Here is a 57,671-nt window from a genome sequence, read left to right as displayed (position 1 = left end):
CAACACGAAGGTATGATTGTAAAAATGCAGGATGTGGGACCATTTTCCAAGGCGGATGCGGTTATGCTGTTGGACTCTAATTGGGGGAATGGGATTATGACTTTGGTCAGCCTTGAACCAAGTATTGTGAAAGAGTCCTCCAGCCGGAATCTAAAGCCCGGATTTGAGCTGTTTGATCCTGCCAATGGTTACGCTTCGGAGGGTGCTCATTATTTGGAGGAATTTGTGAAGAATTTCCACAAAGCACAGGAAAAAAGAAATGAGAAATTGATCGACTATGCACTGGAGAGACTGGAGAAGCTTGAGAAGGGCGAGGGGGAATTTGATGATGATGAGCCTTTTGTCATAGCAGGAGGTTCCCAGATTGCGCCTAACAATAAGCTGTTTCCGCAGGATATTCGATATCTTTCCCATACCCAGGGGAAATATGACTTGATTCATGGGGATGGTTCCGTTACCAATGAAGTGATTCGATCCTTGAGAAAACCGCACTTTGACCGGAATATGGTTACCGTAAACAGGATGGCAACCGATATGACAACAATCAAAACCTTCCTTACATGTTCCTGCATCCGTACAAAAGGGTTTGGATATGATGAAACACATATTTATGGTATTGAATGGGATTCAGGGTTTAGCTGCACGCCGGGAAATATTCGGCATGTGAGAGCGCCGCTTTTGCTGATGGGTATGACAGGAAGCTATGAGTTTTTGGCGTCCGAACAGATTTACCGGAATGCGGCAAGCGGGAATAAGACAATCGCTTTTGTGGAGGGAGCATCCCACAACTTTGTTCCCCAGGAGGATGCGGAGGAATACAAAGGGCAGTTTGGAGATACGGTTAAAAACTGCTTTGATTATGTGGATGGATGGCTGGAGAAGACAGTAATGTGAACCATTACGGAAGTTGCGCATGGAAAAATATGAGAAAGACAATGCAGAAATGAGGTGAAACATGCAGACACTGGAAAAGAGGACATGTGTTTTCGCCGGAGCCAGCGGCGGAGATGGTGTTGCGGCGGTAAAAGCTTTGTGTAAGGGCGGTATGGATGTAGTTATGCTAACCCATCAGCCCGCACAGGCACAGAAATTGATTAGAGAGATGGAAGGACTGGCATACCCGGGAAAATGCGGGGCAGTGCAGGATGGTAACTGTCAGAATCCCCCTATACCGGATGAAGAAGTATACAGACGGATTTTTGAAGAGTATGGTTCTATAGATGTAGTAATTTGTAATACGGGTGGAGATGGTTTCGAGGATAGCATAGACTTGGTGGATACAGATTTTATGTTGAAAGAAGTGGGACATCTGCTTGGGGGAAGCTATTCCATGCTGAAATGCGCATTGCCGTATTTACGTCAGAGCAGGGCGCCGCGGGTAATTTTTATGACTACGGTGGAAGGAGTGCGCGGCGGAAGATTAGAGAGCTTTACGAATGCTGTGGCGAAGGGGGCGGTGGCGGCACTGGGTAAAAACTGTGCGGCCAGACTGGCATCGGAAGGAATCACTGTAAACTGTATAGAGAAGGGAGCAATAGCGCGTCTGCCCCATAACGGACCGGCACTTGAACCAAAGGGCAAAGACACCTCTGGTATGCTTTCCTGTATTCCGGTAGGAAGAATGGGCACGCCGGAGGATTTGGCAGAGGCAATCTGCTTTCTTGCAAGCGAGGAGAGCGCCTACATTACGGGAGCTGTTCTGGATGTCAGCGGCGGATTAAGCCTTGTGTGATTAAATTTGAAAGGAATGTTTATGGTACGTTTGGCAACAGCAAAGGATGCTCCGCAATTGGAGCTTCTGAACGATGAATTTAACGGGGTGGGTGCGTCCCGCACCTATATCGAAAAATCCCTTTTAGACAACAGGCAGGAAATTGTTGTAGTGGATGAGGAGGATGGGGGAATTGTGGGATTTATCTGCGTCCAGCTGAAAAAGTCATTTTGCTATGATGAATATATGCCGGAAATTACGGAAGTATATGTAGCGCAGGCATATCGAAAAAAAGGGATTGCAAGCAACATGATCAGCTTCGCAGAAACCTATGTAACCAGCCATTATAACGCCCATGAATGGGGACTGCTTACAGGAAAAGATAACAAGACCGCCCAGGCCGTATATAGGAAACTCGGGTATAGAGAAGATGGAGAGTGTCATTTTTCGAAGAAATTATAAGGCCTGTGATAGTAAAAAACAAAGGACAGCACGCTTTGCGGACTGTCCTTCTTATATCACCAATCCCACAAATTCTCAGGCACCTGCTCTAAAGGCTGTCTGGTCAAAAAAAGCAGGACAGAATCATGGGGATTTAGTGTAGCCGTATACCATTCCCTCTTTTCCGTCATATTACTTCCATATGGCCTCACATACCATTCCCTTTCCTGAAATAACTCCCCAAAGTGATAAACAACGGTGAGAGGCCTGTCAGTGGGATTCATGGTAAACAATAGATTTCCCTGTTTTAATATATGTAAAAGAACGATATCCTGCCGTTCCTTTCCGAAATATGGAAGCTGTGGGCATACCTTTTCACGCGGGGTAATGAAATGCAGCAGTTTAAGCCGCTCATCAGAAATCCTGTGAATCGGGTCGGAGGTTGTGACGGCTCCTCCGGAAAGAGCCTGGAGCAGTGCAAGGCTGCGGATCTCATGGGGCTTTAGATGGATGGCAAAGTCTCGAAGAAGAACGGAATCCGGGTCATTCTGCCAGTATATATGGTTAAAATACGTATCTGCCTGTAACTCCCTGAGCATATTAATGGGGCCGTAATCCTCCGCCCACTGTGCCCCCACATCCCCGGCAATCCGCATGCCGTCCGCATAGCCAATGAAGGGGAGGAAAGGAGCAATGCATCCTAAAAGATAGCTTTCTTCTCCGATAGCCTGCCGGATGACTTTCAGCGTATTGCGAAGGATTTCCACCGAAGTAAGACTTGCGTCATAACGTTTTACCCTGGAAGTGTCAAACATATTCCACAGCATAAAGTCGGTTTTAAACAAAGAAAACCCCCAATCTCTTAAGGAGCAAAATACTTCTTCCAAATAAGCAAGCGCCTGCGGATGGCTGGTATCCAGTACATAATAGTTACAGTCAGAGCTGCCCCACATCTTAGGCTCATTATAGCTTTGCAGCCGGGCGATAGGTTTTCCATCCAAATCATGAAGGACCCAGTCAGGATGCTTTTGGAACAATTCTGATTAATCCCCCACAATAAACGGAGCAACCCAGATTCCGGCATGATAGCCGGCGTCAAGAATACTTTTTGCCGCCTCTTTCAGTCCCTGTGGGAACAAGTGATTTGGCAGCAGCCAGTCTCCTGTATGGGGTGCATATCCGGCATCTATCTGTATATAGTGAAAGGGCACATTTTCTATAACTTGAAATTCTTTTAAGTATTCTGCCAGCAGTTCCTGGCTCAGGTTCTGGTAGAGATAGTACCAGCTGCACCAGTGGAAAACCGGCGGCATAGCGGTTCTGGCTTTCATAGTTTGGGCAATTTCCCTTGCACAATTCTGCAGTCCGGGAAAAAGATTTTCTTCTTCGGCAAAATAGAGGGTGGGAAGGGTTAACGTATCACCAGCCGTATTTTCCAGATTAAAGCCGCCCGAAAAACATACTGCTTCGCCCGCAAACAAATTTTGGGTAACGCCTACCTGATAGCAATTGATATAATGACGGTGATCCCGCGCATATACGAAAAAGGCTCCGTCATCATTGAAAAGAGAAATCAGCCCATGGGAGATAAAGGGGGCCTTTTGTGCTTCATCTGAATTTGGATTGGGTGAGCTGGCATTGGATTGGCCACGGCCTGTGATGGGATGGCAGCCGGAGGGCCCCTGCATGCCCAGTCCCTGGATAAATACATGTTCCGCATGGTCTGCCAATGCGTTTGCAAGCAGTTCTACGTCATGGATTCCTCTTAGGCCGCAGAGGGTGCAGGTAACCTCCACCTTGTCATCTTTTTTTAGAAAATTTAGCTGTATCTGCCCTTTTTCCAGACGATAAAGGACGGAATCATTTTCCACCGATACACTGACCGGAGAAAGAGGCAGGCCGTTGATGGCGGGATAAGCATTTTTCAGGTGTATATTGTTTCCCAGTATATCCCATTGGCCGTTTGTGTGAAGTTTATAATTCATGGTGGTTTTTCCTTTCTTTTTTGCGGCAGTTCATGTAAAATCTAGAAAGAAGCAGCTTCATGCCCCAATTTGTGGAGGCTGTTGCATGATAAATAAACAATAAATCGGCAAGAATAGAGGTTTAGTCTAAGCAAAATAGACTTTAATCGCATTTTCTAAGGAGAATTTTGATGGATATCACTGAAAATTACAGAATTGACGCGAATTTCCGCCATTTTAGAAATGCCGTAAAAGACAATGATGAACTTTATCTGGTGGAATGTGGGATAGAGCGGTGCAAACCGGATAAATCCTTTGGCCCTATGACCCGCAGCGAATATCATGTCCATATTATTTTAGACGGCAAAGGGGTAGTGAAAATGGGCGGCAAGTCCTATTCCCTCCGGCGTGGTCAAATCTTTACCCTTATACCGGGTATAGAGCACTATTATTACGCGGATGAGGAAAATCCATGGCACTATGCGTGGGTTACTTTTGCCGGTACAAGAGCGGCATATTTCATGGAAAAAGCAGGCATCACTGCCAAAAGTCCAATCCGCGATGCATGTGTTGAACCGGAACAGTTTTTGGCCATCATAGAAAAAATATTAAGCTTTCACCAATTAACGGTTGTAAACGAGCTTGGCAGAACCTCCCAGCTTTATGAAGCTATGGCTTTGCTGGTGGATTCGTGGAACAGGAAAACAGACAGCCCTCAGAAAAAAGCTTCTTATGATTATTCATCCGATGTTTATGTAAATTCCGCCGTGGAATATATCCAGAGGCGCTACAGCCTGATTCGTGTCAATGATATCGCATCATATCTTGGAATTTCAAGGTACTATCTTGCCCATATATTTAAAGAAAAGCTGCATGTTTCTCCGCAGGAGTATCTGCTGAATTACCGGCTGGCGAGAAGCGCTATGCTTCTGCGCACAACCGGGCTGTCTATTCAGGAGATCTCGGAAAAGGCCGGCTATGAAAATCCCCTGACCTTTTCCAAGATTTTCAAAAATGCATACGGGCTAAGCCCTAAAAATTACCGTGCTAAAATCCTTATGGAATCCGGAGCTGACTAATCTTTAGCGCTCTACCGGTGTGGTAGAAGACCAATAGTCTTCGATATTGCCGGCCAATGTTGCCCGATCAATTCGTCCTGCAAGGTATTCCTGCATGTAAGCGCCGACCTTGGAATAATGGTCATCCGGGTCAAAATCATAGTTTGGAACCAGCTTGCCTTCGTCAACATACTTCTTTACGGCGTTGCCCAAATCATTGGTGCAGGTGACAGTATTATTGGAGAAGGCGGAAATCATACCACATGTGTCTGATACTAGGGTCTGCCCATCTTCAGAATCTACCAGCCAATTCAGGAAGTCTGAGGCTGCTTGGCGCTGTTCATCGCTTGTGTTCTCACTGCCGTCAATGTAGAAATATTTGGAACCTCCTCCTACAAGGCAGCCTGTGTAATCATCCTGAACATTTTGAGGAACCGGCATGATACCGATATTTCATGTATAGTCAAAATCAATGATATCATTCCATTCCCAGCATCCGCCGAACTGGAAAGCAATTTCGCCCTCAGCCATTTTTTGATGAACCAGCTCATCCTCTGCGGAGATTGGACCGGAAGCAAAAGTATTATACTTCATAAGCACATCAAAGGTATCCATCAGGGCATTGAATTTCGCATCGTTGATTAAGTCCGCACTTCCTGCATACAGGGAATTAACAAATCCATCCACATCGCTGCGCTCCTCATATACCTGCTGCAAATAGTGTGCGCCCAGGGACCAGTCGGGTTTTAAGATAGCGGTTGGAGCTTCCATTCCGTTTGCCACCAGCTTATCTAAAAAGGCGGTAAATTCATCTAAGGTTGTAATGGAGGCAGGGTCAAATGTTTCGCCGGTAACGCGCTCAATGGCATCTGCATTGTAAAGCATACCGCGGGCTTCAATACAGACAGGGAATCCAAGAACCTTGTTATCTACGGTAATCGCATAATCGGTTTTGTCAACCCAATCCTGGCCGCTCATATCATAGCCGTGCTCCACGCCAAGGGAATAGATATCCTTTGCATCGGTCATAGCAAGGGTGTAAGGGTCATTTGAAGCATATTTTACGGAAAGGTGGGCTGCCACTGTGTCATTGGAATAGTAGACTTCAATGTTGACATCATTCTCCTCACAGTATTTTGCAGCGGCATCTTCGAGATATTCCTGAATCTCGGATTTGGAATTGAAAATAGTAAAGGTGACGCCATCGCCATCGCCGCCGCTTGCGGCGCCCTCAGACGGGGAATCATTAGAACCGCCGCAGGCAGTTAGAGAAAACGCCATGGCGAAGGCCAGAACAAGTGTAATTGGTTTTTTCATATGTATATCCTCCTTATCATTTCAATTTTTGGAAACTTGGAAATTTTGTTCCCTTGTGCTTGCGTTTCTTTATACATATTTATATAAAAAAAGAGGGGTTTTGTACATGGATTTATGTGTTGGCAAATATAGAATAATGAGTTGATTTTTTCGCTGATATATGGTATATAAAATTTATAAAACCCTTACGGGAGTGGATTTTTCAAGAGAATTCTTTTTTTCGCCACACAGTTACGTTACGTAATTGTGTGTTTTTTGTGTGGAAACACCGAAAAATAGCTTGCAATATGGAGGAGGTATTGATATGAAAATGACGGATCAAACTTTTATGAAAGAAAAAAATGTATTACAGCTGGTATTATCTATGTCGCTGCCAATGGTAATTTCTATGGCAGTGAATGCTTTGTACAACATTATTGACAGCTATTTTGTGGCGAAGGTGAGTGAAGATGCTATGACTGCGCTGGCCCTTGTTTTTCCGATACAGAATCTGGTCAATGCGATTGCCATTGGTTTTGGGGTTGGCATAAACGCAGTCATCGCATTTTACCTGGGGGCCGGGGATGAAATGCAGGCAAACAAAGCGGCAACCTTGGGGACTTTGCTCAGCTTTCTACATGGGATTTTGATGATGAGTGTGTGCATTGTGGGAATGCCTTTCTTTTTGAGGAGCTTTACATCAGACCAGGAGATGATAGCGTTGGCGCTGACTTATTCAAACAGGGTATTTCTATTTGCGTCAATTACTACGGTAGGCTTATCTTTTGAGAAAATTTTTCAGGCTATGGGAAGAATGAAGGCCACCATGATCTGTATGATGTCCGGCTGCGTTGCCAATATTATTTTAGATCCGCTCATGATTTTGGGAATCGGCTTTTTTCCTAAAATGGGCATGGCGGGAGCTGCATATGCTACAGGAATCGGGCAGTGCATTACGCTTATTTCCTATCTGATGTTTTATGCTATTTGTCATATGCCGGTAAGGGTAGGCCGCAGCTATGTGAGTTTGGATAAAACGATCCTAAAGAAATTATATGTCATTGGCACCTCGGCAACGCTGAACCTGGCGCTCCCATCCTTGTTGATTTCTGTGTTAAATAGGCTTCTGGTAGACTTTTCGGGAAAGTATGTACTTGTTTTAGGGGTATATTATAAGCTGCAAACATTCATATATCTGACTGCAAATGGAATCATACAGGGGATAAGACCTTTAATAGGATATAACTTTGGCGCAGGGGAGCACGAACGTGTGAAAAAGATCTTTCGTATTGCGCTAACAATGAATATGGGAATCATGCTGCTTGGAATGGGGCTGTCATGGGTGATTCCGGAAAGATTAATTGGATTATTTACGGATAGTGCCGAGACAATAGAGATTGGAAGAACGGCGCTGCATAGGATTAGCCTGGGATTTGCCATATCGGCGATTTCCATCACCTGTTCCGGCGCGCTGGAAGGGTTGGGAAAGGGCTTTTCATCCCTGATCATCTCAATGATGCGGTATGTGCTTGTGATTATGCCGGCGGCATATTTGCTTAGCAGGGTTATGGGCGCAAATGGTGTTTGGCTTGCTTTTGCCTTTACGGAGTTTGTCACAGCGCTGGCGGCTGCTCTTATTTATAGAAGGGAAACAAAAATTTCTCCGCAAAAGAAGATTCAGCTTTAAGGAGGACTGTCAGGCGGACAGTCCCCCTTGAGAGGAATAAACCAATGCTATGGTGTGTATGGGCTGTTTAGATCATGCCTTCTCGCAACACATTGTGGTCGCGCAACAATTTCTCTATTACAGTTCCTTTTACCACACGGAGTATAGGCTTTTTCAGAGCATTTAAAGGTCCCGGCAGTTCAATTTCCAGAGGAGATTTGCCGTCCATAAGCTTTACGCTGCTCTCTAATAGTTCCCGGATGTCATAAACGCTGGCCCACACTTCCGGTACGCCTCTGTCTACGCCCAGCAGTCCATAAACAGCCTCCATGGCGGTTCTCACCGAATACTCGGTGGTAAAAACAGTATCTCTTGGAGTTTCCGTAAACTGTCCCAAAAATGCAAAGTTGACACAGCCATTAGGAATCACGTCAGGACGGTCGCCCTTTGTCCTTGGCATAAAGAATGCTGTAATATAAGGCATCATGGTAGGAACGCAGACAGCGCTGTGCTTTGCCAGTTGGGGAATATCCTCCACAGGCACGCCCAGATGATAGAGCCATTCCTGGGTGATTTCCATACCGGTGCATTCACGCATGGGTTTTTTGACAAAGTCGCCGGGAACATCCGTAAACAATCCATATACCCAAACGCATACCTTATCTTTATCCTGTTCTTTAAACTGTCCCTGCCTGTTGATGGTCCAGCTCATAAGCCAGCTGGAATCCTGGCAGCTTACGATACCGCCGGTGACTACACGGCCGCTCTTGGGATCACGTTTACAGATATTTGTAATATAAGGAAGAATTTTATCATCTAAGGTAGTAATAGTTGCGGATTCCCAGTTGGTTTTGGAAACATCGGAACAGAACTTTTCAGGATGCCCGAAGGAAGGGTCCTGCTTTGCAATATTTTTCCAAAGGCTCCAGCAGCCGCTGGTGCGGACTAAAGCGTCACCGTTGGGCGCATGGTTCTGGTCGCCATATACGGTTCCTTCCGTACAGCTGCCGTTGGTAACGAATACAAGGTCGTTTTCGGTAAGACTGATTCCCTTTTCTATGCCGTTTACCCGGCATTCAATTGCCTTTGCCACCTTTTTGCCCTTTTCTATTTCAAAAATGACGTTGGTTACTTCCGTATGAAACTGGAAGTCAACGCCTGCGTCCTCCAGATATTTCTGCATAGGAAGAATCAGGGATTCATATTGATTGTACTTGGTAAATTTTAGTGCGCTGAAATCCGGCAGTCCTGCAATATGATGGATGAATCTCTGGAAATAAAGCTTCATCTCCAAAGCGCTGTGCCAGTTTTCAAAAGCAAACATTGTCCGCCAGTATAACCAGAAGGTAGAGCCAAATACTTCATCGTCAAAGACATCCTCAATGGTCTTGTCATACAAATCTTCGTCCTTGGTCATAAATAGCTTCATGATTTCCATGCAGCCCTTTTGACTTAAATGAAACTTGCCGTCTGTGTGAGCATCCTCCCCGCGGTTTATGGTAGCCCGGCACAAGGAATAATTAGGGTCTTCCTTGTTCAGCCAGTAGTATTCATCCAGCACCGATACGCCGGGGGTTTCTAAAGAGGGGATGCTGCGGAACAAATCCCACAGGCATTCAAAATGGTTTTCCATTTCACGTCCGCCGCGCATCACATAGCCTCTGGTTGCATCATAAATTCCATCGCAGGCGCCGCCGGCAATATCCATAGCTTCTAAAATATGAATGTGGGAGCCGGGCATCTGCCCATCGCGCACCAAAAAGCAGGCTGCTGCAAGGCTGGCCAATCCGCTTCCTACAAGATATGCATTTTTTTCATCTACGCCTTCCGGTTTCCTGGGCCTTGCAAAGGCTTCATAATTACCGTTTGTGTAATAAATCCCTTTGCTGTTTTTTTGCTGTTTGTCTCTTTCTGTGTTCCTGTATTCTTGTCTTTGCGCCTCAGTCTTTTTTTTGGACGCTGCTTTCTGCGTTTTTTTGTGATTTTGGGCTGCAACAGCTGCGATACCTGCGCTTGCTGCAATTGCCGCTACGCTCAGTCCTAATCCTTTTTTGTTTGACATATGTTTATCCACCTTTCTCTTTGCTTTTTGCAATAAGCAGACCCATAAAGGAGACTGCGTTTGTTTTCATGAGCCTATCTTATATTTTTGCGGCAATGATTTCCATTTACAAAACAGGCGGAATGATTAAAAAATTATCATTCAGCCTGTTTTGATAAAAAATATGATAGTTATGTACTGCACCGCTGTGTTGAAAGGCCGATATTTGGTCAGCTTGCTGGGGATTTCTGGCTTTGCTGGAAATTGGAAATGGATTGGGTTATGTTTCCATGAAGGGTGATACTCATTCTTTTTACGATTTCATGGTAATCATCCTTCATGCCCCGGTCAATCCAACCCAGCATAATTCCCACAAAGCCAAATTTATAAAACTCTGCTATAAATGCTTTATCCTCCGGCGCCAGCTGGGTGTCCACACATTTTTCCTCCACCACATCTGAGATCAGGTTAAAAGTAAGCTTGTAGAGATAATTTTCAATCTTTTCGCGGCTGATGCTGTGGTATACATTTTGGATAAAAGACTTGCTTTCCAGCACTGCCTCAAAAACCTGGAGCATGCCTTCCTGCCATGTATCATAGGTATTTTTACCCTGTAAGATACGTCTGCCATCCTCGATGCACACCCATTCTACCAAATCATAAATATCCTTAAAATGATAATAAAACGCCATTCGGCTGATGCCGCAGTCGGAGGTTAAATCGCTGATTGTGATTTTGTCAATTTTTTTATGCATTAAAAGCTTTTTCAGCGATGTCTCCAGTGCGGTTTTTGTTGCGTTGGACATAACGATACCCCCTGCATATCCCAGGCTTTGCCTGCGATACTGCCACCAATAAAAAGTTTGGAAGCCTCCTTTCAGACTCTTTGTTGCATTTTACCACATGCCCTACAAAAAGCCAACTAATTCTCCATGTTAACTGCCAGGCCGCCGCTTCAGACCGTTTCATACCGGATTATTTCTTCCGTATATTTTCTTTCCATTTTGTGCTTTATTTTTCTGTTTTCCACGGTCTCGAAAAGGATTGAAAAATCATAATCCTCCGGATACAATTCCGTAGCTGCCACATGCAGCTTTACCCGTTTGTGATTGATCCATATTTTTTTGCCGGGCAGCTGTACGCGTAAAATTCCTTTCTCATTGATTGGTTTACATACAATTCCAATCTTTTTATCAGGATAAATCATAACGCTGTCTCCCAGCTTATATTTTGTGCTGAGATTTAAGTTAGCTTTTTCCTTTTTTTCCTTTGAGATTTTACGGGACTTTCTTTTTTCAATTACCGCGCTTTCTTTTCGGAAGGGATAATCCTTTACTGCATCTTCCCCATAGGCGGCTCTGATAGCGGTTTTTAACATTTCACCTGGCATTCCAAGCTTATCCGCAATATAAAAAGCACAGCTTTCCCCGGCTTCGCCTAGGACCATCTGATAAGTTGGCCGTAGGGTTTCTTTGTCAAAGGTCATCCTTGCATTCATAATATCAGGCGCTTTATCCGCATATTCCTTGACCTGTGGATAATGGGTGGTGACAAGGAAAAGGCAGCCGCTTTTTCTGAGTTCTTCTAATATGGCAATGGCAATCCCCATACCCTCCGCTGGGTCGGTCCCAGAGCCAAGCTCATCCATAATCACCAGGGAGTCCTTGTCCGCTTCAGAGAGTACTTCCAGCACATTTTTCATGTGAGCTGAAAAGGTTGACAGATTTTCCGCAATATTCTGATTGTCTCCAATATCGCAAAGATAAGAATTGTTCATACAAATATCCGCATCTTTGCAGGTTACATGCAATCCGCATTGTGCCATCATGCAGTTTAACATGACTGTTTTTATGGCTACGGTTTTTCCACCGGTGTTAGGGCCTGTTATGATAATCCCGCGGACAGATTCACCTGTTTCAAATTTCAGGGGAATATTTATATTTGGATCCATCAGCGGATGCCTGGCATCCTTTAAAAGGATTTTGCGTCTGGTGTTAATAGCCGGTTCTGCGCCTCCAAGGTCAATACTCAATTTTCCTTTGGAAAAGACGAAATCTAATTTTTCAATTACGGCTATATTTGCATGCAGCATTGGAGCAGATGACGAGACAAAAGCTGTCAGGGTATACAAAATACGGTATATCTCATTTTCTTCCCCTATTTTGAGCGCCTGCAGTTCATCATAATACTTTGCAACCCCTGCAGGCTCAATAAATAACGTATTTCCGGTAGAGGATTTATCAATTACACTGCCGGGGATTTTATGCTTATATTCCTTTTTCACCGGAATACAGATTCTGCCGTTCCGGTAAGTAGCGTAATGGTCAGCCATACTTTCCTTATTGGCACGCATAATCTGGTCCGCCTTCTGCTTCATCTGTTCCTCACACTTTACGATTTGATTCCGAAGCTGGCTTAGCTCCTTTGAGGCGTAATCATCCACCGATCCGTTTCTGATTTGACGGCTGATTTCCTCCTGAAGTTCCTCTGGGACATTCAGATTTTCCTCATAATAAGCCAGCGGATTATCGTATCCTTTTCCTCCCTGCAGGTATTTTTTCAGGCGGTTTATCATAACCAGAACCTTTTCCACACGCTCTAACTGGTAGGGCGTAAGGCAATCTCCTGTCTCGGCAATTGTTAAAATCTCTTTTATTTCAGTGAGATTTTGCAAGGGCGGCGCCCCCAGCTTTTCCATTAGATCCCGGCTGTTGGTGGTGTCTTTGAGCTGTTTTCGCAAACTTCCCTCATCAAGACAGAAAGCTTTTTCTTTAATCTGTTCCTTTGCCCACTGAGTTGCAGCCAGATTCATCCATAGTTCCTTTATTTTGTCAAATTCGATTTGCTGTTCCACATTCATTTTTTGATATCCTTTCGTTTATAAAATGACCAGTCAATAAAGTAACATTGCCTTACAATCAAATAGCGAACACGGATTACGCATTGCGTGTTGGCTGATTGGCTATCAAAAAAGACCATGGCCGCCCGGGAGCGTAAAATACCATGGTCTGTTAGTCTGTTGATAGAATGAATTTTGGGGATTAAAAAACATGACCATACAATACAGCCATGCTAATAGGATTCCTCAAATGATACCACAATATTAAGCAATTGTAAGGCGAAAACGCTGACATGAGACAGTCAGCAATGGGCATACTTTTAACCTGAAGCCGAAAGAGCCCTTGCAATATTTATTTTGCAATTTTCTCCATTACAATAACACTTAACATGCACAATCCTCCTGAAATTGAATCTTTTTTCACTATATATATTAAATTGCTTTCTGTCAAGTATATTTTGTCAGAATTCTTTTTATCTATTCGGCAATACTAAAAAACTGCTTGAGATATCTTAATACAAGCGTTACAATAATCGGGTGCTTTTATAAGTTTAAAACTATTTCAACGGGGGAGGAGTATCATGAAAAAACAATCTGAATCAAGTCAAAATGCGGAATCCGATATTTTTAATGAAGCAAAGAGGCTACTGCTGGTAATTGCGGCATCATTTATTATGGCGCTGAATATCAACAGTTTTATTCATGCCGGCAATTTAATTCCCGGCGGATTTAACGGGATTACCCTGCTTATCCAGCAGATTGGAAATGAGTTTTTCAATATAAAAATTCCCTACACGGCTGTGAACCTGCTGCTGAATGCGGTTCCTGTTTTTATCAGCTTTAAATTTATTGGAAAGAAGTTTACCGGATATTCCTGCCTGATGATTGTACTCTCCGGTATCCTGACAGATATTCTCCCCGGATATGCGGTAACCCAGGATATTTTGCTGGTATGCGTATTTGGCGGAATTATCAACGCCTTCGCAATCAGTCTTTGCCTTTTCGCCCATGCAACCAGTGGAGGGACAGATTTTATTGCCATTTTCTTTTCGGAAAAGTATGGAATTGATACCTGGAATTATATTTTCGTAGGCAATGTGCTGATTCTCCTGCTTGCAGGCGCATTGTTTGGCTGGACGGAAGCCCTTTATTCCATCATTTTTCAGTTTACTTCCACCCAGGTGCTGCATCAGATTTATAGGCATTATCAGAAGGAAACGTTGTTTATTATCACGGAAAAGCCGGAAGAAGTTTACGTGGAAATAAAAAACATAACCAATCATGATGCAACCTTGTTTAAGGGAGTAGGATGCTATAAGAAACAGGAGTGTAATATGCTTTACTCAGTGGTAGGCAGTGATGAAATCCGTAAGGTGGTGGCGAAAATCAGGGAGGTGGATGAGCATGCTTTTATCAACACCATGAAGACGGAGCAGATTACGGGGAGATTTTACAAAAGGCCTAATGATTGACCGAGAATTGCGCGATGAATGACAGTTGAATTGGCATATCATGTTCTTTATAATAATTTCATAGCAATATTTGTGAAAAATGGAGGGAATATGATGGAACAGTTGAATTTGTCAACAATTGAAGATACAGAGAAGGTATATCAGATTTTAGGGGAACTGATACATATGGACAGGGAATTCCAGATCATGATAACAGTTCCATCCGGCGGCAAGATGGACGTGGATAAAGAGGGCGTTGTTAAAGTGGACAAGAAACCTGGGCGTAATCTGGAAAAGGATGTTACGGATATGATTCATGAGATAGGTGTTCCTGCCCATATTAAAGGGTACCAATATCTGCGGGAGGCAATCATGATGTCTGTGGAGAACCCGGATATGCTTGGGTCTATCACCAAGGTTTTGTATCCTACCATTGCCAGGAAAAACCAGACTACAGCAAGTCGGGTAGAGCGCGCCATCCGCCATGCAATTGAGGTAGCCTGGAACAGGGGAAGGATGGAAACCTTAGACGCTATGTTTGGGTACACCATTAACACGGGGAAGGGTAAGCCGACCAATTCAGAATTTATTGCCCTGATAGCAGACAAAATAAGACTTCAATATCGTTAATCGCAGTATCATTCATTTTAATATCATGGAGGAGAGCCGCCTTTGCAGCATTTTACAGAGCGGCTTGCCCGATTTAGCCAGGCTGGTCATTAGACCAGCTTAGTTTTTGAAGTTTTTTTAGGAAAAAGGATTATTTGATCTGCTAAATTCATTTTTTTATGTGGACGTAAGTGGAATGCTTTGCTAATATAAAAATAAATATTCCTTTTATTCATACCTCTGTTTGGGATAAATGGATGAAACAACACGAAGGAGAAATCATTAATGATAGAATTAGTGGATGGAGCGATTTACTCGATAGAGGAAGAAAATTTGTCACAAGAGATGCTGGAAGAACTTTGTGCGTCAGGACATGAGAATGATGTGATTTGTGTGATTGGAGAGGATGGGAACAAGATATACATCAATGCTGAGGATATCAAAAAAGAACGAATTGATGAGAGATGCTATGCAGTGGCCGGGGAAAATGTTTTTTTGCAATTACGTTCCAATCCGCATATTGATGGAGCCGTACCCATTTTAGACCCGGAGGGAAATCCGATTGCTATGGCAAAATATTGTATTAGCAGTTATCGTCATAATTATGATTGTGATATACAAAGGATAGATACATCAGTATTTGATTTATACGAATGCGTATGCCTTTGCGGGGTAAATGAATTTTCAGTTTTACTATACCAGCAATGCTTTCATAACTATAAAGGAAAAATTGCTTTGTTTGGCAAAGACTGGAAGGCAATGCTTCCATATTTGGGGAAGGGGCCTAAGAATACGGATGTTTTTGTGACAACAGATGGGCCAGAATGGGAACAGGAGCTAAAAAATAAAAAAATAATGAGCCTAGGAGCATTTACCTCAAATGTGGCGGAGTACTTGAAACGATGCAAAATGGGACTTTTTTCTTATGATGAAATTATGACCTTAGTGTATTATTTTACGCAGCATCAAATTGTTTCGGAGAACTCAAATAGAAAGGTTTTTGTTATAGATGTTTGCTGCGGTGGCTTGGGATTAGTAGCAATGGTAAATGGTTTTGAGATACCCTGTGCGTATCTTGCAGCCAAAGGATATATACCAATTATAAATATTGTATCTGCAGTTGGCTCTATTTATAGTGATGGTCCGGGAGATGATATTTGGTGTAAGTTTTTCAGGCAGCCTTCAGGGATTTGTCGGGATGATTTAAAAGATGTGGGCGATGTTACAATTTCACCGCTAACACCTGTTAGTAATCCAGGAAGATGGCTTATGCAGCAAATGACGGGATGTGGAGCAATGAACCTATTGAATCCGGAGCTTTTTAATGACAGATTATTAGAGCACATTGATGGATATCGTAAACGTATTTTACAGGAACCTGAAAAAACGCTGGGGGTGTTGATCAGGGGAACGGATTATGTGGCAGTGCAGCCGAAGGGACATTCCGTGCAGGCAACACCAGAACAAGTAATTGAAAAAATAAAGGAGCTTCCCAAAGAAGAATGGAATTTTGAAAATATATTTGTGGCAACGGAGGATGCAGAGGCGCTTAGGAAGATGCAGTCGGCGTTTGGGGATAAGGTCAAATATGTGGATCAAAAAAGATTTGTCTCTCAAAAAGGAGAATACCTGAGCGAACAGAGGGAAAAAGATACATGGAAACCAGGTGAAGGCTGGAAATATGGGGCCGATTATCTGTGCGCCATGGTGCTATTGTCAGAATGCAGGTTTTTCCTTGCATCAGGGCGGTGCAGCGGAGTGGGGCTGGTGGAAAAATTAGCAGAGGACAGGCATTCACAATCTTATGTTTTTGATTTGGGCGTATATTAAATGTTATTTTTCGCAGACTAGTCAGAAGCGGACTGATGGTCAATGTGCGAAAAGTAACCGATAAAAAATGAAAGGATAAATGGAAATCTGCGTAACTTTACATGAATGATATCTTTGTGGTATACTAAAAAACAGAGGGATGGATTAAGCTTTGATTCTCGCAGAAAAAGCTTTCCAGGTCCAGGCAGTTTATGCTATCTCAAAGTTTGCGTATAAAGCAGAAATGGAGGGTTATTTATGTTGCTAGAGGGAAAAGTAGCAGTAGTTACAGGGGGAACCAGAGGAATTGGATTTGAGATTGTACGCAAGTACCTTGCAAACGGTGCAAAAGTAGTATTGTTTGGTTCCAGACAAGAAACGGTGGACAAGGCGCTGGAAAAATTAAATGCGGAAAATACATCGTGGGAAGTGGACGGCATGTGCCCGAAGCTGACAGATGCAGGGGAGGTTGAGAAGGCTATTTTGGCCATAAAGGAGAAGTTTGGAAAAATTGATATCCTGGTAAACAATGCAGGAATTTCTCAGAGCACACCTCTTTATAACTACACGGCTGAGGAATTTGATAAATGTATTGACTTAAATGTGCGGGCATTATTCTATACCATTCTGCCTGCGGCAAAAATCATGAAGGAACAGGGCGGCGGCTGTATTCTCAACACCAGCTCTATGGTGAGTATCTCAGGACAGCCTGCAGGAGTAGGTTATCCTACCAGCAAGTTTGCGGTGAATGGTATGACTATTTCTCTTGCAAGGGAGTTAGCAAAAGATAAAATCCGTGTGAATGCCGTAGCGCCTGGGGTAACTAAAACAGATATGGTGGCATCGCTTCCGGCTGACATGGTAGCAAGAATTTCCGCTCAGATACCTCTTGGCAGACCAGGCGAGCCGGAGGAGGTTGCAAATGCGTTTCTTTATCTTGCCAGCGATATGGCCTCCTACGTGACAGGTGAGATTTTATCAGTAGATGGCGCCAGCAGGGTTTAACAAAATATAAAAGAAAAAATTTCGGGCTGGCCGTAAGGCCAGCCAGTTTTGGTAAGAGTTTAGATGAATCGAATCGTTGAATAATGCAGATTGGAGAAACGGTTACGAACCATTACCAGTTTTGTACTAAATTTACAAATTCTGCTTTAATTAGGTGGATGGATGTTGTATAATGGTATGAAATAACAGTTATTGGAGGGTCAGGGATGAAAAATATATTATTTGTCGCATCGGAAGGTGTTCCGTTCATCAAGACGGGCGGGCTTGCGGATGTGGTGGGCTCGCTACCGAAATGTATTGATAAGCAGTATTTTGATGTGAGAGTCATTCTTCCTAAATATACCTGTATGTCGCAGGAAATGAAGGATAAGTTAAGCTATGTAACGCATTTTTATATGGATTTTCATTGGAAAAACGAATATGTGGGTATTTTATACGCAGAAGTGGAAGGCGTTAAATATTATTTCATTGATAATGAAATGTTTTTTAACGGCTTTAAGCCGTACAGCGATAATGCACTGTTTGAAATTGAGAAATACGCATTTTTCTCCAAAGCAGCATTGTCCATTTTACCCGTCATTGACTTCAGGCCTGATTTGATCCACTGCCATGACTGGCAGACGGGCCTTGTTCCGGTGTATTTGAAAGAACGTTTCCAGGGGAGCGATTTTTACCGCGGAATCAAGTCTGTTATGACGATCCACAATCTGAAATTCCAGGGAAAATGGAGCATTAAGGAAGTGCAGGATATTACAGGCCTTCCGTCCTATTACTTTACGCCGGATAAACTGGAATTGTTTAAGGACGCGAACCTGCTAAAGGGCGGTCTTGTCTATGCGGATGCCATTACCACGGTAAGCGATACCTATGCGGAGGAAATCAAGACAGCATTTTACGGAGAACAGCTAGACGGCCTTATGTGTGCGAGAAGCAATTCCCTGCGGGGGATTGTAAATGGCATTGATTATGAGGAATTTAATCCTGAGACGGATATTCATATTGAGCATAAGTATAATGCGGTGAACTTCCGTAAGGAAAAGGCCAAAAACAAACGCGCGCTGCAGGCGGAGCTTGGACTTGTACAGGACGAAAAGATGATGATGATCGGTATTGTGTCAAGACTGACAGATCAGAAGGGATTCGACCTGATTGCTTATGTCATGGATGAGCTGTGCCAGGATGCGGTTCAGCTTGTGATATTGGGCACCGGCGAAGAACGCTATGAAAATATGTTCCGGCATTTTGATTGGAAGTATAATGACAAGATATCTGCGAATATATATTATTCAGATGCATTATCCCATAAGATTTATGCAGCCAGTGATGCTTTCTTAATGCCCTCGCTGTTTGAACCCTGTGGTTTAAGCCAGCTTATGAGTCTTCGCTATGGTACTGTTCCCATTGTCAGGGAAACAGGTGGACTGAAAGATACGGTGAAGCCTTATAATGAATACGAAGGCACAGGAACAGGATTTTCATTTACCAATTATAATGCACACGAGATGCTCAATACCATCCGCTACGCGGAGCATGTTTATTATGATAAAAAACGTGAATGGAATAAGATCGTGGATCGTGCTATGGCAGCTGATTTTTCATGGCATGTTTCAGCGGCGAAATATCAGGAAATGTATGATTGGCTGATAGGATAAGATTTTTGGAGTATAGCAGGAATGCCAAACAACAAAAAAAAGGATAGTTTTATAATGCAGGCGGGGATTCTGGCTTCGGCCGGAATCATCGTCCGTATGATTGGACTTCTGTATAATACGCCACTGGTAGCGATTATAGGAGATGAAGGAAATGGATATTATAACAGCGCTTATTATGCGTACAGTATTATCCTGCTGATTTCTTCCTACAGCATTCCGTCAGCTGTATCTAAGGTAATTGCACAGAGGCTTGCCACAAAAGAATATCGGAACGCGCACAGAATTTTCCGCTGCGCTTTTATTTATGTGCTGGTAGTAGGTAGTATTGCCAGCTTATTTGTGTTTTTTGGAGCGGGACTTTTGGTGGAGATGGAAAGCGCCATTCTGCCCCTTAAGATTTTGGCACCCACTATTTTTTTCAGCGGCATACTTGGGGTACTTAGAGGATATTTCCAGGCCCACAAAACTATGGTGCAGACCTCTGTGTCCCAAATTATGGAGCAGCTTGTGAATGCGGGAGCAAGTATCGGCATGGCATATCTGCTGGTGCAGATGGTGGCCAACGAAGATGCCACAACGAGAGCATCTTACGGCGCAGCAGGGGGAACCATAGGTACAGGTGCCGGTGTACTGGCGGGGCTTCTGTTTATGCTGGCTGTTTATGCACTGAACCGAAAGACTATAAAAAGAAGAATAGAACGGGATAAAAACCATGAGGATGAATCTTACAAGGATATTATGAAGATGATTCTGCTGGTGGTGACTCCCTTTATCATAAGTACAGGCGTTTATAATGTAAACACTTTCCTAGACAACAATATTTATCAGAGAATCATGATGGAAGTAAGGCATTTAGAGGAAGCGCTTGTGGCCACCGATTTAAGTACGATGGCTAAGGGGACCAAGATTTCCAATATACCGATTGCCTTAGCTTCCGCCATGGCAACTGCTCTGATACCCGGTATTTCCAGTGATTTTGTGCAGGGAGATTTAAAGGGGGTGCGCGGCAAGGTAGCTAAGTCAGTGAAGGTAACCATGCTGATTTCCATTCCCTGTGCGGTAGGGATTGGGGTGCTCTCCAAGCCGGTGATGATGGTGATTTTCCATCAGCCGGATACCCTTGAGATTTCCTCTATATTGCTTTCCTGCATGGCGGTCAGCATTATTTTTTATTCCTTATCGACCCTCACCCAGGCGATTTTGCAATCCATTGGAAGGATGAAGACGCCGATTATAAACGCATTGGCGGCGGTACTCATCCATGCAGGGGTAATGGTGGCCATGATGCTTTTTATGGATGAAAAGTACAGCCTTTACTATTATGTATTTGCCACTGTGCTCTATGCCTTTATCCTGTGTGTTCTTAACCAAATTGCAGTGCACCGCTATCTGAAATACCGACAGGAGACATTAAAAACCTTTTTCATACCGGCGGCGGCTTCCGCTATAATGGGAGTCGTGGTATTCGGTGCGTACCAGGGCCTTTATTTTTTGTGTAAAATTAATATTCTTTCGCTGATAGCTGCCATCCTGGCAGGGGCTGCGGTTTATTTCATTCTGGTGATACGGTGGAGAGCTGTGTCGGAGGAGGAAATGCGCGGTATGCCTAAGGGCTACATGATGATTTCCATTGCGAAAAAGACCGGTATCTTGAAGAAGGATGATAAGAAAAAGAAAAAAGGTACCGGGAAAAAGAAAGCACCGGCGCCAAAAAAGAAGGCAGCGGAAAAACAAACAACGGAAAAACAGACAACAGAAAGACGGGCTGCAGAGGAAAAGAATGCCAAAGGAAAAAAGAAAGCCGCAGTAAAAGAAAAGGTGATAGAAGAAGAACTGACTACGGCAGCGGAAATAGCAGCAGCAGAAGAAATGGCGGCAACAGGTAAGATAAGGAATGATAAATTTGCTCATATACAAAACGTATCTATATGGGAAACGGGCAATTTGGGTACGATAAGAAATCCTAAAATAAGTGAAAAGTGGGATAAGGATTATCCGGACCCGGAAGAAGATGATGATTACTGGCTGGACGATTAGAGCATGTCTGTAAAAATAAAAAAATCATAAAATAAAAATGTGGAAAAAAGGAAACCGTATAGAATAAAATCTCCTGGAAATAATAAAAACGTCTAACGAGACAATATTTTCAGGAGGTATTTTTTATGGCTAACTTATCAGAACTTGATTTACAGAATCTTCGCCACTTAATCGGCGGTTATGACGTAACACACTGCAAAATGAAGGAATATGCATCCTGTGCATCAGATACACAGGTAAAGCAGTTCTTTGAAAAAGGGGCTAAGTCAGCAATGGAAAACAAAAATGCATTAATGAAGTTTTTGCAGTAAGGAGGCAGACATGGAAATGAATGAAAAAACAATGGTAGCAGATACCCTTACAGGGATTAACGGAGAGCTTGTGCGTTTTGGTGAAATGATTGCACAGACAGAAAACAAGGAGCTTAAGCAGACACTTAAGCAGTTTAGAAATAGCTGTGAGCAGTCACAGGAAGAATTGTATCAGATTGCAAGGGAAAAATCTTACTATGTGCCTGCGGCAAAGGCCACACAGACAGAGATTGACCATGTAAAGAGCCTGTTTACCAGCTCTACACTTTAAAAGTGCTTTAGGCGGATGCATTTTGCAGCCGCCTAATTTCTCATAATGAGAGAGGAGGAGAGCACTGCTTGATCTTTTTCCCATGCTTCTAAGGATGGCACAATCAGAACAGTACCCGGTAAAATGTATGCAGGGTCATCGATTCCATTCAAGTCCGCAATCAACTTCCAATTCTCCGGTCGCAAGGTATAATCATCTGCCAGCTGCCAAAGGCTGTCACCTGCTTTGACCGTATGTATTCCTTCCGTTCCATCCAAAGGATAAAAGCAGGATTCAACCAAATCAATAAAGGCGCGGGAGGGATGGATATTGGTTCCTTTCATGGTAAAAACCATAATCCACTGTGCTTTCAGTTGTTCCCCCAAAGGCTCCTGTAAACCCTGTAAGGGCATAACAAGCATATTGCCCAACAAATGGTCGCCCTCCTGTAAATAACTGTACAGACTCATATCCGGGATAGAGGCTTCCGCAAAAATACGCCTGCCGCTAAAGCTTTTGGCTTGAAAGGAATTGTGGAAGGGCAGGTTTAAGGAACAGATGTCCATATAGTGATAAGGTGAAACAGTTTCAAAAAGTTCCTCTAAAAAATACCTTACCCGCCATTCATCCCGGGTATTGGATTCTTTTGCCTCCTTAAGAGCCGTCCATATGTCCGCATCCTTACGGACAATCCAGCATTCCTCATCTGTAAGCCCGGTTGTGAGACGAGATGGTGTATGATGGACTTCGTCTCCATTGGTTGGAGCATTTTCCTGCTCAGATAAAGCTTTTTTATAGGCTTCTTTTTGTATGGTGATATGCAGGGCATAAGGTTTGGAAGAATCCTCTGTAGAAAGGCCGACTTCCTCTATTTCGAAATAGTCCGGAAGGCAAATAGCAAATGCATCACAGAGATAATAATTTTTTTTCTGGCTAAAAGAAATTTCTTTCTGATCCAAAGAAGCTTTCGGCTGCTTGGAAGAAGCTTCGGATAAAAGCGGATTAGGGCTGATATTTAACGACTGCAGACCGCAAACCTCTATGGCCTTAGGAAGGTCAAATTCCCAATTGTTGCTGATATAATCTTCCTGATAATTCCCTTCCTTCCATGCCGCCATCTCATCTGGTGAAAGCTCCATGATATTTTCGTGACGCATGGTCTCAGCAACGGTGCCCTTTAAATTTACGCAGTTGATAACGTGGTGTTCCTGGGTAGGTGCAAATCCAAGATTATAGGTGATTGCCATGGGGCAGTTGGTGTAGATATATCCGCTTTCGCTGTATTTTGGCGCTGATTCATCAAAGCAGACTTTTCCCAAATTGGCGCATTCATAAAGACTGCCCCAATGTAATTCCGCACAGATACCTGCCGCCTGGGTGTACCACAAAGTTCTGGGATCCTGTCTGTTTTGGACGGTGACGGTACCGTAATTGCAGCACCTCATAAGAGAATAATGCCCTTGAGGGACGGGTATGCTTTCCTCCTGATTCTTGGAGGAATTTTGTGCCTGGGAAAAGGATGGTGTGGATGCATCGCTTTCCTGAAACTGGTCAGAGGGTGTGGTAAAGTCCTTATTTTGGATCAATTCCTGTACAGAGCTGGCAGGGGCCAGTTCATCGGTCCGGTCATCTAAATAGGCGACAATTCCTCCGGCATAGCTTTTGCCGGTTACGCTGCCATAATTTTCGCAATCAATGATGGCGCATATTTCCGGAATTTCTGTTTCACTTCGGGTGGTAGCGCACAGTCCGGCGATTCCGCCGGCGCCATACCCGTCTGTCCAGTGGCTGTACTCTATAGTCTGGCCATCTTCTAAGGAAGTAACCGAGGCGTAATTTTTGCAATTTTGAATCAAACCTAAATTGATGGCGGCAATGCCTCCTACATAATGATATCCGGTAACCGTTCCGTAAACTTCACAGTTGCGGATGGTTCCGCAGCTATAGTAAATCAATCCGCCGGTATCAGTGTTCTCATAGGGCTCTATATTGACCTCCGCAATCAGATTTTCAACGATTCCATCCTTTTCCAATAAAAGAAACAATTCATGGGTTGCCCCTGTAATTCTGTGCCCCTGGCCGTCAAAATGGCCGGAATAATTTTGAACCCAGTAAGGACTCCTTGGCATTTCAAGATCTGCTTCCAACACAGCATCCAGCTTTTGATGACCGGTTTTGACATATTTCAGGAAGGCTGCAAAATCCTCCAAATCATATATATGAAAAATACCTTCCGCATCTATGGTTTTATATAGCGCAGGGTCTTGCTCTATGGTCTTTTGCCGATTGTCCGCGGTTCCGATAAGCCCCAGGGCTGCAGGAAGAAGCAATACACAGAAAACAAGGAGAAAGCGTTTCTTGCAGCAAATGATATTTTTTATCACATTTTTGCGCATCTTTACAGCGCTCCTTTCTGCTTTGCATCTGCCATCAATTTTCTAATAAAGTAAGACCTGATAGGTCAGAATCAATCATCATGGAATAATTGGTATAGTAAACTACAAATCCGGGCTTACTGCTGTTTGGCTTTTTGACGTTTTTCTTTTCTGTGTAATCAATTTCCACTTTATCCTGTCCCCGGGCTTTGGAATAATATGCGGCCAGTCTGGCGGCATCTTCAAAGGCACTGTCAGGAAGCTGTGCGCCATCGGCCTTTAAAACAACATGGGAACCGGGGATGCCCTTTGTGTGGAACCACCAGTCGCCGCCTGTGGCAAATTTAAAAGTAAGCTCGTCATTTTGGTAATTGTTTTTGCCCACATAAATATGAAAACCGTCTTGATTGACGTAGTGGAAGGGCTTGCTGGTAAACTTAATTTTCTTGCCGCCGCCTTTCCGGCGGATATATCCATTCTCAATCAGTTCTTCCTTGATTTGTGCAAGGTCTTCCTCCAAAAGGGCAATGTCAAGGGCGGTCTGAATGGATTCCAGATGGTCAATTTCCTCCTTCACCTGCGTGGTAAGGGTGGATAAAGCTTCATAAGTACGCTTCATCTTGCCGTATTTATCAAAATATTTTTTGGCATTTTCAGATGGGGTTAAAAGTGGGTCAAGAGAGATGGTGATAGGCTCCCCGGTATAATAATTCAGCGCCTCCATGGATTTAGCACCGGGAGCTATTCCATACCCGTAGGTATTTAACAGTTCGCCATAAATCCGATATTTATCCTTTTTTTCCGTATCTTTCATTTGACGTAATTGCAAATCATATTTCTTTACATTCCGTTCTAGGGCGGTTTGCACGATTTTCCGCAGGTCAGCAGATTTTTGACGGATGCGTGTTACCGTACTCCTCTGTGCATAATACTGCTCTAAAAGAGTACTGATGGAGTCAAAGCTTTTGGTTTGTAAATGGTCCTGCGCATAGATGGTTAATGGCAGTGGCGCAAATTCCACCGGAGTACCATTTTCGTAAACAATGACAGGCGAAAAAGCGCCCGCCTGGATTTGCTGCATGATACCGGAAAAAGACTGGTAAAGAGCGTCTAAAGCTTTTTCACCCTGGGGAGGCGTATCAAAAAAAGCGGTTGAAACATCCCCGTCTACCCCGGCGCGATGGCATATTTCCTGGGCCATAACCGGTGAAATTCCGGTGTAGTGGCCATAGAGGGCTTTGTATACCGGCATATTTCTTGAAGTGACGGCCTTTTGAAAGGATGGGAAATCCACAGTAAGGGGATTTTCTTTATCCTGTGTCTTTGGAATAAAATAAGGGCGTCCGGGCAGTACCTCCCGGACAGAGCTGACCATGCCGGAGATATGTTTAATGCTGTCGATGATCAGATTGTCCTCATCTATAAATATGATGTTGCTGTGTTTTCCCATGATTTCCACAATCAGCCGCTTGTGGCAAAGATCACCCATTTCATTTAAATGCTCTACATGAAGATGGATGATTCTTTCAAGCTCCGGCTGTGTGATATCCGTGATTCGGCCGTTTTGGAGATGCTTGCGCAGCAGCATACAAAATCCCGGCGCTGTCATAGGGCTTGGCTTATTTCCTTCCGTGAGATAAACCAGCGGGAGGGAAGCGCTTGCCGATAAAAGCAGGCGCCTTTGGCCTCCGTTAGCTGTTTTTATGGTAAGTAAAAGCTCATCATTTTCCGGCTGGGCAATTTTGTATATACGGCCTCCGGATAAAGTGTCTTTTAATTCTTTTACAATTGAAGCAATCGTAATTCCGTCAAATGCCATGAAATCTCCATTCCTGCCGGGCCTGTAAATAGGCGCTGGCATACTACAATTTTTATATTTCTAACTTAATTATATAGCAATTCCTTTTTTACCACAACTGGTTCAGGATGAACTTGACGATTTTGTATGCTTCGCCTATAATAGAGAAGAATGTGAGGATGATGAAAAAGTAAAGCTGTCTTTCTCGGGCAACTGAAAACGCCGCCTAAGATGATTCGAAGCTTCATACTTAGAAAATGTCTGAAAACACCTTAAAAACAGGCATTCAAATATGCGGGTTGATGTAAGAATGGAGGATTCGTATGATTAAAAGCATGACAGGGTTTGGCAGATGTGAGGTGCAGGAGGCCGAACGCAAAATTACGGTCGAAATGAAATCAGTCAATCATCGGTATCTGGATATCAACATTAAGATGCCGAAGAAGCTTAACTTTTTCGAGACATCCATCAGAAACGAGCTAAAAAAATATATCCAGAGAGGAAAAGTAGACCTCTTTATTACCTATGAAGATTATACGGAGACCAATGTGTGCGTAAAGTACAACAAAGAATTGGCGGCCGAGTATATGGGCTATCTAAACCAGATGGCGGAGGACTTTTCGCTGGAAAATGATGTGAAGATTTCCGCTCTTTCCAAATATCCGGAGATTTTTACCATGGAAGAACAGGGCATTGATGAGGAGAGGCTCTGGCTGCTTCTTGATAAGGCTATTAAAGGCGCGGCGGAAGGATTTGTGGAGACGAGGATTCAAGAGGGAGAGCATTTGCGGAAGGATCTTTTACAAAAGCTTGACGGCATGCTTGCGCATGTGACATTCATTACAGAGCGTTCACCGCAGATTGTTGAAGAATACAGAAAAAAACTGGAAGATAAGGTCAAAGAGCTTTTAGGGGATGCCCAGGTTGATGAAAACAGACTTTTGATGGAGGTCACTGTTTTTGCAGACAGAGTCTGCGTGGATGAAGAACTGGTCCGGCTAAAAAGCCACATTGAAACCACGAAAGACACCTTACTTCTTGGCGGGAGTATAGGAAGAAAGCTGGACTTTATTGCCCAGGAAATGAACAGGGAAGCCAATACGATTTTGTCAAAATCCGGCGATTTGGAAATATCCAACCGGGCGATAGAATTAAAGACGGAAATTGAAAAGGTAAGGGAGCAGATTCAGAACATTGAATAAACTGATTCACATAGGGTTTGGCAATATTGTAAATGCCGGTAAAATTATAGCAATCGTAAGTCCTGATTCAGCGCCGGTCAAGCGTCTGGTGCAAAGAGCCAGGGAGGCAGGAACCGCCATAGATGCCACACAGGGAAGAAAAACAAAAGCAGTGCTTGTAATGGAAAACAGCCAGCTGGTGCTCTCAGCGCTCCTGCCGGAGACCATTGCGCAGAGGGCACAGGCAGAAAGCAGAGATGATAATGAACCATAAAGGAATTTTAATTGTAGTTTCAGGTTTTTCCGGGGCGGGAAAGGGCACGCTTATGAAGCAGATGGTGCGCTCCTATGAGAATTATGCGCTGTCCATATCCATGACCACCAGAGAACCAAGGCCGGGAGAGGAAGAAGGAAAAGAATACTTTTTTGTCAGCAAGGAAGAATTTGAGGATAAAATCTCAAAAGATGGCCTGATTGAATACGCCAGCTACTGTGACAATTACTATGGGACCCCCAGAGAATATGTGGAAAGACAGCTTGAGAGAGGGAAGGATGTTATTCTGGAAATAGAGATTCAGGGAGCTCTCAAGGTGAGAAAGAAATTTCCTACGGCTTTGCTGCTGTTTGTTATGCCCCCCAGCGTTGCAGAACTGAAAAAGCGTCTGGAAGGAAGGGGAACGGAGAGTCAGGAGGTCATTAAGAAACGGCTAAGGAGGGCCTGTGAGGAGGCCGAAGGCATTGAGGAGTACGATTATATTGTAATCAATGACGAGCTGGAGGAATGCGTCAGGGAGATGCATTCGTTAATACGGGCGGCACATTATGCCCCAGTAAGAAATGGGGAGTTTATAGAAAAAATGAAAAAGGAACTTGGGACTTTGTAATATACTAAGAGCGTTCCGTTCAATAAGCTGCCCTGTGAAAAGCGGCAGCATTTGAGCTGCGGGCTTGTGTCAGCGCGGCATGCACAAGCTTATTATAGAAAAAATGCCGTGCAGAAATGAGGTAAAATATGTTACATCCATCTTATTCCGATTTAATGAAGGTAGTAAACAGTGACGCTTTGCCAGGAGAGGCACCTGTGGTAAACAGCAGATATTCAATTGTGATGGCCACCTCTAAGAGGGCAAGGCAGATTATTTCAGGGGAAGAATCGCTGGTTAATGCGAAAGATGAAAAACCCTTATCAATTGCAGTTGAAGAACTAAACCAGGGAAAAATAAAAATTTTAACGGAAGAATAAAATCGGTCTGTCAATTCCCCATGCATGAAAATCAGGGGTATTTGGCCAAAAGAGATAACGCTGCCACGCAAAGTGCCGTGTCAGCGTTTTATGCAATTTATATAAATCGAAATTAAGATTGAACATGAGATTATGGCTTTTTTACGGTGAAAAGTTAAAAAAGTCTTATAGTCCTTAAATTTTACCGCGAGAGTCAATATGCTGTAAGGTACCTGAAATTGACTCTTGCAGTCGGCAAGCTGCTGGCAGCTTAAAATGTATTTCAATTTGCAGGTTATTGGCAGCGTAAGGAATAGGAATATGAAAGTATTGTTTGTTTCGCTGGGATGCGATAAAAATCTGGTGGACTCTGAGGTGATGCTGGGTGCGTTAGCCGGGAAAGGCTACACCTTTACTAATGATGAGACGCAGGCAGATGTAATTGTGGTCAATACCTGCTGTTTTATCAATGACGCCAAAGAGGAAAGTATAAACACAATATTAGAGATGGCCGAACTGAAAAAGACTGGACAGACGAAAGTTCTGATTGTGGCAGGATGCCTGGCCCAGCGCTACAGAGATGAAATCCGGCAGGAAATCCCGGAGGTGGACGCTGTCATTGGTACAACGGCTATATTAGAGATTGGGAATGCCATTGAAAAAGCGCTTTGTGGAACACCGGAAAATCAATTGGAATCCCTTGAAAAAGCGCCTGTGGGCGGTATGAAACGTGTGGTGACCACAGGAGGGCATTATGCATATTTAAAAATAGCGGAAGGCTGTGATAAGCATTGTACCTATTGTATTATCCCCAAGGTAAGGGGAAATTACCGCAGCATTCCCATGGAGGATTTACTAAAGGAGGCCAGGGAGCTTGCTGAGGGAGGCGTGAAGGAGTTGATACTGGTAGCCCAGGAAACTACTCTTTATGGCAAAGATTTGTATGGAGAGAAGTGCCTTCCAAAATTGCTAAAGGAGCTTTGTAAGATACGGGAGCTTTCCTGGATTCGGATTCTTTACTGCTACCCGGAGGAAATCACAGATGAACTGATACAGGTTGTCAAGGAAGAAGAAAAAATCTGTCATTATCTGGATATACCTGTACAGAGTGGCAGCGATAAGGTTTTGAAACGTATGGGAAGAAGGACGAATACGGAGCAGATTCGAACAATGATTGAAAAGCTTCGGAAAGAAATTCCCGATATTTGTATTCGTACCACCCTGATAAGCGGATTCCCGGGAGAAAGCGAACAAGACCATGAGGAAACCATGGGCTTTGTGGATGAAATGGAGTTTGACAGGCTTGGGGTATTTACCTATTCCGAAGAAGAAAATACGCCGGCTGCCGGGCTGCTGGATCAGATACCGGAAGATGTGAAGGAACGCCGCAGGAATGAAATCATGGAATTACAGCAGGAAATAGCTTTTGACAAGGCCGGGCAGATGGTGGGCAGGCATTTGAAGGCTATGATTGAAGGGAAGGAAGCAGAAGAAGATGTATATGTAGCGCGTACTTACAAGGATGCTCCGGAGGTGGACGGCTATCTCTTTTTAAACACGGACAGACAACTCATGAGTGGTGACTTGGTTAAGGTGTGTATAACAGGCTCCAACGAATATGATTTGATAGGTGAGATTTTATAACCTTGACTTGTGCGGATTGTTTTTGAAATATAGATTGACTTATGTGGTCATAACAAATTGAACCGGCGCCCTGCCAGACTTGATGGGCAAGGCGTTTGGCAGCAGGGAGGATTTAAAGTATGAATTTGCCAAATAAACTTACCATGTTCCGGGTAATACTCATTCCTTTTTTCATTGTTTTTTTACTGATTCCAATTACCCCTTATGACAAATGGATCGCGCTTGCCATATTCGTGCTTGCCAGCCTCACGGATCTTTTAGACGGGAAGATAGCGCGAAAATACAATCTTGTAACGAATTTTGGGAAATTTATGGACCCTCTTGCGGATAAGCTTTTGGTTTGTTCCGCGTTAATCTGTCTGATTGAGCTGCATAAGATACCGGCATGGATGGTTATCATTATCATTGCCAGAGAATTTATCATCAGCGGATTCAGGCTGGTTGCTTCGGACAATGGAGTGGTGATTGCTGCAAGCTATTGGGGAAAATTTAAAACTACTTTTCAGATGATTGCAGTCTGTCTTCTGATTGCGGATCTGCCTGCACTTCATTTACTGACGCAGATTGCGGTTTGGATTGCAGTTGTTTTGACAGTAGTGTCACTGGCGGACTATGTGATGAAAAATAAGGATGTTATGAAAGAAAATAAATAAAAACAGGAGCGATATAACAATGCCAGAGGAAAAATTGCAGCAGGGTGAATGTATTGAGGAAAAGATAGTCGGCAAATTGAAAGAAAAAGGATGGCAGATAACCTGCGCAGAGTCCTGTACCGGCGGCATGATTGCTTCAACGATAGTAAATGTGGCGGGGGTTTCAGATGTGTTTAAGGAGAGCTATGTCACATATGCTAACTCGGCCAAAAATAAACTTCTTGGCGTTGAGGAAAAAGCACTGGAAACATGGGGAGCTGTCAGCAGACAGGTGGCAAAGCAGATGGCGGCAGGTGCGGCGAAGGCAGCAATGGCCCATGTGGCGATAGCGGTTACAGGCATTGCAGGGCCTTGTGGTGGAACACAGGAAAAGCCTGTGGGACTGGTATACATCGGGTGTTTTGTAGATGGAAAGATTGTTGTTACGGAGAATCATTTTAATGGGAACAGGCTGGAAATTCGCAGACAGACTACGCAGGCAGCCCTTATGCAGCTTTACCGCTGCCTGCTGGAAACATGAAGCGCTGCAATGTTTTACAAGTCAGCTTCTGGATGAAAAATTTGCAGCTGTTAAATGCAGGGAGGATTAGATGAAGAAAAAGTGGAGTTCCGGAAAGATAATAGCAGTGGTATTTGGCAGTATCGGTGGGGCTATTGTTCTTTTGGTGGCGTTGTATATAGGGGTGTATCAGTTTGTAAGAGAATATACGCGGGTTAGAACATACATAAACGAAGCAAAAATACAACGGCAGCGTGAGGATAGCCGCCAGGAAGCGGACAGAGAGCGGACAGAGAGAGCACGTGAGGATAAAAACTTTCCGGAAGATGATCATAATGATGAGCCGGACGATTATGGATATGACAATGGGTATGGTGAGGAGGCGTATTACGAAATTCATGACGCCATACGGGAGGACTTATCTTATCAGATAGAGTTTGAGACACATACCAGTATACCAAAAGAAAATCTTTCCATGGAAATTCATTATCCGGTGGTAACCGGTGAGCTGATTGACTCTGAAAGTATCAATCATATTATACAAAAGGAGATTGAGGAAGTAGAAGAATATATGGAGTCAGTGTCGGAATGGATTTCCGATGAAGAAAGCTTTCGGTTTGAAGCGGAAAGCTATGTTACCTATATGGATGAAGATATTCTCAGCCTTATCTATGCGGAGAAGGGTTTGTTAAACGGCTCCACTTATGAAACCTACATCATTTCCGTGAATATAGATATGGAAAGCGGGATGGCTTTGACCAATTCCCAGATGCTTCATATTGATGATGCATTTTCCATTGATTTCCGAGACCGCTGTGAAAAACAAAATGGTAAAATTGATTCCCTTTCCATGTATTCAGACCAGGATATTACCATGCTGCTTACAGATGATTCCAGCCTGATTATTTTTTACACACCGCTGGGCATGGAGGTGGGGTTTAACTATTACTATGGCTGGGTGACGGTGACCTATCAGGACTATCAGGAGTATCAAAGCCATTTTTAGAGAGCTTATTTTCAAGGATTTAATCTGGTAATAGCCAGGCTTGCCGGAGCTATTACCAGCGCCTTGCACATTCATAATTCTTCGCTGACTAATTCGGGGCGGCGTGAGATTCTGCTTTGCATATCCGGCATTTTCTGCCAATCATCCAAAGCAAAAGAGCAAAAAGAAAGGGGGAAGATGCCTTTGAGGGAGTTTTATTGGACATTTAAACCTGTATAATAAGTTTTAATAAATGAAATACAATATTTCATTGACAAAACCGAACGTTTGTTTTATAGTGATTAAGAACAAATGTTCTCAACTTCATATGTTGTCATGAAAAGCGTGACAGCGTTTCAGAGATATAGGCTGAAGGAAAAGCCGGTTATAGTGTTAAAGATTGATTGGGATGGTAAGAACGGAGGATTTCTATGGAAAAAGAAGACAGATTAAAAGCATTGGATGCGGCCTTAGGGCAGATTGAGAAGCAGTTTGGAAAAGGTGCGGTGATGAAATTAGGAGATTCTTCCGCACGGATGAACGTGGAGACGATTCCGACCGGTTCGCTGAGTCTGGACATAGCGCTGGGACTTGGCGGAATACCGAAGGGAAGAATTATTGAGATATATGGACCGGAATCCAGTGGTAAGACTACCGTTACCCTGCATATGATTGCGGAAGTCCAAAAAAGGGGCGGTATTGCAGGCTTCATTGATGCGGAACATGCGCTTGACCCTGTATATGCCAAGAACATAGGGGTGGACGTGGATAATCTTTATATTTCCCAGCCTGATAATGGAGAACAGGCGCTGGAAATTACGGAAACTATGGTTCGCTCAGGAGCCATTGATATTATCGTGGTGGACTCGGTTGCCGCGCTTGTTCCCAAGGCGGAAATTGACGGCGATATGGGGGATTCCCATGTAGGCCTTCAGGCAAGACTTATGTCTCAGGCCCTTCGTAAGCTGACGGCGGTTATCAGCAAATCCAACTGTACGGTTATATTTATCAATCAGCTGCGTGAGAAGGTAGGAATTATGTTTGGCAATCCGGAGACTACCACAGGTGGGCGCGCGCTTAAATTTTATTCTTCCGTAAGGCTGGATGTGCGCAGAATCGAAGCCATCAAACAAAGCGGCGAGGCCATTGGAAACAGAACGAGGGTCAAGGTGGTGAAGAATAAAATTGCACCTCCTTTTAAAGAAGCGGAGTTTGACATTATTTTTGGTGAGGGTATTTCAACCGTAGGCGATGTGCTTGATTTGGCTGCAAATGTAAATATTGTCAATAAAAGCGGCGCCTGGTATGCCTATAACGGAAATAAGATTGGACAGGGGCGGGAAAACGCTAAACAGTATTTGAAAAATAATCAGGAAATTTATGAAGAAATATGTGAAAAAGTGAGAGAGCACTATGGATTTCAGGACACCATAAAAGAAAAGTCTCCCGATGCAGGAAAAGAAAAAGCCAACGAAGGAAAAGGCAAAACCGCAGCAGCCAAAAAGTCGGCTGAAACAGGAAAAGAGAAAACAACCGAAGAAGCAGAAAAATAAAATGAAAAAGATCTAATTTGCGTGCGGTTTTAAACCAGAATGCTTCTTCAGTTCTATCATAATAAGCAAAATAGGCGAAGTGTGGTGACAGATGACAGTAACGGATATTAAGCAAATCGACAAATCCAGATTAGAAATAGAGATAGATGACACATTCACCTTTGTTTTATACAAAGGTGAAGTACGTGCCTATGAAATAAAACAAAACCAGGAGCTTGACGAGGAAAGCTACCAAAAAATCATGAAAGAGGTACTGCCAAAGAGGGCAAAGCTGCGGGCAATGAATCTGCTAAAGAGCCGTTCCTACACAGCTTTTCAACTGGAGGAAAAGTTGAAAAAAGGGGGCTATCCTGATGGCATTATAAAAGAAGCATTAGATTATGTGATATCCTTTGGCTATATAGATGATGAGCGGTATGCTGCTGATTATATAGAATATAATAAGGAAATAAAAAGCCAAAACAGGATTTACATGGATTTATCAGTAAAAGGAGTCTCTAAAGAAATCATTGAGCGGATGTGGGAGGGTATAGTAGGAGAGGATAAAAAAGAGCTGGAGAAAAAACAAATTTTTCAATGGATGCAAAAAAAACATTTTGCGGCTCAAACGGCTGATTTTAAGGAAAAACAGAAGATGGTGGCTTTTCTATATCGAAAAGGATTTGCGGCTGAAAATATAAGAAATGCACTTTCACTTGACATAACAATTATTTGAGTTTAAAATTTAAGTGTTGTAGATTGCTTTTAGAATGTTTCATTAGAATAAACATGCATATCATTCGTGTCATGGTTTATTACATACATTCTATATAGATCAGGGTACAATGAAAACTAAATAAGGAGGTGCTCCTGTAAGATGATGCAGGTTTTGATTGCAGTCATCGTCACACTGATCGTGGCGGCTCCTACGGTATGGGCTTTGTCAATGAATTACTACAAAAAAGTATCGGAGACTAAGCTTGGCAATGCCGAGGAAAAGGCGCGCGAGATTATTGATGAAGCACTGAAAACTGCTGAAACAAAAAAGCGTGAATCCTTACTGGAAGTAAAGGAAGAATCCATTCGTACCAAAAACGAACTGGACAAGGAAATCAGGGAACGCCGTGCCGAGGCGCAGCGCTATGAACGCAGAGTTCAGCAGAAGGAAGAAAACATCGATAGGAAATCAGAGGCGATTGAGAAAAAAGAAGCAAGCCTGGCGGCTAAGGAAGAAGAAGTAGCTAAGCTCAGGACCGAAGTTTCAAAGCTGAATGAACAAAGATTACAGGAACTGGAACGAATCTCAGGTTTGACCTCCGAACAAGCAAAGGAATACTTATTAAAAATTGTTGAAGATGAAGTAAAGCATGAAACGGCTGTGATGATCAAGGAAATGGAGAGTCGCGCCAAAGAAGAAGCAGACAAGAAAGCCAAGGAGTATGTGGTAACAGCAATACAGAAATGTGCGGCTGACCATGTATCCGAAACTACAATTTCTGTAGTCCAGCTTCCCAATGATGAAATGAAAGGAAGGATTATAGGCAGAGAGGGCAGAAATATCAGAACCCTTGAAACGCTGACAGGTGTTGACTTGATTATCGATGACACACCGGAAGCTGTAATTTTATCAGGATTTGATCCTATCCGAAGGGAAGTTGCAAGAATCGCTCTTGAGAAGCTGATTGTGGATGGACGTATCCATCCGGCTAGAATTGAGGAAACGGTTGAAAAGGCACAAAAAGAAGTTGATATCATGATTAAAGAGGAAGGTGAGGCTGCGACCTTAGAGGTGGGCGTACATGGCGTTCATCCTGAGCTTGTAAGATTACTTGGTAAGATGAAATTTAGAACGAGTTACGGCCAGAATGCATTAAAGCACTCTATAGAAGTAGCTCAGCTTTCAGGATTGTTAGCATCCGAACTCGGCCTTGATGTAAGGATGGCGAAAAGGGCAGGTCTTTTGCATGATATTGGTAAAGCTGTGGATCATGAAATGGAAGGTTCTCATATTCAGTTAGGTGTTGAGCTGTGCAGGAAATATAAGGAATCACCGATAGTTATCAATGCGGTGGAATCCCACCATGGCGATGTGGAGCCTCATTCATTGATTGCATGTATTGTACAAGCTTCTGATACAATATCTGCAGCGAGACCGGGAGCGAGAAGAGAAACGCTGGAAACTTATACAAGCAGACTAAAACAGTTAGAAGATATCACAAACAATTTTAAAGGTGTAGATAAATCTTTTGCTATTCAGGCAGGTAGAGAGATTCGTGTAATGGTAGTTCCGGAACAGATTACTGATTCCGATATGGTTCTCTTAGCCAGAGATATTTCCAAACAGATTGAAGCTGAATTGGAATATCCGGGACAGATTAAGGTAAATGTAATCAGAGAATCGAGAGTAGTAGATTATGCAAAATAGAATAATGTAAAATAAGAAAAGTATTGAGAATAGAAAATTTTCAATACTTTTTTTATATATTTACTGTCATATCCTGAATGATAGTTACTTTCCACACGGTAGACAGAGGACGCTTGGAAATAACAAATATTCCAGCGTCACCGCGCTTTCGCTCTGTAAAACGTAGCAGTCGATAGGTTCGAAAGAATCGCTATCATCCTTTCGTATAGGTATTTTGCTGCTAGAAGTGCAGTCTTCTACGCATGGCATCCCGCAATCTGCTTCTTGACAATATGGTAAGGAGTACTACTTCAATCACGCCGCACACGGTGAGGACTATGGCGGACCAGACCAGTTTAAGGGGAGCATCTAAATAATGGGCAATTAACAATTCAATTCCAACACACAAAAATGCAATTTCGGCGAAAAAGTACAAAGCTGTGGTGAGAAAGAAAACTGGGAAAGAGCGAAGTAATAAAGTAAAAATTTCTACCAGAATGGTAACAAGGGCAACAATGGGCAGGGCAAGTCTTATAAACCACTTGTTGGAGGCAGTGTTGAAGGTTATCATATACAAATAAAATCCTACGGCCACGCCGTCAAATAAGAGAGAAATATAGATAGGAAGCTTGGTATATATTACGGCAGGAAATACAAGCACAAATAAAACTAAACAGGCGCCAATGATAAACAGCGACCAGAGACTATTTGGAAATACGAAAAGGTTAAGCAAAAGACAGCTGAGAGAGGTAGCAATCAGTACGGTACTGGTAAGAATTGCAAGGTCTTTTCGCTTAACCACGTCCACTTGCCCCTTTGCTTTGGGGTAGGGAGAGGTTTTTTTTGTTTGATATAATTCTTTGGGATTAATAACAGGTGTGTTGCAGAGTGGACATTCCGTAAGAGAAGGCTCAAGCTCCACACCACAGTTTACGCAATATGCCATAATCATCCTCCATTCTTTTGGGTAATCTGCCAATTTACATGTAAGCTTAGATGTATGATTAAAAAACACAGGATTGTTTATTTATATTTTTCATATTTCCTGCAAATTTTCGCGGTTGCTTTCTATGGTCACATGTATCCCATCCTTTACCAGTTTTCTGAAAAAAAACCGTTCCACATCCGTTTCCATAATACTGCTTGCAAAGTTGATGGTCAGTACATCCTCAAAGCTTACAATGGCGCAGTTGGTGCGTGAGGAAAAGGGCTGGCCCATGTAAATATCAAAACGGTCGATATAGGGCTTCATGTCATTGGGCACTTTAAGAGCTCCAATGTTGGTAAGCCCGGCAGAGGAATTTTTATCCTGTACACGAGTATAAAACTGCCTGACTACAAAATCCTTTATAAAAAGTGGGACAACACGAATAAAAGGATTGCGCTGGGTATTGGCATTGGTTGTGATATCCCCCTTCAGGAATTTTTCATTGATATAATATCGCATGTAATTGTGCACTTGATTTACAATTTCTTCAAAGGTGTATTCTCCAAGTCTGGGGTCTATGGCGGGATAGACCATGGTGATAAAATTCCGCAGCGTTTTGGAGGGAAAAAAGCGCCGCAGGTTTACTGGCATGGCAATTTTTACTGGACGCAGTTTTAAATGCCATTCGGACTGCTGCTTTTGCAAAAGGGCATATAACAGAACAGCATTTAAATATTCTGTGATAGTGGCATGATAGGCATCCGCAACCTTTTTTACTTCCTGAACCGATAAAATTCCATCAATTACGTTAAAGGTATAAAAGGGTTCTCTGGTACCTCTTACACGATAGGTCTTTTCACCCGGGCGGGCGGGACATACTTTTGCGTTCGCATAACGCATGTATGCATCCTCAAGCTCCTCAGGGTCGGGCGCTTGATCAACATCCATCACGAAATAGCCGTTGGAGACAGAGTGGCCAAGAAGCCTTAAGTAGACCGCTGTGAGTGTCTGTAGGACGCACATGCCGCCGGTACCGTCTCCAAGGCAGTGGTGGGCTTCCAAAGAAATTCTGCAGCCGTAATAATAAAGACGTAACAGGTAACGGCTGCCTGCTTTAAATGGCATAGGCATACAAAAATTGCGAATATCCTCCTGCACAAATGGACCGGGGCGGTTATTAGGCTCTAAATACCGCCAGAATAATCCCTTTCGGATAGCTGTCTTGTAGGTTGGAAAACGGGTGAGCGTAATGTCAGCGGCCTGCTGCAGGATATCCGGCCTTACAGGTTCTTTTAGTACCACTGACAAGCGGTAAACAGAAGAAAAGTCCCTGCGCTGCAAAGTAGGGTAAACAATGGCCGATAAGTCCAGCTTATACCAGATTTTGGGCTCACGGTTTTTTCCCATAGGAACAGGCCCTGCCGCGGAAGAAGGCGAAGTTTGATTTTTTCTGTCGGATTTATTTGATTTCTCGGTTTGGTGTGTGGAATTATTTTGTTTTCTTTTCAATGGATTAGTCCGCCTTGTTATGGGAAAAGTAATGATAACCACAGAGCAATTTCTAAATATGCTCCAGGTTGATATTTAGTATACCACAAAAATAGAAAAATGTGTTAAAATGGTCGGGAATACTAAAATGATAAACAACGCTTAGGTTACTTTCACAGATTGGCCAAAGGACGTTTGGATACCCAGTGAAACGTAACCGATTCGCTTAGGCAGACCTGCCAATGATTCAGGAGGATTGATAATGACGATTCATCATAAAGCATTGAGGAAAAAGACATCACCGGAAACGAGAAATCAGAACATGATGGGGCTGATACGAAAGGTACATGGCATGATCGAAAATACGGATATAGAAAAGCACCGTCAATCACAGGATTATGTGGGAGCGCTTCTTGGAAATTCCAAAGAGATTCTGATACGCAGTGTGAAAATTGGAGAGATGGAAGGTGAATGGGTGTCTGTAAACCGTGCGCATATGAAAAAATATGTGATTTTGTATTGCCATGGAGGCGGTTATTCTACCGGTAGTCGGCTATATGCCAGAACACTTACTACGAAAATGGCATCAAGCACATCTATGGATGTATTGTGCTTTGACTATCGTTTAGCGCCGGAGAATCCTTATCCGGCGGCGATGGAGGATGCCATGAGAGCCTGGAATTATTTGATGCTTTTGGGATATGGGGCAAGGGATGTGATTGTGGCAGGAGATTCGGCAGGGGGCAACATGGCTTTATCCTTAGTGCTAAAGCTCAAGGAGGAGGAAAGACTGCTTCCAAGGGGGCTGATGCTCATGTCGCCCTGGAGTGACCTTACCTCCTCAGGGGAAACGCATCAGTCAAGGGCTGAGGTAGATCCGGTACTTGATGCGGAATATCTAGACAGGATGATACACAATTATGTGGAAGGGCAGGATTTAAAAAATCCTATGATTTCTCCGCTTTTTGGGGATTTTGCAGGGTTCCCGCCAACGTATATTCAGGTAGGAAATAACGAAATCCTTTTGTCAGACTCCACTATGCTTCATAAAAAGCTGATAGAGGCAAATGTATCTGTGAAGCTGGATGTTTTTGATGGAATGTGGCATGTTTTCCAGATGTCACCCTTAAAGACGGCTTATGACGCTATGGATAAAAATGCGGAATTTATTTATGATATCTGCCGGTAAATGCTTGTATGGCGGCGACTGCCTGGGAAAAAGACATGGAATAGATTTAAGATATTACAAAATTTTAAATAAAAGAAGGATTTTACGGATAGGTGCCGAATATTAATAGTATAGGAGGAAGTTCTTTTTGCTTAGGAACGGTTATGGACGTATGTAACGGTCCGGCTCATCTGAACTGCTGCATTGTCTGGTAAACGTTTTGGATACAGGAGCCATCAATGAACATACGAGAAAATCTGGAACAGTTAGAAGTGGATTATTTAAGCCCATATGCAGCCCATAGCAGGAATTCGAGGGGAAGGCTGCGGGAGGAAGAACAGTGCGATATACGCCCTGTCTATCAAAGAGACAGGGATAGAATATTGCACTCTAAATCTTTCCGGCGGCTTAAGGATAAAACCCAGGTGTTTCTTACACCGGAAGGAGATCACTATAGGACCAGATTGACGCATACGCTGGAAGTGTCTCAGAATGCGCGGACCATTGCGAAGGCCCTTCGAATGAATGAGGATTTGGTGGAAGCCATTGCCCTTGGCCATGATTTGGGACACACGCCTTTTGGCCATGCCGGTGAGAGGGCTCTAAATGAGGTTTGTCCGTACGGCTTTTGCCATAGCGAACAAAGTGTGCGGACCATAGATTTACTGGAAAAAGGCGGCGCAGGGTTAAACCTTACCATGGAGGTGCGTGATGGTATCCGCAATCATCAGACAAAGGGAATGCCTTATACCTTAGAGGGTAGAATTGTGCGCTTTTCGGATAAGATTGCTTATATTCATCATGACATGGATGATGCAGTCCGAGCGGGAATTCTGAAGGAATCTGATGTTCCCAGGGAAATCGGTGATGTGATTGGATATACTACGGGGGAGCGGCTGGATCATTTTATACATGATTTGGTTACGACCAGCTACGGAAAAGAAGATATACAGATGTCGGAGCCGGTGGCAAAGGCCATGCAGAAGTTGCGCCGGTTTATGTTCGAGAGAGTGTATGAGAATAAAGAGGCAAAAAGTGAGGAGGGCAAGGCGGAGATATTGATGCAGACATTGTACAGCTACTACAGAAAACGCCTGGAGCATTTGCCGGATGATTTTAAAAAACTGATTCATAAAGGAGAACCGGAGGAAAAAGTGGTCTGCGACTACATAGGAGCTATGACGGATCGTTTTGCCATAGCAAAGTATGAGGAAATTTATATTCCCAAGTCTTGGCATGGCTGAAAAGGAATATGAGGATTTCCAAAACAGATAGATGTTTTTGCACATAAATGCGATATCGCGGTCAGATGGCGGTATGCGGCGTGTATCGGCGCAGCATCACAAGCCGTGCTTGCGGTATGCAGGGGGTATCAAGAATGTATTATCCTGATGAATTGGTAGAAGAAGTACGGATGAAAAATGATATTGTGGATGTCATTTCAGGATATGTGAAAATACAGAGAAAGGGGAGTAATTATTTTGGACTTTGTCCTTTTCATAATGAGAAATCCCCTTCTTTTTCTGTTTCCCAGATAAAACAAATGTATTACTGTTTTGGCTGCGGGGCGGGAGGGAATGTTTTTACCTTCCTTATGGAGTATGAGAATTATTCCTTTGAGGAGGCGATTCAATTTTTAGCCCAGCGGGCAGGGGTTAGCCTTCCGGAAACAAATTACAGTGAACAAGCGCGTAAAAATGAGAGTAAGAGGGCAAAGCTTTTGGAGGTGAACAAGGAGGCGGCCAAATACTTTTATTATCAGCTTCGCAGTGAAAGAGGACAGGCTGGCTGCCGGTATTTAAGAGAGCGTGCTTTGTCGGATGAAACCATTAAAAAGTTTGGGTTGGGCTTTGCCCATGTGACCAGCGATGACCTTACCCGCTATTTAAAGAGCAAAGGATATGAGGACAAGCTGATGATAGAGGCTGGTCTTGCCAGCTTTGATGAAAAGTACGGGGTACACGATAAGTTCTGGAATCGTGTGATGTTCCCCATTCAGGATGGCAACCATAGGGTAATTGGTTTTGGAGGCCGGGTAATGGGAGATGGCAAGCCCAAATATTTAAATTCTCCGGAAACCATGATTTTTGACAAAAGCAGGAATTTGTACGGCCTTAATTTTGCCCGGACGGCCCGAACAAATCATATCATTTTGTGCGAGGGCTATATGGATGTGATTGCCATGCACCAGGCCGGTTTTACGCAGGCGGTGGCATCTCTTGGAACTTCGTTTACAGCGGGACAGGCTAATCTTTTGCGGCGGTATGCCCAGGAAATCATATTGGCTTACGACAGTGACACAGCCGGGGTCAGCGCCGCGCTGCGGGCAATCGGAATTTTAAAGGAGACAGGGCTTACCGGAAAAATTCTAAATTTACAGCCCTATAAAGATCCAGATGAATTTATAAAAAATCTGGGACAGGATGCGTTCCGGGAGCGGATTGAGCAGGCGGAAAACAGCTTTTTCTTTGAACTTCGGATGTTAGAGAGGGATTATGATTTAAAGGATCCGGAATCGAAGACCAAATTCCACAGGGAGATTGCCAGAAGGCTTTGCAGTTTTTCGGAGGAAGTAGAGAGAGAAAATTATATAGAGGCGGTAGCAGAAAAATATCACATAGGTTTTGACAATTTACGCAAGCTTGTGGTATCCTATGCGGCGCAGACGGGAATGGCGGCTATGGCTGTGCGGCCTAAATCCGGCATCCAAAAAAAGACAGATGCTGAGGAGAACAAAAAAAAGCCCCAAAAACTTTTGCTTACATGGTTAGCAGAGGAGCCGGATCTTTACCCCAAAATCAAAAAATATATTTCTGCAAAAGATTTTACGGTGGATTTATATCAAAAGGTGGCAGAAAAATTTTTCGAGGATTTGGAAAATGGCACCTTCAATCCGGCGGCAATTATCAGTATGTTTACAGATGAGGAGCAGCAGAGGGAGGCAGCCGCTCTCTTTAACACGAAGCTTATGGAATTAAGCGCCCAAACAGAAAAGGAGAAGGCATTTCATGATATACTTGTAGCGGTTAAACGGGAGAGCCTGAATTACTTTACGGAGCAGGCCAGTGCGGATGTGCTTATGTTAAATCAGATGATTGAAGGGAAAAAAGCGCTGGAAGAACTTAGCAAAACGCATATTTCCCTTAATTAAGGCCAATAATGGTAATGTTTAGTAACAGTTATGTTTCTCTATTATGTTACAATGTTTATAAAGTTAGGAAGGACGGAAAACCAGAATGGATGAAAACACACAGGCAAAGTTTGACGAGAAGTTAAAAGGACTTCTGGCCATTGCCAAGAAGAAAAAGAACGTTTTGGAATATCAGGAAGTGGTAGATTATTTTACTGATATGCCCATTGGTGAGGAACAATTTGATAAAATATTAGAGACTCTTGAACAGAATAATGTGGATGTTTTGCGCATCACAGAAGTGGATGATGTGGATGACGAGGAAATCATACTGACAGAGGAGGACGAGGTGGATGTGGAGAACATTGACCTTTCTGTTCCTGACGGCGTCAGCATTGAGGATCCTGTCAGAATGTATTTAAAGGAAATCGGCAAAGTGCCCCTCTTAAATGCGGAGGAGGAGATTGAGCTTGCCCAGAAAATGGAAAACGGCGCGGTGGCAAAGGAAAAGCTTGTTATTTTGGAAAAGCGCTTAGAGAATCTAAAGGGTGAGGAGGCCGAGGATTTAAAGGAAGAAATACAAAGACTTAAAATAGAACTGGATGTAGGGGACGAGGCTAAGAAACGCTTAGCGGAAGCAAACCTTCGTCTGGTGGTCAGCATTGCCAAGCGTTATGTGGGCCGTGGTATGCTCTTTTTGGATTTGATTCAGGAAGGGAATCTGGGGCTTATAAAGGCGGTAGAGAAGTTTGACTACCGCAAAGGATATAAATTTTCCACTTATGCAACCTGGTGGATCCGCCAGGCTATCACCCGGGCAATTGCAGACCAGGCAAGAACCATCCGTATTCCTGTGCATATGGTGGAAACGATCAATAAGCTGATTCGCGTAAGCAGACAGCTTTTGCAGGAGCTTGGGCGGGAACCTACCCCTGAGGAGATTGCGGAGGAAATGACTCTGCCGGTTGAGCGTGTCCGTGAAATCTTAAAGATTTCTCAGGAACCTGTTTCGCTGGAGACACCTATCGGTGAGGAGGAAGATTCACATCTGGGGGATTTTATACAGGATGATAATGTACCGGTTCCGGCGGATGCGGCCGCCTTCACATTGTTAAAAGAGCAGCTGATAGAAGTGCTTGGAACCCTTACGGAAAGAGAACAGAAGGTGCTGCGTCTGCGTTTTGGATTAGACGATGGGCGTGCCAGAACTTTAGAGGAAGTGGGGAAGGAGTTTAACGTCACCAGAGAGCGTATTAGGCAGATTGAAGCAAAGGCACTGCGCAAGCTCCGTCATCCCAGCAGAAGCAGAAAGCTGAAGGATTATCTGGACTGATGGGAGCTGCGGTAGTTTTATCAGCCAGATTAAAGGCTGTGGCGGATATGGTAAGGGAAAAAAATCGGGTTGTGGATGTGGGCTGTGACCATGGCTATGTTCCGATTTACTTGGTACAAAGCGGGATTTCACCTAAAGTACTTGCCATGGACATTAAAGAAGGGCCTTTACGCAGGGCCAGAGAGCATGTTGAAAGGGCGGGGCTTGAGGAGTACATAGCGCTGCGGCGCTCAGACGGACTTAGAGCATATCAGACAGGGGAGGCGGATACCCTTATTTGCGCGGGAATGGGCGGACGGCTGATGCGGAAAATCCTGGAGGCGGAGCCGGAAAAAACAAAGGATTTTGAAGAACTTATTTTGCAGCCCCAGTCAGAAATTTTAGCCTTTCGGAGATTTTTAAAAGAGAAAGGTTATTCGATTTGTCAGGAAGAAATGGTGTGGGAGGATGGAAAATTTTATCCCATGATAAAGGCGGTGCAGGGGAAAATGTGCTCTTTACCTTATGAGGAAGAACTTTGCTGTCGTTTTGGCCCGGTGCTTTTACAAAAAAAGAATCCGACACTCATCATGTATTTAAAGAAAGAGTGGGAAAACTGCCTTAAATTGAGAGCAGAACTGTCTACGGCCGAAGGCAGCAGCCGGGCGGAGCAAAGATTGTGTGAGCTTGAGAGGGAAATGGAGCACTTGGAAAAGGCAGCAAAAATTTGCGGGTGCGTGTTGGAGAGCGGGGGTTACGGAAGATTATAATTTAATGATGGAGGGATTACATGGTAACAATTACAATTGATGGGGTTCCGAAAAAGTATCCTAAGGGGATCGCTTTTGAGGAAATAGCAAAAGAATACCAGCCTTCTTACGGGGATATGATAGCGCTGGTGCTTGAAAATGGGAAAATAAGGGAATTACATAAAAAAGCAGATAAGGATTGTCAGTTATCGTTTCTCACAATCAGAGATGATATTGGACATAAGACATATGTGCGGACAGGTCTGATGACACTGATTAAGGCAATTTATGACGTGCTGGGATCGGACAAGGTTAAAAAGGTAAAGGTAGAATTTGCCATTGGCCAGGGATATTACTGTAATGTTAAAATGGACGAGAAACTTACCGGATCCCATGTGAAACAGATTGCAAAAAGAATGCATGAGCTGACGGAAAGTGATCTGCCGATTGTGAAAAGGTCCTATCCGATTGACGAAGCTATGGAGATTTTCCATCAATACAAAATGTACGATAAGGAAAAGCTGTTCCGCTACCGCCGCAGCTCTTTTGTCAATATTTACTGTTTGGATGGGTATTACGATTACTATTATGGCTATATGCTTCCAAGCACAGGCTATCTGAAATATTATGATGTGATGCGCTATGAAGGCGGGATTTTACTGCTGATACCGGAAAAGGCGGACCCCACCAAGATAGAATTTTTTGAACCAAGAGAAAAGTTTTTCCATACATTAATGACCTCCTCTCATTGGGGAGAAATGATGGAAATTGATTCCGTGGGAGATTTGAATGATGCAATCTGCGATGGGCGAATGAACGATATGATTTTGGTGCAGGAGGCGTTGCAGGAAAGAAGGATTGGCGAGATTGCCAAGGAGATTGTGGACAAAGGAAATGTGAAATTTGTGGTGATTGCAGGCCCTTCCTCCTCCGGAAAAACTACTTTTTCCCACAGGCTCTCTATTCAGCTTAGAACCTACGGAATGAAACCCCATCCCATTGCCCTGGATGATTATTTCGTAAACCGGGAGAATACCCCAAGGGATGAGAATGGAGACTATAACTTTGAGTGTCTGGAGGCTATTGATTTAAAACAGTTTAATGAGGACATGAACAGGCTCCTTAGGGGAGAGAGCGTAGAGCTGCCGCAGTTTAATTTTAAGCTTGGAAAACGGGAATATCATGGCAATGTGAAAAAATTAGGTTCTGAGGATATCCTTGTGATTGAGGGCATTCATGGGCTGAATCCGGCCACTACCATTTCCATGCCGGATGAAAATAAGTTCAAGATTTATATCAGCGCGCTCACCAGCCTGAATATTGACGAGCACAACCGTATTCCAACCACTGACGGCAGACTGATTCGCAGATTGGTGCGGGATGCCAGAACCAGGGGGACCAGCGCTAAGAACACCATAGCAATGTGGCAGTCGGTAAGGAGAGGCGAGGAACAGTATATTTTCCCTTACCAGGAGAGTGCAAATGAAATGTTTAATTCCGTGCTCATTTATGAACTGGCTGTGTTAAAGCAATATGCGGAGCCCCTTCTTTTCAGCATTCGGAAAGGGGAGCCGGAATACTATGAGGCAAAGAGACTGCTGAAGTTCTTTGAGTATTTCCAGGGAATTGACAGTGTCAATGTGCCTGCCAACTCCATCTGCAGGGAGTTTATTGGCGGAAGTTATTTCCATGTGTAGAAGGCAGCTTTCGGAAACTGTATCGGCAGCGGAACCTTGATTGATGTGGAAAAATCCGGGGGACTTTCAATTGCATGGGAAGTGCTTTTATAGAAAAAGTAAAAAAGGAAATCAAGTAGGATAAATGATCGCGGCTGTAAATTTACAGGTGAGGAAAGTCCGGGCTTCACAGGGCAGGATGCCGGATAACGTCCGGTGGAGGTGACTCCAAGGCCAGTGCAACAGAAATAAACCGCCACAAAATGAGCCTGCTATCTAAGCGCACCGGGCAATAGTGCCTGGCGTTTAGTGCCAAGGCTTGTGTGGTAAGGGTGGAAAGGCAGTGTAAGAGACTACCGCCTGCACGGTAACGGGCAGGGCACATGTAAACCCCATCCGAAGCAAGACCAAATAGAAAGCGCTATAGCTTGCCCGGCGAGCTTTCAGGTAGGTCGCTTGAGACTGTTGGCAACAGCAGTACTAGATAGATGATCATTCACGACATAACCCGGCTTATCGTCCTGCTTGATTTCTGCTTTTTTATCGCTTTTTCATTACAATTTTTTGTTGGAGCGTAAGCAGGAAGGAATGAAATATGAGATTATGAGATATAAAAAAAGAGTTTATGAGCTTCTTGCCATACTGTTTATGATGGGACTAGTTACTTTATTTGCAAGTAAGTCATCCATCTACCAGCCAGTTGCTTCTCAGCCCAATGCTTCTGGGGAAGAAGCATTGGGAGCAGGAGCTTTAGGGGCAGTCACCTCTGGGAGCGGGGAGGAAAGGCGGATATCGTTGATTCAGGCTACCACGCTGGAAAGCGACTATAAGGGAATGGTGATGCTTGGGCTGGCATATACCCCTTATTTGGAGGAGGAGGATTTACAAAAGGCTTTTGACAATGTGCTGCGTAGCTGCGTCCGATTTCAGGTTAAAGGGCATTATGGAAGTGGCAGCATTTACAAGATGACGGAAAATGAAATAATCCTTGTGACAAACAGGCACGTATTGCAGTACTGGAATGAGGACAGCTACGTGACTTTTTTTAATGGAAGGGTTTCGGAAGGGATGGCGCTTGGCGTTTCGGATGAGGCTGATGTTGGCTTTGTCAGTATTTCTGTGGAAGAATTTACTTATGAGGAGCTTCTTTTCTTTCGGGAAATTAGAATGGAACAGCAGCGTATAGGAAATGGAGCAAAAGACTTGGAAATAGTGATTCCGGAAGCCGGACGTAAATTTTTTATGGTGGATATGGCTTCTGAATGGAATGCGCCTGTGATGAGGCAGGGGGAAGTGGTAGGGGCAATCCTTTTTTTGGAGGATTTTCAGGCAGAAATGCTTTATGGAAAGGGAGATGCGATTCCGGGCATGTCAGGGTGCGGTGTCTTTGACGGGCATGGGTATTATCTGGGAATGCTCTCCGGAGGTACATTGCAAAGTGAGATTGCAGCTGTTCCGGCACAAACGATTGATGCAGCGTATGAAAAAATTGTAAAGGGTAAATAACAAACAGCCTCATGCTACGCAAGATGGCTTATTGCAATAAAAAACCAGCTCATGAGGACGATATGAGCTGGTAAATTTATACCTGTTTGTATAAACACATATATCATATATTACAAATAGTAAAATTAAGCCATCTTGTTTACAGCTAAAGCTAAACGTGATACTTTTCTGGAAGCTGTATTCTTATGATAAACGCCTTTGCTGGTAGCTTTGTCGATAGTAGCTGTAGCAGCAACTAAAGCTTTTGCAGCAGCATCCTTATCGTTTGCTTCAATGGCAGCATTTACTTTCTTGATTGCTGTCTTAACGCCGGATCTGATTGCTTTATTTCTCTCAGCCTTGGTTCTATTCACTAAGATTCTCTTCTTTGCAGATTTGATGTTAGCCACGATGTACACCTCCTATTACATTCATCAGTTTCTTGATGTTTCATTAAAGCCGGAGACACGGACGTCTTAATGTAAACACACATGTATTATTTTATCCGTGAAAAGAGTATCTGTCAATACATAAATGAAGAATATTTGGAAATTACTGTTTTGGAAGGTTACTTTTTACAGTGCTGGTGATTGGCAAATTTTAAAAGTAACATCTGAAGTAAAATATTTTATCCAATGGATCATAAATAAGCTTGTGGAAACAGGATAATGTTTCGTGGGGCAGGAGGGAAGATGAGCAGCTTAAGAGTGAGGACAGATTTAGCCCTTGAGGTACGGGAAAATATGGAGGAGGGTGCTAAGGAGTGCAGAGGCGTTTCGGTGGAAGAAGAATATAAGGAAGAAAGTGAGCTTCGCATTACCAAGGTGGTAATAGAGACTATGAATGGAGCTAAGGCAATGGGAAAGCCTATAGGCACTTATATAACATTGGAGGCGCCAGCTATGGCTTTGCCGGACGAGGATTACCATGAGGAGATTGCAAAGGAACTTGCGGTACAGCTTAAAAAGATTATACCTGATATAGATAAAGAACTTTCTGTGATGGTGGTGGGACTTGGAAACCGTGATGTGACGGCAGATGCATTAGGTCCAAATGTGGTAGATAATCTTACCATTACAAGGCATATGGTGAAGGAATATGGAAAGGCGGCTTTTAATCAAAAAAAAGTCCATATGGTCAGCGGTCTGGTGCCGGGGGTTATGGCAAAGACAGGCATGGAGTCTCAGGAGATTATCAAGGGAGTGGTGGAAAAAACAAAGCCGGATGTGGTGGTGGTGATCGATGCCCTGGCTGCCCGCTCTACCAAGCGTCTTAACAGAACCATCCAGATTACCAATACAGGGATTCATCCGGGATCTGGGGTTGGGAATCACAGAAATGCGATTACCCAGGAGGCTCTTGGCGTGCCGGTTATTGCCATAGGAGTTCCCACTGTGGTAGATGCGGCAACTATCGTAAGCGATGCCTTTGAAAAAATGATGCGCCAGACAGGAGAGGAACCTCTGGAAATACAGGATAATCTGCTGGCCGGCCTAGGGGAACTTTATAATATGTATGTGACCGGTAAGGATGTAGATTATGAGATTAAGCAAATCAGCCATATCATATGTAATGCATTAAACAGTGCGCTTGAGGTTTAGGAAATTTAAGAAGCTTTTAATACAGAGGCAAAGTGACACTAAAGGTGGTCATTTCATTTTCGCTGGATGCGTTGATGGTTCCACCATGCAGAGTGACGATTTCTTTGGCAATGGCAAGTCCAAGGCCGGCGCCACCGGTATTTGTACTCCGGGCTTCATCCATACGGAAAAATTTTTCAAAAATTGCGTTGAGTTTTTCGGCGGGGATGGTCTTTCCCTGGTTGATAAAGCAGATAAATATATCCTTTTCACGTTTCCCGGCGAAAACCTTGATAGGAGAGTTTGGATAGCTGTAGGATATGGCATTTTTCAAAATATTGTTAAATACTCTGGCCAGCTTCATGGAATCTCCATACACAGTAAGCCCTTCCTCTGCCTGTAATTCTATGGTATTACCGTGGTTGGTGAGAAGGGGATAAAACTCATCAGTCAGCTGCATCAGCATAAAGGACAGGTCAATGGTTTCCTTTTCCAGTACGATTTGCTGAAGGTTGTACCTGGTGATTTCAAAAAATTCGTTGATGAGTTTTTCCAGTCTGAGGGCCTTTTCAAGGGTAATGTGGATATATTTTTTCTTTTGGGTCTCGGGCATATCAAAAGCTTCCTCTAACAGGTCAAGGTAACTGATAACCGAAGTAAGAGGGGTCTTTAGATCATGGGCAAGATAAGTAATCAGGTCATTGCGGCGGGCTGTTTCATCCCGCATGGCCTGTTCATGGCGCTGCATGGTGGATTTAATCTGTACAATCTGAGAAGCTACCTCCATGTAGGAAGGAGGAAAAACATCATTGGAGTCAATGTCATGATGCATGTAGGTTAAGAGCATACGGCTGGTTTTTGAGATTGATTTTTTTACCTGACTTTTGGCATAAAAATGGGAAATCAGATAAACAGATACTACAAATACCACAAGTTGGATGAAAAATAAGGTTAAAATAAGCTCTTTTATTTTGTGCCAGTTAGGGTGGTAGTAGTGTCTGATCATGTTTGCAGCATAATCAAACTGATCTTCTATATAAAAATAATGTTCCGCTATCCAGTCAAGAAAGGAACCGTTAAAGACAACGTCTGCCAGATAGTAAATTCCATAGCCGATTCCCAGTGCAAGAGATAGGAAAATCACCAGATATATAATAGATTTGGTCTTATCCTTAACCTTCAATCTTGTATCCACACCCCCAGACAGTTTTAATATATTTCGGGTCCTCAAAGGAATCATTCATTTTTTCACGCAGATGCCTGATATGAACGGTGATGGTATTATTGCTTTTGCTGAAATATTCTTCACCCCACACTGCATGGAACAGTTCTTCCGCGCTGATAACCTGTCCCTTTTTCTGACAGAGTACATAAAGAATTGTAAATTCCGTAGGCGTTAGCGAAAGGGGCTTTTCGTCCAAGGTGCATTCGTGGGTCAGACTGTTGAGCATAAGGCTGCCGTGGACGATAATCTGAGAATCCTCAGAAGGAGCAGTCTGATTATACTTTTTGTATCTTCTAAGCTGGGCCTTTACGCGGGCAATTAATTCCAAGGGGCGGAAGGGCTTGGTCATGTAATCATCAGCGCCAAGCGTCAGACCGGTTATCTTATCGGTTTCCTCCTCCTTGGCAGTAAGCATAATAATCGGGTAGTTGTGATTTTCACGAATTTTTTGGCAGAGCTTAAAGCCGTCCATTTTGGGCATCATCACATCTAAAATAGCAAGATCCAATTCCTCCGTTTCGGCAAGCTTCCATGCCTCTAAAGGATCATAAAATGCATAAACAGTATAATTTTCATTTTGCAGGTAAAGAGAAATCAAATCTGTGATTTCCTTTTCATCGTCAACGATCAGTATTTTTTCGCTCATAAGAATCCCTCCTGGTGAATTTGTTACAAGAAGCTGGCCCGCAAAGCGTGACAGCGTTTGTTTTCTTTTGTAGTCATTTAATCTTATGATATTATGATATCCGCTGTTTTGATTGACAATCTCTTTTATTATAACAGATATAACGAGCTGACACTTCATTTTGATACAGGAAAAAGATTAAGATTTTCATAAGTTTTGATAAAATTCTTTGTTTGGAAATTGATTTCCGTGTACGATTCCTTTTCAAATTGTGTTTCCGTAAAAAACAGATTATAATTAGGCTGATCGGGATTTGTCTTGGAGATAAAGAAATAAGTAAAGCAGGAGGAAAGAAATTGGGAGCGGAAACAGTAATTGCTTTTATACAGAGTTTATGTCAGTATGCGGGGGAAGATGAGGCGTTTGCCAAAGGTTTTTGGGAGCAGCTTAAGGAGGATGAAGAAATATACCAGGAACTGGTTTATTATATGGAGCACGGGAATTTTGCCTGCAAGGCGAAGATACAGGGCTATACGGTGGTAGACGTTATGGTCTGGCAGATGGACCATTTTAAGGCACGGCTTGACCGGGATAACAGCGGAACCAGACAAAATGGTGACAGGATGCTTTTGCTGGCCTTTGACACCTTGCTGAATATGAGGCGGGAACCGGAAAAATACATACGAAAAATGTCCGGTGAGACAGGAACGGATTATCCTGACAAATATTAGTAAGGCATGTTTGGGAGAAGCTGGAAATCCTGCATGCAATGGGCTGATTTGGTGTGTATAAAAATTTTGTAACAGAGCACAAACGTTAGTTGCGTCCGGAATTAGGGGATGTTATACTAACGATACATTATGTTAAAACTATGAAAAACGGAGGATGTATGAATGAAAGAGCTTCTTTTTGGAGCGGCCTATTATGATGAGTACATGCCCTGCGATCGGCTTGCCCAGGATGTGGCCATGATGAAAAAAGCGGGAATCAATGTGGTGAGAATTGCGGAGTCCACATGGAGTACCTGTGAGCCTCAGGAGGGCGTATTTGATTTTTCTCATGTGGAGCGGGTAATGGATGCTATGGAGGAAGCAGGAATTTCTGTGATAATCGGCACGCCAACTTATGCGATTCCTACATGGATGGTGAAATCCTATCCGGATGTGCTTGCCACAACGGTAAAGGGGAGAGGAATTTACGGGGCCCGTCAGATTATGGATATTTCCCATCCGGTATACCGTTTTTTCGGGGAGAGAGTGATTCGGAAGCTTATGGAGCATACTGCCCACAGAAAGTGTGTGATTGGATTTCAGCTTGACAATGAAACAAAGTATTATGGGACGGCAGGTAAAAATGTCCAGGAGAAATTTGTTAAATATCTGCGGGAAAAATTTCACAATGATTTAGAAGCTCTGAATGATGCCTTCGGACTGGATTATTGGAGTAACAGAATCAATGGGTGGGAGGATTTCCCGGATGTGAGGGGAACCATCAACGGAAGTCTGGGGGCGGAGTTTGAAAAATTTCAGCGTTCCCTGGTGGACGAGTTCTTAAGCTGGCAGTCGGATATTGTAAGGGAATATTGCAGGGAAGATCAGTTTATCACACATAATTTTGACTTTGAATGGCGTGGGCATTCTTACGGTGTTCAGCCGGATGTGAATCACTATCAGGCGGCAAAGGCTTTCAGCATTGCCGGTGTGGATATTTACCATCCCACCCAGGACGATTTGACAGGGGCGGAGATTGCTTTTGGCGGTGATATGACAAGGTCTTTAAAGCAGGATAATTATCTTGTGATTGAAACCGAGGCCCAAGGATTCCCGGAATGGACGCCCTACAAAGGGCAGCTGCGTCTGCAGGCCTACAGCCATATTGCTTCCGGTGCCAACAGCGTTATGTACTGGCACTGGCACTCTATCCATAATTCCGCAGAGACCTATTGGAAAGGCCTGTTAAGTCATGACTTTGAGGAAAATGATACCTATCTGGAGGCCTGCACCATAGGGCAGGAGTTTGGAAAGATAGGCAGCCATCTGGTGAATCTGAAAAAGAAAAACGAGGTGGCAATCCTGGTGAGCAATGAAGCCCTGACAGCTCTTAAATGGTTTAGAATTGGCGCTTTAACAGGGGGCGAAAGTATTGTTTATAACGATGTTGTGCGTTGGATTTATGATACCCTTTATGAAATGAATATTGAGTGTGATTTCCTCTGGCCTGAGTCAGAAAATTTTGGCCGGTATAAAATGATTGTGGTACCCGCTCTTTATGCATCGCCGGAGGGGCTGCTTCGGCAGCTGAACCAATACGTAAAGGACGGCGGCAATTTGGTGACTACCTTTAAGAGTGGTTTTACGGATGAAAATGTAAAGGTTAGCCATAAGGTACAGCCCCACATTTTAAGAGAGTGCCTTGGGGTGAAATATCATCAGTTTACAGCGCCTAAAAATGTAGATTTAGGCGGCGAAGCAGTAGAGGGAATTGAGGACAAAAGGGCGAAAGTTTTTATGGAAATGCTGGTACCGGAAGGAGCCCAGGCGCTTGCCTTTTATGATCATTATAATTGGAAGAAATATGCTGCTATTACGAAGAACAGATTTGGCAAGGGATGCGCTTTCTATTTGGGATGCATGACAGGAAAAGAGGTTCTGGAAAAGGTATTACAGGACGCTTTGCAGGAAGCTAAGGTGGAAATACCCAGTGAACGGTTCCCGGTGATTGTAAGAAAAGGGAAAAATGATTTGGGAAAGGACGTAAGATTTTATTTGAACTATTCTGCCGAGAAGCAGACAGCCCAAAGCAATCTTCCATCAGGACATGATTTGATATCTGGAATAAAGATTGCGGGTGGAGAGGCGCTTAGCATTGAACCGTGGAATGTTAGAGTGATTGAGTCCGAGTAAGCGAAAAACAGTGGAAAGCCGGTATGAAACGAATGAAACTAAGAACAAACACAGAAAAATTTGACTGGAATTATTTTATCAGGCATATCGCGATCATTGCGGTGCCGGTAGCGATGCAAAATCTTTTGACCACCACAGGGAGCATGGTTGATACTATGATGCTGGCCTCCTTAGGAGAGAAGACTGTGGGGGCCGTAGGTTTATGTGCCCAGTTTTCGAGTTTGATGTTTGCAGGATATTGGGGATTTGTAGGGGGCGGTATGCTGTTTTTTGCCCAATATTGGGGAGCGAAAAATGATGATGGCATTACCCGTTCCTTTGGCATTACCCTTTCCTTTATGATGACTGTGGGCATTGTTTTCAGTTTTCTTGCTTTGGGGGCGCCCGGCTTTATTATGAATATTTATACGGATAAGCCGGAAATCCAGCAGATTGGAATTTCCTACCTGAGGATTGTAGGCTTTGCATATATTCTGCAGGTATTGGCTATGGCGGTAAGCGCTTTGCTGCGTTCCATTGAGCAGGTGAAAATCCCGCTGTATGGCGGAATGGCCTCGGTGGCCGCAAACTGTTTTTTTAATTATCTCCTGATTTTTGGAAAATTTGGTTTTCCGAAAATGGGAGTGCGGGGAGCTGCCCTGGGAACGGTTCTGGCAGGAGGCGTTAATTTATTGATTTTATTGTTCTTTATCCTGAAAAATAGAATTCCTTATGTGCTGGAGTTTTCCAAACATTTTCGCTGGAACCGGAAGTTTGTCCAACAGTATCTGCAGAAATGCTTTCCGATTATCTGTAACGAAGTTATGATTGGCGTAGGGAATATGATGATTAACATTGTATTAGGGCACCAGAGTGAAAAGGCCATTGCGGCAGTGGCAGTGTTCCGGACATTGGAAGGACTTGTGATTGCCTTTTTCAGTGGATTTTCCAATGCCGCTACTGTTTTGGTGGGAAAAGAAGTGGGCGCCGGAAACCACGAGATTGCCTTTCAGAGAGCAAAACGACTGGTCTATATGTGCAGCGCTTTAATCGGTACAGTTTATCTTGTGGTGTTTATGGTTCACAATCCTTTGCTCCATGCGATGGGACTTAGCGGGGAATCCTACCGGATTGGCACGGGAATGATGATTCTTTATGGTATTGCGGCCCTCATCCGTATGGGAAACTGGGTACAAAATGATGCCTACCGTTCGGCTGGTGATGCGGCCTTTGGCTCTATTATGGAGATTACTTTTATGTATCTGATGGTGCTGCCTTGCGTGTACCTGTCTAACTATGTGTTTCATGCTCCCTTCCTGGTGGTATTTGCCCTGTGTTATGTGGATGAGCCGATTCGCTATATCATTATGCAGTGCCATATGTATTCCGGAAAGTGGCTGAAGCCGGTATCGGACGAGGGTGTTAAGACAATTGGGGAATTTCGCCAAAATCATGGAATCAGTGTAAAAAATAACTGTGGGCTTGCTGTGGAAAAGCCCCAATAGGTAACTGACCAGTTCCTAAAAAGTGTTACAGATGATAAGTAATGTTGCAGATGCGTGGGAAAGATAATTGTTATTACAGGAGGTATTACTGTGAAAAATAAATTTTTCACAGACAAATTTGTGCTAACGCCCAAATTTGAGGGCTGTTGGAAGCATGGAGGATACTGTGAAAAATAAATTTTTCACAGACAAATTTGTGCTAACGCCCAAATTGGCAGGTGTTGGCAGGATGGAGGATTTTCATGAAAGAAAAGGTTTATTTTTCCAGGACAATCACACCAAAAAAGGTTCTGGATCTTTATCAGATGTGTGGAAAAGAGCTGACAGGGAAAGTAGCGGTTAAAGTACATTCAGGGGAAGTAGGCAATCAAAATTTTTTGCGGCCGGAATTTTGGAAACCTGTCATTGACAAGGTGGGAGGAACCGTTGTGGAGTGCAATACAGCTTATAAAGGTAGTCGCGACACAACAAAAAAACATCTGCAAACATTGGATGAACACGGATGGAGCAATCATTTTCAGGTTGACCTGTTAGATGGAGAGGGGCCGGATTTGGAACTTCCCATTCCAAAGGGGAGACGCATTGATAAAAATTTTGTAGGGAAAAATCTGGCCAATTACGATTCCTTGTTAGTGTTATCTCATTTTAAGGGGCATCCTATGGGAGGTTTTGGCGGAGCGATTAAGCAGCTGTCGATTGGTATTGCATCTTCCTATGGTAAAGCATACATTCATGGGGTGGGAAAACCTAAAAAAATGTGGAAATCGGATCACGATTCTTTTTTGGAATCCATGGCAGATGCGGCATCCTCCGTGGTAGAGTATTTTCAGGGAAATGTAGTCTATGTCAATGTAATGAAAAATATGTCAGTGGATTGTGACTGCTGTGCGGTTGCGGAGGATCCATGCATGAAGGATATTGGCATTTTAGTTTCATTGGATCCAATTGCAATTGATCAGGCATGTCTGGATTTGGTTTACGCATCAGATGACCCGGGGAGAGAGCATTTGCTGGAGCGAATTGAGTCAAGGAATGGTGTGCACACGGTTGAGGCAGCAGCTGAGCTGGGCTTTGGAACAAGGGAATATGAGTTGATAGAAGTTGAATAAACAGGCATTCTTTATCAAGAATATAATCCAAGGATATAATCCAAAGATATAGAAAGAAAGGGGAAGGAGAAGGAGAAGGAAAAGGAAACTGTGCGTGAAAAATTATTGATCGTGGATGATGAAAAAGGCGTTGTGGATATGTTAAAGAGTTATTTTGAAATGCGCTCCTTTCAGGTTTACACGGCATACAGCGGCGAGGCGGCTTTAAAGCTGGCAGCGCACAATCCTGACCTTGTTTTGCTGGATATCAATATGCCTGGAATGGACGGGCTTAAGGTTTGTGAAAAAATACGTGGGTATATATCCCAATGTCATTTAGATAAGGACAACATTGCAGTTAGGATTCTTTTTACAGCGAGTAAACATTTTGTTTATT

At 43.5% G+C, this 57,671-nt stretch carries 50 protein-coding genes, 1 other RNA gene and 1 pseudogene (1 of these 52 running past the window's edge); 38 read left to right on the top strand and 14 right to left on the bottom strand.

All coding sequences use genetic code 11. The features are described from left to right. From D5281_RS09620 to D5281_RS09610, 3 genes are all read left to right on the top strand, one after another. On the top strand, window positions 1-894 hold the 3' portion of the coding sequence (locus D5281_RS09620; protein ID WP_277935270.1) for an alpha/beta hydrolase family protein. The gene continues 369 nt to the left of window position 1, outside the view; the window shows 894 of its 1,263 coding nt (coding positions 370-1,263); its start codon lies beyond the left edge, outside the window; the stop codon is at window positions 892-894. Window positions 895-955: 61 nt separating this feature from the next. Continuing rightward, window positions 956-1,732, top strand: a complete 777-nt coding sequence (locus tag D5281_RS09615) for an SDR family NAD(P)-dependent oxidoreductase (protein WP_160559949.1) — start codon at window positions 956-958, stop codon at window positions 1,730-1,732. Between the two features lie 21 nt (window positions 1,733-1,753). Then, window positions 1,754-2,173 carry a GNAT family N-acetyltransferase gene (locus D5281_RS09610; protein WP_160559948.1) on the top strand — a complete coding sequence of 140 codons (420 nt, stop codon included), beginning with the start codon at window positions 1,754-1,756 and terminating at the stop codon, window positions 2,171-2,173. A 56-nt stretch (window positions 2,174-2,229) separates the two neighbouring features. On the opposite strand, the gene D5281_RS09605 is transcribed toward D5281_RS09610, so the two are convergent. Beyond that, a complete protein-coding gene (locus D5281_RS09605) occupies window positions 2,230-3,189 on the bottom strand; it encodes an alpha-amylase family protein (RefSeq protein ID WP_160559947.1) in 960 nt (319 codons plus the stop codon). Window positions 3,190-3,195: 6 nt separating this feature from the next. Then, window positions 3,196-4,137 carry an alpha-amylase family protein gene (locus D5281_RS09600; RefSeq protein ID WP_160559946.1) on the bottom strand — a complete coding sequence of 314 codons (942 nt, stop codon included), beginning with the start codon at window positions 4,135-4,137 and terminating at the stop codon, window positions 3,196-3,198. Between the two features lie 170 nt (window positions 4,138-4,307). Here D5281_RS09600 and D5281_RS09595 point away from each other — a divergent pair, with 170 nt between their 5' ends. After that, entirely contained in the window at window positions 4,308-5,195 is an 888-nt protein-coding gene (locus tag D5281_RS09595; protein ID WP_160559945.1) for an AraC family ligand binding domain-containing protein, read from the top strand. A gap of 3 nt (window positions 5,196-5,198) precedes the next feature. On the opposite strand, the gene D5281_RS25550 is transcribed toward D5281_RS09595, so the two are convergent. Further along, complete coding sequence (locus D5281_RS25550; RefSeq protein ID WP_277935269.1) at window positions 5,199-5,615, bottom strand: hypothetical protein; 417 nt, start codon at window positions 5,613-5,615, stop codon at window positions 5,199-5,201. Window positions 5,616-5,627: 12 nt separating this feature from the next. Then, on the bottom strand, window positions 5,628-6,491 hold the full coding sequence (locus D5281_RS09590; RefSeq protein WP_277935268.1) for an ABC transporter substrate-binding protein: 864 nt from the start codon (window positions 6,489-6,491) through the stop codon (window positions 5,628-5,630). A 304-nt stretch (window positions 6,492-6,795) separates the two neighbouring features. Between D5281_RS09590 and D5281_RS09585 the strand changes: the two genes are divergently transcribed. Next, a complete protein-coding gene (locus D5281_RS09585; protein ID WP_330584919.1) occupies window positions 6,796-8,157 on the top strand; it encodes an MATE family efflux transporter in 1,362 nt (453 codons plus the stop codon). 67 nt (window positions 8,158-8,224) lie between these two features. Here the strand turns inward: D5281_RS09585 and D5281_RS09580 are convergent, their stop codons facing one another. The 3 genes from D5281_RS09580 to D5281_RS09570 all read right to left on the bottom strand — a co-directional run bounded on the left by D5281_RS09580 (window position 8,225) and on the right by D5281_RS09570 (window position 13,037). Further along, on the bottom strand, window positions 8,225-10,198 hold the full coding sequence (locus D5281_RS09580) for an oleate hydratase (RefSeq protein WP_160559944.1): 1,974 nt from the start codon (window positions 10,196-10,198) through the stop codon (window positions 8,225-8,227). A 209-nt stretch (window positions 10,199-10,407) separates the two neighbouring features. Further along, window positions 10,408-10,983, bottom strand: coding sequence for a TetR/AcrR family transcriptional regulator (locus tag D5281_RS09575; protein ID WP_160559943.1), 576 nt, complete (start codon window positions 10,981-10,983; stop codon window positions 10,408-10,410). 149 nt (window positions 10,984-11,132) lie between these two features. Continuing rightward, the gene (locus D5281_RS09570; protein WP_160559942.1) at window positions 11,133-13,037 is read right to left on the bottom strand and encodes an endonuclease MutS2; all 1,905 of its coding nucleotides are present in this window, start codon (window positions 13,035-13,037) and stop codon (window positions 11,133-11,135) included. A 560-nt stretch (window positions 13,038-13,597) separates the two neighbouring features. On the opposite strand from D5281_RS09570, the gene D5281_RS09565 reads away from it, so the two are divergent. The 8 genes and pseudogenes from D5281_RS09565 to D5281_RS09530 all read left to right on the top strand — a co-directional run bounded on the left by D5281_RS09565 (window position 13,598) and on the right by D5281_RS09530 (window position 22,161). Beyond that, window positions 13,598-14,488, top strand: coding sequence for a YitT family protein (locus D5281_RS09565; protein WP_160559941.1), 891 nt, complete (start codon window positions 13,598-13,600; stop codon window positions 14,486-14,488). Window positions 14,489-14,749: 261 nt separating this feature from the next. Continuing rightward, window positions 14,750-15,097, top strand: a pseudogene (locus D5281_RS09560) (sporulation initiation factor Spo0A C-terminal domain-containing protein); the annotation flags it as partial. Window positions 15,098-15,361: 264 nt separating this feature from the next. Continuing rightward, on the top strand, window positions 15,362-16,906 hold the full coding sequence (locus tag D5281_RS09555) for an O-fucosyltransferase family protein (RefSeq protein ID WP_160559940.1): 1,545 nt from the start codon (window positions 15,362-15,364) through the stop codon (window positions 16,904-16,906). Between the two features lie 237 nt (window positions 16,907-17,143). Further along, the gene (locus D5281_RS09550; RefSeq protein WP_160559939.1) at window positions 17,144-17,890 is read left to right on the top strand and encodes an SDR family NAD(P)-dependent oxidoreductase; all 747 of its coding nucleotides are present in this window, start codon (window positions 17,144-17,146) and stop codon (window positions 17,888-17,890) included. Between the two features lie 206 nt (window positions 17,891-18,096). After that, window positions 18,097-19,542, top strand: a complete 1,446-nt coding sequence (gene glgA / locus D5281_RS09545) for a glycogen synthase GlgA (protein ID WP_160559938.1) — start codon at window positions 18,097-18,099, stop codon at window positions 19,540-19,542. A gap of 21 nt (window positions 19,543-19,563) precedes the next feature. Further along, window positions 19,564-21,579: a putative polysaccharide biosynthesis protein gene (locus D5281_RS09540; protein ID WP_160559937.1), complete on the top strand. Its 2,016-nt coding sequence runs from the start codon at window positions 19,564-19,566 to the stop codon at window positions 21,577-21,579. A gap of 125 nt (window positions 21,580-21,704) precedes the next feature. Continuing rightward, a complete protein-coding gene (locus tag D5281_RS09535; RefSeq protein ID WP_120469869.1) occupies window positions 21,705-21,890 on the top strand; it encodes a hypothetical protein in 186 nt (61 codons plus the stop codon). A gap of 16 nt (window positions 21,891-21,906) precedes the next feature. Next, on the top strand, window positions 21,907-22,161 hold the full coding sequence (locus D5281_RS09530; RefSeq protein WP_160559994.1) for a spore coat protein: 255 nt from the start codon (window positions 21,907-21,909) through the stop codon (window positions 22,159-22,161). 32 nt (window positions 22,162-22,193) lie between these two features. On the opposite strand, the gene D5281_RS09525 is transcribed toward D5281_RS09530, so the two are convergent. Together D5281_RS09525 and D5281_RS09520 are read right to left on the bottom strand one after the other, a co-directional pair. After that, a complete protein-coding gene (locus D5281_RS09525) occupies window positions 22,194-24,536 on the bottom strand; it encodes a LysM peptidoglycan-binding domain-containing protein (protein WP_160559936.1) in 2,343 nt (780 codons plus the stop codon). 34 nt (window positions 24,537-24,570) lie between these two features. Further along, complete coding sequence (locus D5281_RS09520) at window positions 24,571-26,334, bottom strand: Rqc2 family fibronectin-binding protein (protein WP_160559935.1); 1,764 nt, start codon at window positions 26,332-26,334, stop codon at window positions 24,571-24,573. A 302-nt stretch (window positions 26,335-26,636) separates the two neighbouring features. Here D5281_RS09520 and D5281_RS09515 point away from each other — a divergent pair, with 302 nt between their 5' ends. The 11 genes from D5281_RS09515 to rny all read left to right on the top strand — a co-directional run bounded on the left by D5281_RS09515 (window position 26,637) and on the right by rny (window position 36,454). After that, window positions 26,637-27,515, top strand: coding sequence for a YicC/YloC family endoribonuclease (locus D5281_RS09515; RefSeq protein WP_160559934.1), 879 nt, complete (start codon window positions 26,637-26,639; stop codon window positions 27,513-27,515). Next, window positions 27,508-27,768, top strand: a complete 261-nt coding sequence (locus D5281_RS09510; protein WP_160559933.1) for a DUF370 domain-containing protein — start codon at window positions 27,508-27,510, stop codon at window positions 27,766-27,768. The genes D5281_RS09515 and D5281_RS09510 overlap by 8 nt, the downstream gene beginning before the upstream one ends. Beyond that, entirely contained in the window at window positions 27,758-28,378 is a 621-nt protein-coding gene (gene gmk / locus D5281_RS09505; RefSeq protein ID WP_160559932.1) for a guanylate kinase, read from the top strand. The genes D5281_RS09510 and gmk overlap by 11 nt, the downstream gene beginning before the upstream one ends. Before the next feature lie 128 nt (window positions 28,379-28,506). Further along, window positions 28,507-28,737, top strand: a complete 231-nt coding sequence (gene rpoZ / locus D5281_RS09500) for a DNA-directed RNA polymerase subunit omega (protein WP_160559931.1) — start codon at window positions 28,507-28,509, stop codon at window positions 28,735-28,737. Window positions 28,738-29,037: 300 nt separating this feature from the next. Further along, window positions 29,038-30,360, top strand: a complete 1,323-nt coding sequence (gene rimO / locus D5281_RS09495) for a 30S ribosomal protein S12 methylthiotransferase RimO (RefSeq protein ID WP_160559930.1) — start codon at window positions 29,038-29,040, stop codon at window positions 30,358-30,360. Window positions 30,361-30,479: 119 nt separating this feature from the next. Continuing rightward, a complete protein-coding gene (gene pgsA / locus D5281_RS09490; RefSeq protein WP_160559929.1) occupies window positions 30,480-31,013 on the top strand; it encodes a CDP-diacylglycerol--glycerol-3-phosphate 3-phosphatidyltransferase in 534 nt (177 codons plus the stop codon). Window positions 31,014-31,032: 19 nt separating this feature from the next. After that, window positions 31,033-31,533: a CinA family protein gene (locus D5281_RS09485; protein ID WP_160559928.1), complete on the top strand. Its 501-nt coding sequence runs from the start codon at window positions 31,033-31,035 to the stop codon at window positions 31,531-31,533. Between the two features lie 70 nt (window positions 31,534-31,603). Further along, a complete protein-coding gene (locus D5281_RS09480; protein ID WP_160559927.1) occupies window positions 31,604-32,518 on the top strand; it encodes a hypothetical protein in 915 nt (304 codons plus the stop codon). Between the two features lie 410 nt (window positions 32,519-32,928). Further along, window positions 32,929-34,050: a recombinase RecA gene (recA, locus tag D5281_RS09475; RefSeq protein ID WP_160559926.1), complete on the top strand. Its 1,122-nt coding sequence runs from the start codon at window positions 32,929-32,931 to the stop codon at window positions 34,048-34,050. A 91-nt stretch (window positions 34,051-34,141) separates the two neighbouring features. Continuing rightward, on the top strand, window positions 34,142-34,765 hold the full coding sequence (locus D5281_RS09470) for a regulatory protein RecX (protein ID WP_160559925.1): 624 nt from the start codon (window positions 34,142-34,144) through the stop codon (window positions 34,763-34,765). Between the two features lie 141 nt (window positions 34,766-34,906). Then, complete coding sequence (rny, locus tag D5281_RS09465) at window positions 34,907-36,454, top strand: ribonuclease Y (protein ID WP_160559924.1); 1,548 nt, start codon at window positions 34,907-34,909, stop codon at window positions 36,452-36,454. A gap of 220 nt (window positions 36,455-36,674) precedes the next feature. Here rny and D5281_RS09460 read toward each other — a convergent pair whose 3' ends face one another. Further along, entirely contained in the window at window positions 36,675-37,379 is a 705-nt protein-coding gene (locus D5281_RS09460) for a DUF6320 domain-containing protein (protein WP_160559923.1), read from the bottom strand. A gap of 90 nt (window positions 37,380-37,469) precedes the next feature. Beyond that, window positions 37,470-38,768, bottom strand: coding sequence for an alcohol acetyltransferase (locus D5281_RS09455; protein ID WP_160559922.1), 1,299 nt, complete (start codon window positions 38,766-38,768; stop codon window positions 37,470-37,472). A 343-nt stretch (window positions 38,769-39,111) separates the two neighbouring features. On the opposite strand from D5281_RS09455, the gene D5281_RS09450 reads away from it, so the two are divergent. The 8 genes from D5281_RS09450 (at window position 39,112) to D5281_RS09415 (ending at window position 48,390) form a co-directional block, all read left to right on the top strand. Beyond that, on the top strand, window positions 39,112-40,038 hold the full coding sequence (locus tag D5281_RS09450) for an alpha/beta hydrolase (RefSeq protein ID WP_160559921.1): 927 nt from the start codon (window positions 39,112-39,114) through the stop codon (window positions 40,036-40,038). A 218-nt stretch (window positions 40,039-40,256) separates the two neighbouring features. After that, window positions 40,257-41,261: a deoxyguanosinetriphosphate triphosphohydrolase gene (locus D5281_RS09445; RefSeq protein WP_160559920.1), complete on the top strand. Its 1,005-nt coding sequence runs from the start codon at window positions 40,257-40,259 to the stop codon at window positions 41,259-41,261. A gap of 134 nt (window positions 41,262-41,395) precedes the next feature. Beyond that, window positions 41,396-43,168, top strand: a complete 1,773-nt coding sequence (gene dnaG, locus D5281_RS09440) for a DNA primase (protein ID WP_160559919.1) — start codon at window positions 41,396-41,398, stop codon at window positions 43,166-43,168. A gap of 85 nt (window positions 43,169-43,253) precedes the next feature. Further along, window positions 43,254-44,480, top strand: a complete 1,227-nt coding sequence (gene rpoD / locus D5281_RS09435) for an RNA polymerase sigma factor RpoD (protein WP_160559918.1) — start codon at window positions 43,254-43,256, stop codon at window positions 44,478-44,480. After that, on the top strand, window positions 44,480-45,229 hold the full coding sequence (locus tag D5281_RS09430; protein ID WP_160559917.1) for a tRNA (adenine(22)-N(1))-methyltransferase: 750 nt from the start codon (window positions 44,480-44,482) through the stop codon (window positions 45,227-45,229). Before rpoD ends, D5281_RS09430 begins: the two co-directional genes overlap by 1 nt. Before the next feature lie 20 nt (window positions 45,230-45,249). Then, entirely contained in the window at window positions 45,250-46,905 is a 1,656-nt protein-coding gene (locus tag D5281_RS09425) for a nucleoside kinase (RefSeq protein WP_160559916.1), read from the top strand. A 112-nt stretch (window positions 46,906-47,017) separates the two neighbouring features. Next, window positions 47,018-47,416: RNase P RNA component class A (rnpB, locus tag D5281_RS09420), an RNA gene on the top strand. Window positions 47,417-47,472: 56 nt separating this feature from the next. After that, window positions 47,473-48,390, top strand: a complete 918-nt coding sequence (locus tag D5281_RS09415) for a serine protease family protein (RefSeq protein ID WP_160559915.1) — start codon at window positions 47,473-47,475, stop codon at window positions 48,388-48,390. A 125-nt stretch (window positions 48,391-48,515) separates the two neighbouring features. Here D5281_RS09415 and rpsT read toward each other — a convergent pair whose 3' ends face one another. Then, complete coding sequence (rpsT, locus tag D5281_RS09410) at window positions 48,516-48,779, bottom strand: 30S ribosomal protein S20 (RefSeq protein ID WP_330584913.1); 264 nt, start codon at window positions 48,777-48,779, stop codon at window positions 48,516-48,518. 282 nt (window positions 48,780-49,061) lie between these two features. Here rpsT and gpr point away from each other — a divergent pair, with 282 nt between their 5' ends. Further along, window positions 49,062-49,970: a GPR endopeptidase gene (gpr, locus tag D5281_RS09405; RefSeq protein WP_160559914.1), complete on the top strand. Its 909-nt coding sequence runs from the start codon at window positions 49,062-49,064 to the stop codon at window positions 49,968-49,970. A gap of 16 nt (window positions 49,971-49,986) precedes the next feature. On the opposite strand, the gene D5281_RS09400 is transcribed toward gpr, so the two are convergent. Continuing rightward, window positions 49,987-51,144, bottom strand: a complete 1,158-nt coding sequence (locus D5281_RS09400) for a sensor histidine kinase (protein WP_330584912.1) — start codon at window positions 51,142-51,144, stop codon at window positions 49,987-49,989. Next, entirely contained in the window at window positions 51,122-51,820 is a 699-nt protein-coding gene (vanR, locus tag D5281_RS09395) for a VanR-ABDEGLN family response regulator transcription factor (protein ID WP_160559912.1), read from the bottom strand. Before vanR ends, D5281_RS09400 begins: the two co-directional genes overlap by 23 nt. Window positions 51,821-52,155: 335 nt before the next feature. Between vanR and D5281_RS09390 the strand changes: the two genes are divergently transcribed. From D5281_RS09390 to D5281_RS09370, 5 genes are all read left to right on the top strand, one after another. Continuing rightward, a complete protein-coding gene (locus tag D5281_RS09390) occupies window positions 52,156-52,530 on the top strand; it encodes a hypothetical protein (RefSeq protein WP_160559911.1) in 375 nt (124 codons plus the stop codon). A gap of 162 nt (window positions 52,531-52,692) precedes the next feature. Then, complete coding sequence (locus tag D5281_RS09385; RefSeq protein ID WP_160559910.1) at window positions 52,693-54,702, top strand: beta-galactosidase; 2,010 nt, start codon at window positions 52,693-52,695, stop codon at window positions 54,700-54,702. 23 nt (window positions 54,703-54,725) lie between these two features. Beyond that, window positions 54,726-56,186, top strand: a complete 1,461-nt coding sequence (locus D5281_RS09380) for an MATE family efflux transporter (RefSeq protein WP_160559909.1) — start codon at window positions 54,726-54,728, stop codon at window positions 56,184-56,186. A gap of 242 nt (window positions 56,187-56,428) precedes the next feature. Further along, a complete protein-coding gene (locus D5281_RS09375; RefSeq protein ID WP_160559908.1) occupies window positions 56,429-57,295 on the top strand; it encodes a DUF362 domain-containing protein in 867 nt (288 codons plus the stop codon). A gap of 90 nt (window positions 57,296-57,385) precedes the next feature. Then, on the top strand, window positions 57,386-57,671 hold a 286-nt coding region (locus D5281_RS09370; RefSeq protein ID WP_330584911.1), incomplete at its 3' end, for a response regulator.

The organism is Parablautia muri (assembly GCF_009917485.1).
Taxonomy (GTDB): domain Bacteria; phylum Bacillota; class Clostridia; order Lachnospirales; family Lachnospiraceae; genus Suilimivivens; species Suilimivivens muri.
The sequence above is the reverse complement of the archived record's forward strand: the minus strand, read 5'-3'. Positions and strand labels throughout refer to the sequence as shown.

Bases quoted from the DNA above. Each gene is read 5' to 3' on its own strand.
- D5281_RS09615 (WP_160559949.1), top strand. From the start codon at position 956: ATGCAGACACTGGAAAAGAGGACATGTGTTTTCGCCGGAGCCAGCGGC.
- D5281_RS09610 (WP_160559948.1), top strand. From the start codon at position 1,754: ATGGTACGTTTGGCAACAGCAAAGGATGCTCCGCAATTGGAGCTTCTG.
- D5281_RS09600 (WP_160559946.1), bottom strand. From the start codon at position 4,137: ATGAATTATAAACTTCACACAAACGGCCAATGGGATATACTGGGAAAC.
- D5281_RS09595 (WP_160559945.1), top strand. From the start codon at position 4,308: ATGGATATCACTGAAAATTACAGAATTGACGCGAATTTCCGCCATTTT.
- D5281_RS25550 (WP_277935269.1), bottom strand. From the start codon at position 5,615: ATGCCGGTTCCTCAAAATGTTCAGGATGATTACACAGGCTGCCTTGTA.
- D5281_RS09590 (WP_277935268.1), bottom strand. From the start codon at position 6,491: ATGAAAAAACCAATTACACTTGTTCTGGCCTTCGCCATGGCGTTTTCT.
- D5281_RS09585 (WP_330584919.1), top strand. From the start codon at position 6,796: ATGAAAATGACGGATCAAACTTTTATGAAAGAAAAAAATGTATTACAG.
- D5281_RS09580 (WP_160559944.1), bottom strand. From the start codon at position 10,198: ATGTCAAACAAAAAAGGATTAGGACTGAGCGTAGCGGCAATTGCAGCA.
- D5281_RS09575 (WP_160559943.1), bottom strand. From the start codon at position 10,983: ATGTCCAACGCAACAAAAACCGCACTGGAGACATCGCTGAAAAAGCTT.
- D5281_RS09570 (WP_160559942.1), bottom strand. From the start codon at position 13,037: ATGAATGTGGAACAGCAAATCGAATTTGACAAAATAAAGGAACTATGG.
- D5281_RS09565 (WP_160559941.1), top strand. From the start codon at position 13,598: ATGAAAAAACAATCTGAATCAAGTCAAAATGCGGAATCCGATATTTTT.
- D5281_RS09555 (WP_160559940.1), top strand. From the start codon at position 15,362: ATGATAGAATTAGTGGATGGAGCGATTTACTCGATAGAGGAAGAAAAT.
- D5281_RS09550 (WP_160559939.1), top strand. From the start codon at position 17,144: ATGTTGCTAGAGGGAAAAGTAGCAGTAGTTACAGGGGGAACCAGAGGA.
- glgA (WP_160559938.1), top strand. From the start codon at position 18,097: ATGAAAAATATATTATTTGTCGCATCGGAAGGTGTTCCGTTCATCAAG.
- D5281_RS09540 (WP_160559937.1), top strand. From the start codon at position 19,564: ATGCCAAACAACAAAAAAAAGGATAGTTTTATAATGCAGGCGGGGATT.
- D5281_RS09535 (WP_120469869.1), top strand. From the start codon at position 21,705: ATGGCTAACTTATCAGAACTTGATTTACAGAATCTTCGCCACTTAATC.
- D5281_RS09530 (WP_160559994.1), top strand. From the start codon at position 21,907: ATGAATGAAAAAACAATGGTAGCAGATACCCTTACAGGGATTAACGGA.
- D5281_RS09525 (WP_160559936.1), bottom strand. From the start codon at position 24,536: ATGCGCAAAAATGTGATAAAAAATATCATTTGCTGCAAGAAACGCTTT.
- D5281_RS09520 (WP_160559935.1), bottom strand. From the start codon at position 26,334: ATGGCATTTGACGGAATTACGATTGCTTCAATTGTAAAAGAATTAAAA.
- D5281_RS09515 (WP_160559934.1), top strand. From the start codon at position 26,637: ATGATTAAAAGCATGACAGGGTTTGGCAGATGTGAGGTGCAGGAGGCC.
- gmk (WP_160559932.1), top strand. From the start codon at position 27,758: ATGAACCATAAAGGAATTTTAATTGTAGTTTCAGGTTTTTCCGGGGCG.
- rpoZ (WP_160559931.1), top strand. From the start codon at position 28,507: ATGTTACATCCATCTTATTCCGATTTAATGAAGGTAGTAAACAGTGAC.
- rimO (WP_160559930.1), top strand. From the start codon at position 29,038: ATGAAAGTATTGTTTGTTTCGCTGGGATGCGATAAAAATCTGGTGGAC.
- pgsA (WP_160559929.1), top strand. From the start codon at position 30,480: ATGAATTTGCCAAATAAACTTACCATGTTCCGGGTAATACTCATTCCT.
- D5281_RS09485 (WP_160559928.1), top strand. From the start codon at position 31,033: ATGCCAGAGGAAAAATTGCAGCAGGGTGAATGTATTGAGGAAAAGATA.
- D5281_RS09480 (WP_160559927.1), top strand. From the start codon at position 31,604: ATGAAGAAAAAGTGGAGTTCCGGAAAGATAATAGCAGTGGTATTTGGC.
- recA (WP_160559926.1), top strand. From the start codon at position 32,929: ATGGAAAAAGAAGACAGATTAAAAGCATTGGATGCGGCCTTAGGGCAG.
- D5281_RS09470 (WP_160559925.1), top strand. From the start codon at position 34,142: ATGACAGTAACGGATATTAAGCAAATCGACAAATCCAGATTAGAAATA.
- rny (WP_160559924.1), top strand. From the start codon at position 34,907: ATGATGCAGGTTTTGATTGCAGTCATCGTCACACTGATCGTGGCGGCT.
- D5281_RS09460 (WP_160559923.1), bottom strand. From the start codon at position 37,379: ATGGCATATTGCGTAAACTGTGGTGTGGAGCTTGAGCCTTCTCTTACG.
- D5281_RS09455 (WP_160559922.1), bottom strand. From the start codon at position 38,768: ATGGGAAAAAACCGTGAGCCCAAAATCTGGTATAAGCTGGACTTATCG.
- D5281_RS09450 (WP_160559921.1), top strand. From the start codon at position 39,112: ATGACGATTCATCATAAAGCATTGAGGAAAAAGACATCACCGGAAACG.
- D5281_RS09445 (WP_160559920.1), top strand. From the start codon at position 40,257: ATGAACATACGAGAAAATCTGGAACAGTTAGAAGTGGATTATTTAAGC.
- dnaG (WP_160559919.1), top strand. From the start codon at position 41,396: ATGTATTATCCTGATGAATTGGTAGAAGAAGTACGGATGAAAAATGAT.
- rpoD (WP_160559918.1), top strand. From the start codon at position 43,254: ATGGATGAAAACACACAGGCAAAGTTTGACGAGAAGTTAAAAGGACTT.
- D5281_RS09430 (WP_160559917.1), top strand. From the start codon at position 44,480: ATGGGAGCTGCGGTAGTTTTATCAGCCAGATTAAAGGCTGTGGCGGAT.
- D5281_RS09425 (WP_160559916.1), top strand. From the start codon at position 45,250: ATGGTAACAATTACAATTGATGGGGTTCCGAAAAAGTATCCTAAGGGG.
- D5281_RS09415 (WP_160559915.1), top strand. From the start codon at position 47,473: ATGAAATATGAGATTATGAGATATAAAAAAAGAGTTTATGAGCTTCTT.
- gpr (WP_160559914.1), top strand. From the start codon at position 49,062: ATGAGCAGCTTAAGAGTGAGGACAGATTTAGCCCTTGAGGTACGGGAA.
- vanR (WP_160559912.1), bottom strand. From the start codon at position 51,820: ATGAGCGAAAAAATACTGATCGTTGACGATGAAAAGGAAATCACAGAT.
- D5281_RS09385 (WP_160559910.1), top strand. From the start codon at position 52,693: ATGAAAGAGCTTCTTTTTGGAGCGGCCTATTATGATGAGTACATGCCC.
- D5281_RS09380 (WP_160559909.1), top strand. From the start codon at position 54,726: ATGAAACGAATGAAACTAAGAACAAACACAGAAAAATTTGACTGGAAT.
- D5281_RS09375 (WP_160559908.1), top strand. From the start codon at position 56,429: ATGAAAGAAAAGGTTTATTTTTCCAGGACAATCACACCAAAAAAGGTT.